Source organism: Bacillus cereus group sp. MG9 (genome assembly GCF_040459995.1).
Classification (GTDB): Bacteria; Bacillota; Bacilli; order Bacillales; family Bacillaceae_G; genus Bacillus_A; species Bacillus_A mycoides.
Genome location: NZ_JARVHC010000001.1, coordinates 315,001 through 372,671 on the forward strand (window position 1 = coordinate 315,001; position 57,671 = coordinate 372,671).

Genomic DNA, 57,671 nt, shown 5'->3' on the forward strand with positions numbered 1-57,671 from the left:
GACAACTAGGATGTTGGCTCAGAAGCAGCCACCATTTAAAGAGTGCGTAATAGCTCACTAGTCGAGTGACTCTGCGCCGAAAATGTACCGGGGCTAAATACACCACCGAAGCTGCGAATTGATACCAATGGTATCAGTGGTAGGGGAGCGTTCTAAGTGCAGTGAAGTCAGACCGGAAGGACTGGTGGAGCGCTTAGAAGTGAGAATGCCGGTATGAGTAGCGAAAGACGGGTGAGAATCCCGTCCACCGAATGCCTAAGGTTTCCTGAGGAAGGCTCGTCCGCTCAGGGTTAGTCAGGACCTAAGCCGAGGCCGACAGGCGTAGGCGATGGACAACAGGTTGATATTCCTGTACCACCTCTTTATCGTTTGAGCAATGGAGGGACGCAGAAGGATAGAAGAAGCGTGCGATTGGTTGTGCACGTCCAAGCAGTTAGGCTGATAAGTAGGCAAATCCGCTTATCGTGAAGGCTGAGCTGTGATGGGGAAGCTCCTTATGGAGCGAAGTCTTTGATTCCCCGCTGCCAAGAAAAGCTTCTAGCGAGATAAAAGGTGCCTGTACCGCAAACCGACACAGGTAGGCGAGGAGAGAATCCTAAGGTGTGCGAGAGAACTCTGGTTAAGGAACTCGGCAAAATGACCCCGTAACTTCGGGAGAAGGGGTGCTTTCTTAACGGAAAGCCGCAGTGAATAGGCCCAAGCGACTGTTTAGCAAAAACACAGGTCTCTGCGAAGCCGTAAGGCGAAGTATAGGGGCTGACACCTGCCCGGTGCTGGAAGGTTAAGGAGAGGGGTTAGCGTAAGCGAAGCTCTGAACTGAAGCCCCAGTAAACGGCGGCCGTAACTATAACGGTCCTAAGGTAGCGAAATTCCTTGTCGGGTAAGTTCCGACCCGCACGAAAGGTGTAACGATTTGGGCACTGTCTCAACCAGAGACTCGGTGAAATTATAGTACCTGTGAAGATGCAGGTTACCCGCGACAGGACGGAAAGACCCCGTGGAGCTTTACTGTAGCCTGATATTGAATTTTGGTACAGTTTGTACAGGATAGGCGGGAGCCATTGAAACCGGAGCGCTAGCTTCGGTGGAGGCGCTGGTGGGATACCGCCCTGACTGTATTGAAATTCTAACCTACGGGTCTCATCGACCCGGGAGACAGTGTCAGGTGGGCAGTTTGACTGGGGCGGTCGCCTCCTAAAGTGTAACGGAGGCGCCCAAAGGTTCCCTCAGAATGGTTGGAAATCATTCGTAGAGTGCAAAGGCATAAGGGAGCTTGACTGCGAGACCTACAAGTCGAGCAGGGACGAAAGTCGGGCTTAGTGATCCGGTGGTTCCGCATGGAAGGGCCATCGCTCAACGGATAAAAGCTACCCCGGGGATAACAGGCTTATCTCCCCCAAGAGTCCACATCGACGGGGAGGTTTGGCACCTCGATGTCGGCTCATCGCATCCTGGGGCTGTAGTCGGTCCCAAGGGTTGGGCTGTTCGCCCATTAAAGCGGTACGCGAGCTGGGTTCAGAACGTCGTGAGACAGTTCGGTCCCTATCCGTCGTGGGCGCAGGAAATTTGAGAGGAGCTGTCCTTAGTACGAGAGGACCGGGATGGACGCACCGCTGGTGTACCAGTTGTTCTGCCAAGGGCATAGCTGGGTAGCTATGTGCGGAAGGGATAAGTGCTGAAAGCATCTAAGCATGAAGCCCCCCTCAAGATGAGATTTCCCATAGCGTAAGCTAGTAAGATCCCTGAAAGATGATCAGGTTGATAGGTTCGAGGTGGAAGCATGGTGACATGTGGAGCTGACGAATACTAATAGATCGAGGACTTAACCATATAATATGAAGCAATGTTATCTAGTTTTGAAGGAATATACCTTCATCAGTTTGGTGATGATGGCAGAGAGGTCACACCCGTTCCCATACCGAACACGGAAGTTAAGCTCTCTAGCGCCGATGGTAGTTGGGACCTTGTCCCTGTGAGAGTAGGACGTCGCCAAGCAAAAACCTAAGTCGTTTCGACTTAGGTTTTTTTGTGTTTATTTTTATTTACCGAAGGTTAAAATCCATAAATTTAATAATCCTAAAGACGAAAAAAGAATGAAATAGAGGCAGTTTAAAATAATGGTAATGATTTTTTGTGCTCCGGATTTTTCGAATGCTCCTAAAATAATCCCTAAGAATAGAAAAGATTATTTCTATCATAATAATGAGAGTAGAAAAAATGGGATGATATAAATAAGCATTCAATAATTACAGCAATTACTGCGATAGAGAAAAATAAATAGGATAATAGCACAGTTATTTTTTTTCACGGTTATTCCTCCTTTGAAATTAAAGCGTTATAATATAGGTTCTATCGATGTATAGAACACAAGAGAGTATATATATTGATTAAAACATACTGAAGTATTATATAAATAGTTATACGTAAAATAGATCTCTAGAAATATATATTCTAATTCCCTTTCCTTCTTGCATATAGTTGCAATTCTTCTTTTGAATATAACTAAAACACGAACGTTATCGATGACTAATAAAAAAACATTCGATTATTTATTGACATTGTTTATGAAATATTGTTAATATAGCCATAGAAACAATAATATATAAGACCTCATATAATCGCGGGGATATGGCCTGCAAGTCTCTACCTAACGACCGTTATTCGTTAGACTATGAGGGAAAGTCACTCGGTATTTTTCTATTCACAAGGGATACGTATGCCTGAGTAGAGCACTTTCTCTCATAGTAAAAGAGAAACTGTTCTATTTCAGGCTTTTTTTATTTGAATCGGGGGGATTCTAATATGAAATCACTAGTTGGAGTCATAATGGGAAGCACGTCAGACTGGGAAACAATGAAATATGCTTGTGACATTTTAGATGAATTAAATATACCGTATGAGAAAAAAGTTGTATCCGCTCATCGGACTCCGGATTATATGTTTGAATATGCAGAAACAGCTCGTGAACGTGGAGTAAAAGTTATTATTGCTGGAGCCGGTGGAGCAGCGCATTTACCAGGAATGGTTGCAGCGAAGACAAATCTTCCTGTAATTGGTGTTCCAGTTCAATCAAAGGCGTTAAACGGCCTAGATTCGTTATTATCCATTGTCCAAATGCCAGGAGGGGTTCCAGTTGCAACTGTTGCAATTGGTAAGGCTGGTTCAACGAATGCTGGATTACTTGCTGCACAAATACTTGGATCATTTCATGATGATATACATGATGCATTAGAGTTGAGACGAGAAGCTATTGAGAAAACTGTGCGTGAAGGTAGTGAGCTAGTATGACGAGAATCATTTTACCTGGAAAAACAATCGGCATTATTGGAGGCGGCCAGCTTGGAAGAATGATGGCGTTGGCAGCTAAGGAAATGGGTTATAAAATTGCTGTTTTAGATCCTACAAAGCATTCACCATGTGCACAAGTTGCTGATGTTGAAGTCGTTGCACCATATGACGATTTAAAAGCAATTCAGCATTTAGCAGAGATAAGCGACGTTGTCACATATGAATTTGAGAATATTGATTATAGATGTTTACAATGGCTTGAAAAACATGCTTACTTACCACAAGGTAGTCAGTTGTTAAATAAAACGCAAAATCGTTTTACAGAAAAGAATGCAATTGAAAAAGCTGGGTTACCAGTAGCATCGTATAGATTGGTTCAAAATCAAGATCAACTTACAGAAGCAATTAAAGAGTTATCTTTCCCTTCTGTCTTAAAAACAACGACAGGTGGATACGATGGTAAAGGGCAAGTGGTTTTAAAGAGTGAAGCTGATGTTGTGAGAGCAAAAGAACTTACTAATAAAGCAGAGTGCATTCTAGAAAAATGGGTGCCTTTTGAAAAAGAAGTATCAGTTATTGTAATTCGTAGTGTAAGTGGTGAAACGAAAGTATTTCCGGTAGCGGAAAATATTCATGTAAATAATATTTTGCATGAATCTATCGTTCCAGCCCGCATTACAGAAGAACTTTCTCAAAAAGCAATTGATTACGCAAAGGTACTTGCGGATGAACTAGAACTTGTGGGAACACTAGCGGTAGAGATGTTTGCTACAGCTGACGGTGAGATTTACATTAATGAATTAGCACCAAGACCTCACAATTCAGGACACTATACACAGGATGCATGTGAAACGAGTCAATTTGGTCAACATATTCGAGCAATCTGTAATTTACCTCTTGGAGAAACAAATTTGTTAAAACCAGTTGTCATGGTAAACATTTTAGGCGAACATATAGAAGGGGTCCTAGGACAAGTGAATAGACTAACCGGGTGCTATTTACACTTGTATGGAAAAGAAGAAGCAAAAGCGCAGCGAAAAATGGGGCATGTTAATATTTTAAATGATAATATTGAAGTCGCTCTAGAAAAAGCGAAGAGTTTGCATATTTGGGACCATCAAGAACAACTGTTGGAGGGAAAAAGATGATTAATCGTTATACACGCCCTGAAATGGGTGCGATTTGGACGGAAGAGAACAAATTTAAAGCGTGGTTAGAAGTTGAGATTTTAGCGTGTGAAGCATGGGCTGAGCTTGGCGATATTCCAAAAGAAGATGTGAAAAAAATTCGTGAACATGCAACATTTGATATTGATCGTATTTATGAAATTGAAAAAGAAACACGTCATGACGTAGTTGCTTTCACTCGTGCTGTATCAGAAACACCAACATTAGGCGAGGAACGTAAATGGGTTCATTACGGTTTAACATCTACAGACGTAGTAGATACAGCGTTATCTTATATCTTAAAACAAGCAAATGAAATCTTGTTAAAAGACTTAGAAAACTTTGTTAGCATTTTAGCTAATAAAGCGAAAGAGCATAAATACACGATTATGATGGGAAGAACACACGGTGTACATGCAGAGCCAACAACATTTGGTTTAAAACTTGGTCTTTGGTATGAAGAAATGAAACGTAACGTAGAGCGTTTCAAACAAGCTGCTGATACAGTTCGCGTTGGTAAGTTATCTGGTGCGGTTGGTACATATGCAAATATTGATCCATTCGTAGAAAAGTATGTTTGTGAAAACTTAGGATTAGAAGCAGCACCAATTTCAACACAAACATTGCAACGTGATCGTCATGCACATTACATGTCAACACTTGCACTAATCGCAACATCTGTTGAAAAGATGGCAGTTGAGATTCGTGGTTTACAAAAGAGTGAAACACGTGAAGTTGAAGAGGCTTTCGCAAAAGGTCAAAAAGGTTCTTCTGCAATGCCCCATAAACGTAATCCAATTGGATCTGAAAATATGACTGGTTTAGCTCGTGTTATCCGCGGTTATATGATGACAGCTTACGAGAATGTTCCGTTATGGCATGAGCGTGATATCTCTCACTCTTCTGCAGAACGCGTAATTTTACCAGATGCTACAATCGCGTTAAATTACATGTTAAATCGCTTTGGTAATATCGTTAAAAACTTAACTGTATTCCCAGAGAATATGAAACGCAATATGACAAGAACATACGGCTTAATTTACTCTCAACGCGTAATGCTTACACTAATTGACAAAGGTCTGGTACGTGAAGAAGCTTATGATATCGTACAGCCTAAAGCAATGGAAGCTTGGGAAACACAAGTACAATTTAAAGAGCTTGTAGAATCTGACGAGCGTATTACAAGTAAGTTAACGCAAGAAGAAATTAACGAATGTTTCAATTATGAACATCATATGCAACACGTTGATACAATCTTTGAACGCCTTGGATTAAACGAAGCGTAAAATTTCATATGGCACAGAATAGAGTCATTCTGTGCCATTCTTTATAAAAATATTATTCACATTTTTCAAACTACAGGGGGCTTGCGAAATGCAAAAGCTAGAATTGCTGTATGAAGGTAAGGCAAAAAGAATTTATCGTACAGAAGCAGCAGATATGGTTTGGGTAGAGTACAAAGATAGTGCGACTGCTTTCAATGGGGAGAAAAAAGCGACAATTACAGGAAAAGGTCGTTTGAACAATGAGATTACAACTTTATTGTTCAGAAAGTTACAAGAAGTTGGAATTAAAACACACTTTGTGGAGAAGTTATCTGATACAGAACAACTTGTCAAAAAGGTGAGTATTATTCCATTAGAAGTTGTCACAAGAAACGTAATTGCAGGTAGTCTTTCAAAAAGACTAGGAATGGAAGAAGGAACTGCTCTTACAACACCGATCGTAGAATTTTACTACAAAGATGATGATTTAGGAGATCCACTTGTAACGGAAGATCATATTCGTTTGTTAAATGTTGCAACACCAGAGCAAGTAAGCGTATTACGAGATGCAGCTCTACAAATCAATCAAGTGTTGATTGAGCATTTCGCAAGCTGTCGTGTAAGATTAGTAGATTTTAAATTAGAGTTTGGCGTAACAGAAGAAGGGGAAATCATATTAGCAGATGAAATTTCACCAGATACTTGCCGTTTATGGGATGAAACGAGCAATGAAAAATTTGATAAAGATGTATTCCGTCGTGATCTTGGGAATTTAACAGAAGCATATGAAGAAATTTTAAAACGTTTAGGGGGAGCTTCACATGTATAAAGTTAAGGTATATGTAACGTTAAGAGAAAGTGTATTAGATCCACAAGGAACTGCGGTAAAGGGAGCACTTCATAGTCTTTCATTTACAGAAGTACAAGACGTTCGAATCGGAAAATATATGGAATTAACAATTGATAAATCAGTATCTGATCTGGATAGCAAGGTAAAAGAAATGTGTGAAAAATTATTAGCAAACGTTGTAATGGAAGACTTCCGTTATGAAGTTGAGGAGGTTGTCGCACAGTGAAATTTGCAGTCATAGTATTCCCAGGTTCGAACTGTGATGTCGATATGTTCCATGCAATTAAAGATGAGCTTGGTGAAGAAGTAGATTACGTTTGGCACGATAGAGAGAATTTAGATGAATATGATGCAATTTTACTACCAGGTGGATTCTCTTACGGTGACTATTTACGTTGTGGTGCTATCTCTCGCTTTGCTAACGCAATGAAAGCAGTGCAAAAAGCTGCTGAGCAAGGAAAGCCAATTTTAGGAGTGTGTAATGGATTCCAGATTCTTGTTGAATCAGGATTACTACCAGGAGCATTAATGAGAAACGAAAACTTAAAGTTTATGTGCCGTACGGTTCAGTTACGTGTTGAAAATAATGAAACTATGTTTACATCACAATATGAAAAAAATGAAGTAATCAATATTCCAATTGCACATGGTGAGGGGAATTACTATTGTGATGAAGCAACTCTTAAACAATTAGAAGAAAATAATCAAATCGCATTCCGTTACGTAGAAAATCCGAATGGAAGCGTTTCAGATATTGCAGGTATTGTAAATGAAAAAGGAAATGTTCTTGGTATGATGCCACACCCAGAGCGTGCTGTAGATGAATTACTTGGCGGTGCTGAAGGGTTAAAAGTCTTTCAATCTATCTTAAAACAGTGGAGGGAAACATATGTCGTTAATGCTTGAGCCAAATCCAACACAAATTAAAGAAGAGCGTATATATGCGGAAATGGGGCTAACAGACGAAGAGTTTGCCATGGTTGAAAAGATTTTAGGCCGTTTGCCGAATTATACAGAAACGGGACTATTCTCTGTTATGTGGTCTGAACATTGTAGTTATAAAAATTCAAAGCCAGTTCTTCGTAAGTTTCCAACGACAGGTGAGCGTGTCTTACAAGGACCTGGAGAAGGCGCTGGAATTGTAGATATCGGTGATAATCAAGCGGTTGTATTTAAAATGGAAAGTCATAACCATCCTTCTGCAATTGAGCCATATCAAGGGGCAGCGACAGGTGTCGGTGGTATTATTCGCGATGTATTCTCTATGGGAGCACGTCCGGTAGCTCTATTAAACTCACTTCGCTTCGGTGAATTACAATCACCACGCGTGAAATATTTATTTGAAGAAGTAGTAGCAGGAATCGCAGGATACGGTAACTGCATTGGTATTCCTACTGTTGGCGGCGAAGTACAGTTTGATCCATGTTATGAAGGAAATCCACTTGTAAATGCAATGTGTGTAGGCCTAATTAATCATGAAGATATTAAAAAAGGGCAAGCACATGGTGCTGGTAATACAGTAATGTACGTAGGAGCATCAACTGGTCGTGATGGTATTCACGGTGCAACATTCGCATCTGAAGAGTTATCTGAAAGCTCAGAAGCGAAGCGTCCGGCAGTTCAAGTAGGGGATCCATTTATGGAGAAACTTCTTATTGAAGCATGTTTAGAACTTATTCAGTCTGATGCACTTGTTGGAATTCAAGATATGGGAGCTGCTGGTTTAACATCATCTTCTGCAGAAATGGCAAGTAAAGCAGGTATGGGTATTGAAATGTACTTAGATGATGTACCGCAGCGTGAAACTGGAATGACTCCATATGAAATGATGTTATCTGAATCACAAGAGCGTATGTTAATCGTTGTGAAAAAAGGTAGAGAGCAAGAAATAGTAGATTTATTTGAGAAGTATGGTCTTGCAGCAGTTACGATGGGGAAAGTAACTGAAGATAAAATGCTTCGATTATTCCATAAAGATGAAATGGTAGCTGAAGTACCAGCGGATGCTCTTGCAGAAGAAGCACCAATTTATCATAAACCGTCAAAAGAAGCAGCATACTTTGCTGAGTTCCAGCAGATGAAAATGGAAACACCAAAAGTAGAAGATTATAAAGAAACGTTATTAGCTCTATTACAACAACCAACGATTGCAAGTAAAGAGTGGGTATATGATCAATATGATTATCAAGTGCGCACTAGCACAATCGTTACACCAGGTTCAGATGCAGCGGTTATACGTGTACGCGGCACAGAAAAAGGATTAGCAATGACGACAGATTGTAACTCTCGCTACATTTATTTAGATCCAGAAGTGGGCGGTAAAATTGCAGTAGCAGAGGCAGCACGTAATATCGTATGTTCTGGCGGGGAGCCACTTGCAATTACAGATTGCTTAAACTTCGGTAACCCAGAAAAACCAGAGATCTTCTGGCAAATTGAGAAATCAGTAGACGGTATGAGTGAAGCTTGCCGCAAGTTACAAACGCCAGTTATCGGCGGGAATGTATCAATGTATAACGAGCGTAGTGGTGAAGCTGTATATCCAACACCAACTGTTGGGATGGTTGGACTTGTACACGATTTAAAACACGTAACAACACAAGAATTTAAACAAGCTGGCGATTTAGTTTATGTAATTGGAGAGACGAAAGCTGAGTTCGGTGGAAGTGAATTACAGAAAATGATCTACGGAAAAATTTTCGGTCAATCACCAAGCATCGATCTAGATGTAGAATTAAAACGCCAAAAACAAGTACTAGCAGCAATTCAAGCTGGCCTTGTTCAATCTGCACATGATGTTGCAGAAGGTGGTTTAGCAGTTGCAATTACTGAAAGTGCAATTGGTGCTAACGGTTTAGGTGCTACTGTGAAATTAGACGGAGAAGCAACAGCAGTATTATTTGCAGAATCACAATCGCGCTTCGTTATAACCGTAAAACGTGAAAATAAAGAAGCATTTGAGAAAGTGGTTGAAGCAATTCAAGTTGGAGAAGTGACAAATACAAATGAAGTAACAATTCATAATGAAGAAAATGAAGTATTACTTACAGCAAATGTAGATGAAATGAGAAAGGCTTGGAAAGGGGCAATCCCATGCTTGCTGAAATAAAGGGGTTAAATGAAGAATGTGGCGTTTTTGGAATTTGGGGGCATGAAAATGCAGCACAAGTTTCGTACTACGGATTGCACAGTTTGCAGCACCGTGGGCAAGAGGGCGCAGGCATTGTTGTAAATAATGGGGAAAAAATCATCGGTCACAAGGGGTTAGGTTTAATATCAGAAGTGTTTTCAAGAGGTGAGCTAGAGGGATTAAACGGGAAATCAGCAATTGGACACGTACGATATGCAACAGCTGGTGGAAGTGAAGTTGCTAACGTTCAACCATTATTATTCCGTTTTTCCGATCATAGCATGGCGTTAGCTCATAACGGAAATTTAATTAATGCAAAAATGCTTCGTCGTGAATTAGAGGCAGAGGGAAGTATTTTTCAAACAAGTTCAGATACAGAAGTACTTTTACACCTCATTAAGCGTAGTACAAAAGATTCTTTAATTGATAGTGTAAAAGAGGCTCTAAATAAAGTGAAAGGTGCGTTTGCATATCTTTTACTAACTGGAAATGAAATGATCGTTGCGCTAGATCCAAATGGATTCCGTCCTCTTTCAATTGGAAAGATGGGGGATGCTTACGTTGTAGCATCGGAAACATGTGCTTTCGATGTAGTTGGTGCAACATACATTCGTGATGTAGAACCTGGTGAATTGCTTATTATCAATGATGAAGGAATTCACGTAGATCGTTTTACAAATGAAGTAGACCACGCGATTTGCAGTATGGAATACATTTACTTTGCACGTCCAGATTCTAATATAGCTGGTATTAATGTTCATGCAGCACGTAAAAACATGGGGAAACGTTTAGCGGCGGAAGCTCCTATTGAAGCTGATGTTGTTACTGGTGTACCAGACTCTAGTATTTCAGCAGCAATTGGTTATGCGGAGGCGACAGGAATTCCGTATGAGTTAGGGTTAATTAAAAATCGTTACGTTGGACGTACGTTTATTCAACCTTCTCAAGAACTGCGTGAGCAAGGAGTTAAGATGAAGCTTTCAGCAGTAAGAGGCGTAGTTGAAGGAAAACGAGTTGTTATGATTGACGATTCTATCGTAAGAGGAACGACAAGTAAACGAATTGTTCGTATGCTTCGCGAGGCTGGAGCGACAGAAGTCCATGTAAGAATTGCTTCACCACCTCTTAAGTATCCATGCTTCTATGGCATTGATATTCAAACGAGAAAAGAATTAATCGCAGCAAATAATTCAATAGAAGAAATCCGTCAAATCATCGGAGCAGATTCACTAACATTTTTAAGTGAAGATGGATTAGTAGATGCAATTGGACGCCCATATGAAGGGAAATACGGTGGTCTATGTATGGCTTACTTCAATGGAGACTATCCAACAGCTCTTTATGATTATGAGCAAGAGCTTTTAGAAAGTATGAAATAAGAAGAAAAAAGCTTCTACTTCTTTTGATGTAGAAGCTAGCTTCTTTCTTAAAACGGCCGCCCTGGATGGGGAGAAATTAAAAGACGAGGTGTAAATAACGATGGCGAATGCATATAAGCAAGCAGGAGTAGATATTGAAGCTGGATATGAAGCGGTATCTCGCATGAAAAAACACGTACAAACAACAATGAGAAAAGAAGTGCTAGGCGGTTTAGGCGGTTTTGGAGGTATGTTTGATCTATCAAAATTTGCATTAGAAGAACCTGTATTAGTATCTGGAACAGATGGCGTGGGAACGAAATTGATGCTCGCTTTTATGGCAGATAAACATGACACAATTGGTATTGATGCAGTAGCAATGTGTGTAAATGATATTGTTGTCCAAGGAGCAGAGCCGCTTTTCTTCCTTGATTATATTGCTTGTGGTAAAGCTGAACCTAGTAAAATTGAAAACATCGTCAAAGGTATATCAGAGGGCTGTCGCCAAGCTGGTTGTGCATTAATTGGTGGAGAAACAGCTGAAATGCCAGGAATGTATTCTACGGAAGAATACGATTTAGCTGGTTTTACAGTTGGAATTGTTGATAAAAAGAAAATTGTAACAGGTGAAAAAATTGAAGCTGGTCACGTATTAATTGGTTTAGCATCTAGCGGTATTCATAGTAACGGTTATTCTTTAGTAAGAAAAGTGCTACTAGAAGATGGAGAACTATCTTTAGATCGTATTTACGGACGCTTAGAACTACCTCTTGGTGAAGAATTATTAAAACCAACGAAAATTTATGTCAAACCTATTTTAGAACTATTGAAGAAACATGAAGTATACGGTATGGCACATATTACAGGTGGTGGATTCATTGAAAATATTCCACGTATGTTGCCAGAAGGAATCGGTGCGGAAATTGAATTAGGATCTTGGCAAGTTCAACCGATTTTTAGTTTACTTCAAGAATTTGGAAAACTAGAAGAGAAAGAAATGTTCAATATTTTTAACATGGGTATTGGTATGGTAGTAGCAGTAAAGGAAGAAGAGGCAAAAGATATTGTTCGTCTTCTTGAGGAACAAGGCGAGAAAGCTCATATTATTGGACACACTGTACAAGGGTCTGGTGTTACCTTTATTGAGGGAACAGAAGTATGAGTAGATTAGCAGTTTTTGCTTCTGGGAGCGGCTCTAACTTTCAATCTCTCATTAATGCGGTAGAAGACAAAATATTGGATGCAGATATTAGTTTATTAGTATGTGATAAACCAGAGGCACGCGCTATTGGACGGGCAAACTATCACCATATTCCGTGTTTTTCCTTTTCAGCGAAAGCATATGAGTCAAAAGAAGCATTTGAAAAAGAGATATTAAAAAAGCTAGAAGAGTACGAAATTGATTATGTTATTTTAGCTGGATATATGCGTTTAATTGGAACGACTTTACTAGAAGCGTACGGCGGGAACATTATTAATATTCATCCATCACTACTACCGAGTTTTCCAGGGAAAGATGCTGTTGGTCAAGCGTTAGAAGCGGGTGTGAAAGTAACCGGAGTAACGATTCACTATGTAGATGCAGGTATGGATACAGGTCCAATTATTGCGCAAGAAGCAGTAGTTGTTTCTGAAGGGGATACGAGAGAAAGCTTACAAAAGAAAATTCAACAAGTTGAACATAAATTATACGTAAATACAGTGAATCAAATTGTTCAGTCTGTGAAAAAACCAACTGTTAACTAACATACAACCAGGGGTGAAGGATAAATGAAAAAGCGTGCATTAGTAAGTGTTTCAGATAAAACAGGAGTAGTAGAATTTGTTAAAGGTTTACTTGAACAAGGGATTGAAGTTATTTCAACAGGTGGTACGAAAAAATTATTAGAAGAAAACGGCTTGCAAGTAATTGGTATTTCTGAAGTAACTGGTTTCCCAGAAATTATGGATGGTCGTGTAAAAACATTACATCCAAATATTCATGGTGGTCTATTAGCAGTTCGTGATAATGAAATGCATGTAGCGCAAATGAATGAATTAGGTATTCAACCAATTGACTTTGTTGTTGTTAACTTATACCCATTTAAAGAAACAATCGCTAAGCCTGATGTAACATTTGCTGATGCAATTGAAAATATTGATATCGGTGGCCCAACAATGATTCGCTCTGCTGCGAAAAATCATAAATTTGTATCGGTAATTGTAGATCCAGTAGATTATGATGTTGTATTAGCAGAACTGAAAGAGAACGGTGAAGTAACAGAGGAAACGAAACGTAAATTAGCAGCGAAAGTATTCCGTCATACAGCGGCATATGATGCGTTAATTTCTAACTACTTAACAAAGCAAATGGGCGAAGAAAGCCCTGAAACAGTAACGGTGACATTTGAGAAAAAACAAGATTTACGCTATGGCGAAAATCCACATCAAAAAGCGACATTCTATAAAGCGCCATTCGCAGCAACTTCTTCTGTTGCATACGCAGAACAATTACACGGTAAAGAATTATCTTATAACAATATCAACGATGCGGATGCAGCACTTAGCATCGTGAAAGAATTTACAGAACCAGCAGTAGTAGCGGTAAAACATATGAATCCATGTGGTGTTGGAGTAGGAACTGATATTCACGAAGCATACACACGCGCTTATGAAGCAGATCCAGTATCAATCTTCGGAGGCATTATTGCAGCGAATCGTGAAATTGATAAAGCTACAGCAGAAAAGTTACACGAAATTTTCTTAGAAATTGTTATCGCACCTTCTTTCTCACAAGAAGCTTTAGAAGTATTGCAAAGTAAGAAAAATTTACGTTTACTAACTGTAAATATTGAAAAAGCAACAAGCGCAAGTAAAAAGCTAACTTCTGTACAAGGTGGACTTCTTGTTCAAGAGGAAGATACGTTATCATTAGATGAAAGTACAATTTCAATTCCAACGAAACGTGAACCATCAGAGCAAGAGTGGAAAGATTTAAAACTAGCTTGGAAAGTTGTAAAACATGTGAAATCAAATGCAATTGTTTTAGCGAATGATAACATGACAGTTGGTGTAGGCGCGGGACAGATGAACCGTGTAGGTTCTGCAAAAATCGCAATTACACAAGCTGGCGAAAAAGCACAAGGTAGCGCACTTGCATCTGATGCTTTCTTCCCAATGCCAGATACAGTAGAAGAAGCAGCAAAAGCTGGAATTACAGCAATCATCCAACCAGGCGGATCGATTCGTGATGAAGATTCTATTAAAATGGCAGATGCGTATGGGATTACTATGGTGTTCACTGGCGTACGTCATTTCAAACACTAATAGAGGATGTTAAAAAAGTCCGGTCAAGATAACTGTCGCATGTCGTCGTTGCATAGCCAGTGCGGTACTCATGTAGGAAAGCTACACTCCGTGTCCTCCTGGCAAATGCGCCTTGACCTGCTCGGTTCTCTTGATCCTCCTTTTTAAACTTTTATTGATATGAAAACAAACTAGGAGCATAGCTTCTAGTTTGTACTTATTTAATTATTGGGGGATGGAATATGAATGTTTTAGTAATTGGTCGTGGTGGACGTGAGCATGCTTTAGCTTGGAAGTTTGCACAATCTGAAAAGGTAGAAAAAATATATGTAGCGCCAGGTAATGAAGGTATGCGAGACGTTGCAACACCAGTTGATATTGATGAGAATGATTTTGATGCATTAGTCTTATTCGCAAAAGAAAACAATGTAGGCTTAACTTTCGTTGGACCAGAAATTCCACTTATGAATGGAATCGTTGATCGCTTTAAGGAAGAGGGACTTCGTGTATTTGGACCTAATAAAGCGGCTGCTGTTATTGAAGGTAGTAAAGCTTTTACAAAAGAATTGATGAAAAAGTATGATATTCCAACTGCGGCATATGAAACTTTTACAGACTATGAAGAGGCAGTAAAGTACATTCAGAAAGTTGGTGCACCGATCGTAATTAAGGCAGATGGGTTAGCTGCTGGTAAAGGTGTAACAGTAGCAATGACGCTTGAAGATGCATTACAAGCTGTGAAAGAAATGCTGCAAGATGTGAAATTCGGTGAAGCAAGCAAGAAGGTCGTTATTGAGGAGTTTCTAGATGGACAAGAATTTTCATTAATGGCATTCGTAAATGGAACAACCGTACATCCGATGGTAATTGCTCAAGATCATAAACGCGCTTTTGATGGCGATAAAGGTCCGAATACAGGCGGAATGGGTGCATATTCCCCAGTACCACAAATTCCGGAATCAGCGGTTCAAGAAGCGATTCAAACAGTATTACATCCAACTGCTAAAGCGATGATCCAAGAAAATCTTTCGTTTACAGGAATTTTATATGCGGGGCTTATTTTAACGAATGATGGTCCAAAGGTAATTGAGTTCAATGCACGCTTTGGCGATCCTGAAACGGAAGTTGTATTACCACGCTTAGAAAATGATTTAGTTGATGTATGTAACGCTGTATTAGATGAAAGTGAATTAACGTTACAATGGTCAAAGGAAGCAGTTATTGGTGTCGTACTTGCTTCGAAAGGATATCCAGAAGCATATAAAAAAGGTGAAATTATTAACGGATTAGATGCACTGCAAGATGTAATAGTTTTCCATGCGGGTACAGCGATGAAACATGGTGACTTTGTAACAAACGGTGGCCGTGTATTATTTGTTGCTTGTAAGGCGAATAGTTTACAAGAAGCGAAAGATAAGGTCTATAAAGAAATCGGTAAAATTGAGAGTGATGGTTTATTTTACCGAAGTGATATAGGATATCGTGCAATTGGGCATGAGATGATGAAAAGCTAATGTATAAAAAATCCCGCTGATTTCTCAGCGGGATTTTTATGCATCTTTATCTTTTTTTAATTTCCCTTTTTGCTTTGCCATTTCTCGAAGTAAATACTCGATGTGTGCATTGACGCTACGAAACTCATCATTCGCCCATTTTTCGATGACTGCGTGTAATTCAGGATCAATACGTAATGGAAAGCTTTTCTTTTTGGCCATAATCACTTACAACCTTTAGTATAGGCTTCCTGTATTAATAACTGGTTGCGCACCTTTATCTGAAACGATGGCAACTAATAAATTGTTCACCATATTTGCTTTACGCTCGTCATCGAGTTCCAGTACGCCTTCTTCATCTAACATATGGATTGAATCTTTCGCCATCTTCACAGCACCTTCAACAATCTCTTTTCTAGCAGCTAATACTGCTTTTGCTTGTTGACGCTGGAGCATTGCATGGGCAATTTCTGTTGCGTAAGCTAAATGTGTTAAACGAGTTTCTAATACTTCTACGCCAGCGATTTCAAGTCGTGCTTCTAACTCACGCTTTAATTCTTCAGAGATCTCTTCAGTATTTCCTCGTAACGTGATGCAAGTTTCATCTTGGAAATTATCATAAGGATATTTTGTAGCAACGTGGCGGATTGCTGTTTCACTTTGAATTTCTACGAATCGATCGTAATGCTCAACACCAAACATTGCTTTTGCGGAATCAACAACTTTATATACGATAACGGCTGCAATTTCAATTGGATTGCCCTCAACATCGTTTACTTTTAATTTCTTACTGTTAAAGTTTTCAACACGTAAAGATACAGTTTGACGAAAAGCGAATGGAATTGTTAAAAATAAACCATTTTGACGAATTGTTCCTAAATAACTACCGAAGAACGTAATAACTTTCGCTTGATTCGGTTGAACGATACCGATACCTGTAGCTAAAACAGATGCTAATATGAGAGCTAAAATAGCTATTACAAACATTTCTTGTACAAGGCAAAATACACCGATAGCGGCTAAAACTAAAATTCCAATAACGCCGAGAAATCCATTAACATAAAATACTTGTTTTTCTTTCATATGATCGCCTCCTTGATATAAAAATGATATCACTTTTATATCATTACATGCAAGAGGGTTACACCTAATTTTCTGAATTTTATTGTTTGATATCTTTTATGTACGTTTTAAGGGTAAAAACAAGAATGTACGTTCTGTTTCGTGGTAAAATAAAGAAGACTTAGCTGCCCACTGCAGCAGCTAAGTCCCTTTGAGAGCATCTTGCATCGTGACAAATGATTCAAAGCGGTTTTGCCAGGATTAATTCTTCAATCGCTGACTCAATCTCTTTGTCAGAAGTGTCATAACTTCCATCTGACTTTGACTTTGGCTTGTCATGACTGGAAGCTGAATTAACTTCTTCTTTATTATGTCCTTTTTCAGTGAAATTCATGCTAGGCATTTTAAATGCGCTCATATTCATATATTTTCCAAACTTACAGGCTTCAACAATAGGGCAGAAACGAACGATTCCCTCCGCAATTTTCATGGCACCAATCCATAGCAAAACTTTAGACCAAGTGCACCAAGGTTTACGTACGAGTTTAGCTGTACTACAACCGAAGAGGATGAGTCCGAGTGTAATTCGAATTAGAGCACTAATTGTGCCGATGTTTTGCTTCATTAGAAAAACACTCCTTTTTAATTAACTTCGAAATAGAAAATACTATTTCATTTGTTAGTATTCCGTATAAGTTTTTTGATATGTAATCCAACATTTGACGTTGAAAAAGATGTTGGATTGGGCGTGTGTGTAGGTAGTTTTTTTTGTTATAATGAAAGAATGCGTAAAAGGAAGTTCAAAAAGTCCGGTAAAGATAGCTGTCGCATTTCATCGTTGCATACGCCAGTCCGGTAAAGATATAGCAAGGAATGTAAAAAATCTTGATAAAAATTAACTGTTATTTTGAACAGAAATTATATAACTAGAGAAAAGAAAGGGTGTTTTCATGTACGATATTTCCAAATGGAAACATGTATTTAAGCTTGATCCAAATAAGGAGTTAAGTGACGAACATTTAGAAATGATTTGTGAATCTGGAACGGATGCTGTTATTGTAGGTGGAAGTGACGGTATAACAATTGATAACGTATTACACATGCTAGTTAGCATTCGTAGATATGCAGTGCCTTGTGTGTTAGAGGTTTCTGATGTGGAGGCAATTACACCAGGATTTGATTTTTATTACATCCCAAGTGTTTTAAATAGCCGAAAAGTAGAATGGGTAACAGGTGTTCATCATGAGGCATTGAAAGAATTTGGGGATATTATGGACTGGGACGAAATTTACATGGAAGGGTATTGTGTTTTAAACCCAGAAGCGAAAGTAGCCCAGCTTACAGATGCAAAATGTGATTTAACAGAAGATGATGTTATTGCATATGCGCGTTTAGCAGACAAGCTATTACATTTACCGATATTCTATTTAGAATATAGCGGGACGTATGGAGACATTGAGCTTGTTAAAAATGTAAAAGCAGAATTGAAACAAGCTAAGCTATATTATGGCGGTGGTATTTCTAATGCAGAACAAGCGAAAGAAATGGCACAGTATGCTGATACAGTAGTTGTTGGAAATATTATTTATGATGATATAAAATCGGCATTAAAAACAGTTAAAGCAGTAAAAGGAGAGTAGGTGCAGGCACATATGAGTACGACAGATAAGTTATTAAATGGTTTAAATCCGCAGCAACAAAAAGCAGTACAAACAACAAATGGAGCACTTCTATTAATGGCAGGCGCAGGTAGTGGGAAAACACGTGTGTTAACACACCGTATTGCATATTTACTTGGTGAAAAAGGTGTGGCGCCATGGAATGTACTAGCAATTACCTTTACAAATAAAGCTGCTCGTGAAATGCGTGAGCGTATTGATAAACTTGTTGGACCAGAAGCAGAAGATATTTGGATTTCTACGTTCCACTCTATGTGCGTACGTATTTTACGACGTGATATTGACCGCATTGGTATTAATCGTAACTTTACAATCTTAGATTCAGGTGATCAGTTAACTGTAGTAAAAAAAATTATGAAGGAGCGCAATATTGACCCGAAGAAGTTTGAGCCGCGCTCTATTTTAGCGGGTATTAGCAATGCGAAAAATGAACTGTTATCTGCAGATAAATATGCAAAAAAAATTACAACCGCTGATCCATATGAAAAATTAACGAGCGATGTATATACAGAATATCAAAAACGTCTTTTGAAAAATAACTCATTAGACTTTGATGATTTAATTATGACGACGATTCAGCTATTTGAACGTGTTCCAGAAGTACTAGAGTTTTATCAGCGTAAATTCCAATATATTCACGTTGATGAGTATCAAGATACGAACAAAGCTCAGTACCTTCTTGTTAAACATTTGGCATCACGTTTTAAAAACCTTTGTGTTGTTGGTGATTCGGATCAGTCTATTTACCGCTGGCGCGGGGCTGACATTTCTAACATTTTGTCATTCGAAAAAGACTATGAGAATGCACAAGTTATTCTGTTAGAACAAAACTATCGTTCATCACAAAATATTTTAAATGCAGCTAATGCTGTAATTGAAAAAAATTCAAACCGTAAACCGAAGAAATTATGGACAGAAAATCAAATTGGAAGCAAAATCTCGTATTATCGTGCTGCAACCGAAAAGGACGAAGCGTATTTTGTTGCGAAAAAAATTCGTGATGATATTCAAATGGGGAACCGAAAATATACTGATTTTGCAGTGTTATATCGTACAAATGCCCAGTCTCGTATGATTGAGGAGATTTTCCTAAAATCTAATATCCCTTACAAAATTGTCGGAGGTACTAAGTTCTACGACCGTAAAGAGATTAAAGACATTTTGGCGTACTTACGTTTAATTGGGAATCCAGATGATGAGATTAGTTTTGGACGTATTATAAACATGCCAAAGCGCGGGATTGGTGCGACTTCTATCGATAAAATTATTAATTATGGTGTGCAAAACGGAATCTCATTAACTGCTGTATTTGATGAGATTGAGCATGTTGGTGTAAGTGCAAAAATAACAAAAGCAGTAAAAGAATTCGCAAGTTTATTACACAACTGGGTAAATATGCAAGAGTATTTATCTGTTACAGAATTAGTAGAAGAAGTTATTGAGAAGACAGGCTATCGTGATATGTTGAAAAATGAGCGTTCTTTAGAAGCAGAAGGTCGTTTAGAAAACTTAGACGAGTTTTTATCTGTTACACAAACATTTGAATCCCAAAGCGAAGATAAGAGCCTTGTTGCATTCTTAACAGACTTAGCTCTTGTTGCGGATATTGATCGTGTAGATGAAGATCCAACTGCTGGTGAAGAAGTTATTTTAATGACGATGCACTCAGCGAAAGGATTAGAGTTCCCAGTTGTCTTTATTGTTGGCTTAGAGGAAGGGATATTCCCGCATACTCGTTCTCTTATGGAAGAGGATGAAATGCAAGAAGAGCGTCGTCTTGCCTATGTAGGTATTACTCGTGCAGAAGAAGAGCTATACTTATCCAATGCTCAAATGCGTACTTTATTTGGTAGAACAAGTATGAATGCAGCATCTCGATTTATTACAGAAATTCCGGCAGAATTAGTAGAACCATTAAACGAAACAGCACCGAAGCGTGAAACTTCGTTTGGTGCAAAAGGAAGAACGACAAGCGCAACTACAACACGTTCTCGTTCAGCTTTCGCGCGTCCGGCTGTTAAGACGACAGGTGGCGAGCAAATTGGCTGGGGAATAGGCGATAAAGCTGCTCACCAGAAGTGGGGAGTCGGTACAGTTGTAAGTGTAAAGGGTGAAGGAGATTCAAAAGAATTAGATATTGCGTTCCCAAGCCCAATTGGTATTAAACGTTTATTAGCAAAATTTGCACCTGTGACGAAACAATAAGAAAGGACTGAGGATATGTCAAAAGAGATAGCCAAAAAACGTATAGAAGAATTGCGTGATTTGTTAAATACATTTAACTATCAATATCACGTATTAGACAATCCTTCTGTTTCTGATGCGGAATATGACCGTGATATGCAGGAGCTTATAAAATTAGAAGCAGAGAACCCAGAGTTTATGAGTGAAGACTCTCCCTCCATTCGCGTTGGGGGGACTGTTCTTGATATATTTGAAAAGGTAACGCATAAATCACCAATGTTAAGTTTAGGAAACGCGTTTAATGAAGGAGATTTGCGTGATTTTGATCGAAGAGTACATCAGGGAATTGATGATGCGAATGTAAGATATATATGCGAATTAAAAATTGACGGACTTGCTGTTTCACTTCATTATGAAAAAGGACGCTTCATTCAAGGAGCAACACGTGGTGATGGTATAACGGGTGAAGATATTACCCAAAACTTAAAAACGATTAAAGCTATCCCGCTGCGTTTAAATGAAGAAGTAACGTTAGAAGCACGAGGCGAGGCTTATATGCCGAAGCGTTCATTCGTTAAATTAAATGAAGAAAAAGAGCAAAATGGTGAAGATGTATTTGCGAATCCACGTAATGCGGCAGCAGGATCGATACGCCAACTTGATCCGAAAATTGCAGCGAAGCGTAACTTATCTATGTTTGTGTATGGTCTTGCTAATGTAGAAGAAAAAACAATTCCATCCCACAGTGAATCACTGGATTTCTTAGGTGAGCTTGGATTTAAGACGAATCCAAATCGTCGTACATGTGAAACAATTGAAGACGTAATAGCCTATGTAGAAGAGTGGCAAGAAAAACGCCCGCATCTTGATTATGAGATTGACGGAATCGTTATAAAAGTAGACGATGTTGCTATTCAAGAAAGCTTAGGAACTACAGCAAAGAGTCCAAGATGGGCAATAGCTTATAAATTCCCAGCTGAAGAAGTTGTGACGAGATTAACAGGGATTGAATTAAGTGTCGGCCGCACAGGAGTTGTAACACCAACTGCAGAGCTCGAGCCAGTTAGAGTGGCTGGTACTATCGTTCGTCGTGCTTCTTTACATAACGAAGATTTAATTCGTGAAAAGGATATTCGAATTGGTGACTACGTTGTTGTGAAAAAGGCTGGAGATATCATTCCTGAAGTTGTGAACGTTATTTTTGATAAGCGTACTGGTGAGGAAGAAGAATATCATATGCCAACGCATTGTCCAGCATGTGAGAGTGAACTTGTTCGTTTAGAAGAAGAAGTAGCACTTCGATGTATAAATCCGACTTGCCCAGCTCAAATTCGTGAAGGATTAATCCATTTCGTTTCAAGAAATGCAATGAATATTGATGGACTTGGAGAACGTGTAATTACACAACTCTTTGATGCGGATTATATTCGTACGTTTGCTGATTTATATTCATTGACGAAAGAGCAATTATTAGAACTAGAACGTTTCGGTGAAAAATCAGCAACAAATTTAGTCCAAGCAATTGAGAATTCTAAGGAAAACTCATTAGAGCGATTATTATTCGGTCTTGGTATTCGTCATGTCGGTGCGAAAGCGGCACGTACATTTGCTGAGCATTTCGAAACGATGGATGAGCTTGTGAAAGCGACGGAAGAAGAATTAAAAACAATTAATGAGATTGGTGAAAAAATGGCTCAATCCGTTGTAACGTATTTCGATAATGAAGACGTATTAGAGCTATTACAACAATTTAAAGAGTATGGCGTGAACATGGCATACAAAGGTATAAAAATTGCTGATTTACAAAATGTTGAATCGTACTTCGCAGGAAAAACTGTCGTCTTAACAGGGAAATTAGAAGTTATGGGCCGCAGTGAAGCGAAGAAGAAAATTGAGGCATTAGGTGGAAAAGTAACAGGAAGTGTTAGTAAAAGTACGGATTTACTTGTTGCTGGTGAAGCTGCAGGCTCGAAATTAGCGCAAGCAGAGAAGCACAATGTTGAAGTTTGGAATGAAGAGAGGTTCTTACAAGAGCTGAATAAGTAAGAGGTGCAAACTTACGATGAAAAAAATAGCGTTAGCAGTATTAAGTCTTAGCCTACTTGTAAGTGGGTGTAGCATTGGTTCTAATAAAGATGAAAAAACAGTTGAGAAATCGGGGAAAGCGAAAGAGCAAGCTGTTATCCCGAAATACTCGATTTCGGATGAATATTATAAGACAACAGTTCCATTTAATGCAGGATCTGCACGTGGTTTAGTTGTGCAAGGTTTAAATAGTCGTCTAGATGTAGATGAATTTGAAACAGGATTAATGCGTATTGCCAAAGAATCATTTAGCACGAAAGATTATTTCTTTAAAGGCGGAGACGTTTTAGATACTCAAAGTGTTCAAATGCTTGTAAAAAGAAAGCGTACAGACGCTGAACAAAAAGAGCTAGAGGACAAGTTGAAAAAAGATGCAGTTAAATTTCCGAATGTAGGGTTGAATCCAGCCTTAAGTGAAGGATCAGAATCGCTAGAAGTAAAGAATAAAAAAAGTCCAATGTATATCTCAAATATTTTAGAGCATGATTATTATGTAAGAAAAGGTGAGAACGATGTTGAACGTGGTGGCATTGTAGTTGGATTAGCGATGAATTCTGTTCAATATTATGAGGAAGAGCATGGTTATCCGCGTGAGGCTGCAATTCCGGATGTAAAAATGTTAGCTGAAGGGAAAAGGATGGCCCAAGAAATCTTGAAAGTAATGCAGCAAAAAAAGCCTGAAATAAAAAATATTCCGGTTACATTTGCGATTTATCGTCAAGGTCCAAAGTCTTCGCTTGTACCAGGGAATTTTGTTTCTTATGCTAAGGTAGAAAAAGGTAGTGAAACGGTTGAGGATTGGAAACCAATCAATGAGAAATATTATTTGTTCCCGTCAGAACAGGCAAAAGCGGATAATAAACGTGAAGACCTTGCAAGGGTGTCAAACTTTAAAGCGAAGTTAAGTGAGTATTTCCAAGGCGATTATACAGCTGTTATCGGTACTGGAATGTATAGAGATGATGAATTAAGAGAAATGAAGCTCGATATTCCTGTCCAATTCAATGGGAAAGCTGAAGTAATTGGTTTTACACAATATGTAGCTGGACTTGTTATGGAATACTTCCCGAATTATATGAAAGTACAAGTAACAATTAAATCTGTAGAACGCCCAGAAGCAATTATTATACGTGAAGCGAAGCAAGATGAACCGTTTGTGAAAATTTTAGATTAAAGATGAGAGCTGTTCCATAAAGGAACAGCTTTTTTTCTTGAAAAATTTTGTTATAATTTTAAATGTTACAAATAAAGGGGTAAGGGGCAAAGTCATGGAAGAACTAAGCTTTCAAGTCATTATTTTATTAATTGCATTCGGGTTTTTAGCTGCTTTTATTGATTCGGTTGTTGGAGGGGGAGGATTAATTTCGCTTCCTGCACTTATGTTTGTTGGTTTATCACCAGCTTCGGCAATCGCAACGAATAAATTAGCTGCAACGATGGGGACGCTTACGAGCACAATTTATTTTATTCGATCAGGTAAGGTGAATTTTCGGATTGTAGGAAAGTTAATCCCGTTAACTATTATTGGAGCAGTCGCAGGGGCTTTAGTAGTAAAGTTTATTCCGCCTGATATTTTGCGTCCACTAGTACTCGTAATGTTGGTTTTTATTGCCATTTATATTATTGCGAAAAAAGATTGGGGAAGTGCATCTACCTATAAAAAGATGACAAAAGGGAAAACATTAATATTTTTCTTTGTTATTTTAATGATAGGATTTTATGATGGATTTTTTGGACCAGGGACAGGATCCTTTTTAATTTTTGCATTTTTATTAATTGGTTTGGATTTTATTCAAGCGGCAGCATCTGGAAAACTTTTGAACTTCGTTAGTAATATCGTATCTTTAATTACTTTTTTATTTTTAGATGTGATTCATTTTGAATACGGTATAATTATGGGCTTATCAATGATTTTAGGTGCTTATTTTGGATCGAAGTTTGCGGTTCAAAAAGGTGTTGGATATGTAAGGACTTTATTTTTATTAGTTACTATTTTATTAATCGGGAAAAATGTTTTGGAATATACTCATATTTTGTAGATTCATACGTATGTATGAATCTCTTTTTTTTTATTATATTTTAAAAATTTATTAATTTTTAAAATATAAGTCTAGGAATATTTGAATAAATCTAAATTATCGTGTAGAATAATGTTGTAAAATGTAAACGTTTTTCTAAGGGGAGGCTAAAAAGATGGTAGTAGCATACAAACATGAGCCATTTACAGATTTTTCAGTAGAGGCTAACAAATTAGCGTTTGAAGAGGGTTTAAAGAAAGTAGAATCTTATCTTGGACAAGACTATCCATTAATTATCGGGGGAGAAAAAATCACTACAGAAGACAAAATTGTTTCTGTAAACCCTGCAAATAAAGAGGAACTTGTTGGTCGCGTTTCAAAAGCAAGCCGTGAATTAGCTGAAAAAGCAATGCAAGTAGCGGATGCAACATTCCAAACTTGGAGAAAGTCAAAACCAGAAATGCGTGCAGACATTTTATTCCGTGCTGCAGCAATCATTCGTCGTAGAAAACATGAGTTCTCTGCTATTCTTGTAAAAGAAGCAGGTAAACCATGGAATGAGGCAGATGCTGATACAGCAGAAGCAATCGATTTTATGGAATATTATGCTCGTCAAATGTTGAAATTAAAAGACGGTATTCCAGTAGAAAGCCGTCCAATTGAATATAATCGTTTCTCTTACATTCCATTAGGAGTAGGTGTTATCATTTCTCCTTGGAATTTCCCATTCGCAATTATGGCAGGTATGACAACAGCTGCTGTAGTTTCTGGTAACACAGTATTACTAAAACCAGCTAGTACAACTCCTGTAGTAGCAGCGAAATTTATGGAAGTATTAGAAGAAGCTGGTTTACCAGCTGGCGTAGTAAACTTCGTTCCAGGTAATGGTTCTGAAGTTGGTGACTATTTAGTAGATCACCCTCGTACACGTTTCGTTAGCTTCACTGGATCTCGCGATGTAGGTATTCGTATTTACGAACGTGCAGCAAAAGTAAACCCAGGACAAATTTGGTTAAAACGTGTTATCGCTGAAATGGGCGGTAAAGATACAATCGTTGTTGATAAAGAGGCAGATCTTGAATTAGCAGCTAAATCTATCGTTGCATCAGCATTCGGATTCTCAGGACAAAAATGTTCTGCATGTTCTCGTGCAGTAATCCATGAAGATGTATACGATCATGTATTAAATCGTGCTGTTGAATTAACAAAAGAATTAACAGTAGGTAACCCAGATGCAAAAGATATCAACATGGGACCTGTTAATGACCAAGCTGCATTCGATAAAGTAATGAGCTATGTTGCAATTGGTAAAGAAGAAGGTAAAATCGTATCAGGTGGCGAAGGAGACGATTCTAAAGGCTGGTTCATCCAACCAACAATCGTTGCTGACGTTGCAGAAGATGCTCGTTTAATGAAAGAAGAAATCTTCGGACCAGTAGTAGCATTCTGTAAAGCAAAAGACTTTGATCATGCACTTGCAATTGCAAATAATACAGAATACGGTTTAACAGGAGCAGTTCTTTCTAACAACCGTGACCATATTGAAAAAGCACGCGAAGACTTCCACGTTGGTAACTTATACTTCAACCGTGGATGTACTGGTGCAATCGTAGGTTACCAACCATTCGGTGGCTTTAACATGTCTGGTACAGACTCTAAAGCTGGTGGCCCTGACTACTTAGCACTTCACATGCAAGCAAAAACTACTTCTGAAACTTTATAAGAAATAGTAGAAAAGATCTTCACAGACTGTGAAGATCTTTTCTTTTTGAGAAATTCTCTATAATAGAAGCTAGTTAATTTCAATCAAGAAAAGATTTCCAAATATTACTATTTGTTCTTTTGGATTAGTTAAACCCTATTAATATCGGGGTAAACATGAAAATAGAAACAAAACAGCGAGAAAAATTGACTTATTAGTCATATTTTTTAGTATTCATTTTGAGGATTTCCTGTATAATACAATTTGAAAGAAAATCTATGGTTAGACAAGAGAACACTCCTTTCGGCTTTGCTAACTGAAAGGAGTGTTTTTTTTAGGTCGCTAAAAACTCTTCTGTACTCATTATATTTGCGTATACTCCATTTAAACTCGCCAAAATTGTATTATGAATATAAACAGCTGGTATAGTAGCATTCTTAAATGAAAGATCTTTTGTAGCACAAGCATCGTGTATTACGGTACAGTGAAGGCCAAAATCAAAAGCAGCTCTTACTGTAGCATCAATACACATATGGGTCATCATCCCGCATATTACGACGTGCTCAATTCCTGAACGTTGTAATTGTTCTAGAAGATCAGTTTCTCGGAAGCTATTTGGATAATGTTTAAGGATCACGGTTTCCTCTCTAAGTGGACGGACATTTTCGTGAATATGGACACCTTCTGTATTGGGTAGGAAAAAAGTAGCGCTATCTTTTATAGCTACATGTTGGATATGAAAAATAGGTTCGTTTCTTATTCTAAAATGTTGTAGTAGCTGACTAGCATATTCACTTGCTTCTACTGGATTACGTAATTCCATCATTCCGCTTGGAAAATAATCATTTTGAATGTCGACGAGCAAAAGAGCTGTTTTCATATATCTATCTTCCTCCGATTTCATATTCAAATAATGTTATTCAATGAGTAGAGAAGATTTTCCTTTTTAAAAGTATGAGTGAGAAGGATTTTACATAACTTTAAAAATCACTATTGTATTGTTACTTCTTATTTTAAAATTCAAATAGAGAAATAATTAATATTTTTCCGAAAAATGTATTGACTCTCATTATTCTGAGTTCTATAATAAGACTTAATTAAACGACAATTAAATCGATACACTCTTATCCAGAGAGGTGGAGGGACTGGCCCTACGATACCTCAGCAACGGGTTTTTTAATACCGTGCTAACTCCAGCAAGCCTATAAAGGCTTGGAAGATGAGAAGATGTGAATGAGTACATATAAAAGTGCTCTCCTTCTTATCTTTTATTACTGATAAGAAGGAGAGCACTTTTTATTTTACCTCGAAAGCTCTACTTCAAGTTTTTACAGCATATAGGAGGGAAGAAAATGATTTCTTTTAACAATGTAAGTAAAGTATATGAATCAGGTGGGCAATCTGTTCATGCGGTTGAGGATGTAACGCTGTCAGTTGAAAAGGGCGAAATTTTTGGCATTATCGGATTTAGTGGTGCTGGAAAGAGTACGCTATTACGTTTAGTAAATATGTTAGAAAGACCAACTGCAGGAACAATTTCAATAGATGATAAAGATATTACATCATTATCGGCGAAAGAATTACGGACACTAAGACAAAGGATTGGGATGATTTTCCAGAGTTTTAATCTATTTAATTCAAGAACGGTGTTTGGGAACATTGCTTATCCATTAAGGTTAGCGAAATTGCCGAAGAATGAGATAAAAGAAAGAGTGAATGAACTACTAAAATTTGTTGGTTTAGAAGATAAAGCGAACTATTATCCAGAACAGTTATCAGGTGGACAAAAGCAGCGTGTTGGGATTGCAAGAGCACTTGCGACATCACCGGATATTCTCATATGTGATGAGGCAACATCAGCTTTAGATCCGGAAACAACAACAGAAATCTTAAATTTATTAAAGAAAGTAAATAGAGAGTACAATTTAACGATCCTACTTATTACACATGAAATGCACGTTGTGAAAGAAATTTGTCACCGTGTAGCCGTTATGGAAAAAGGAAAAGTAATTGAGGAAGGAAAACTGTTTGACGTTTTCACACAACCAAAAACAAAGACCACTCAAAATTTTGTACGCTCTGTTATTAATGATCACTTACCAGAAAGTGTTCTAGCGAAAATTCAAAACGGAGGTCAGATTTATCGCCTGACTTTTACTGGGGAAGAGACAGGGCAGCCTGTACTATCATATATTGCGAAAAACTATAACGTCGATGTAAATGTTCTTTATGGAAATATTATTGAACTCCAAAATGTGCTATTTGGAAATCTTCTTGTAGAACTACAAGGTGAACAGAAAGAAATTCAAAAAGCATTACAACATCTAAGACTGCAAGTGCAGCTGAAGGAGGTAGAAGCTCATGCGAGTTGATTGGAGTATATTTTGGCCTCGCATATTAGATGCGACGGGGGATACCCTCTTAATGGTAATTGTAACCCTTATATTCGCTACAATTCTTGGTATACCTCTAGGTTTACTATTGTATGTAACGAGAAAAGGGAATTTTTTAGAAAATAAATGGGTCTTTTCTATTCTTAATATCATAATTAATACAATTCGTCCGGTTCCATTCATTATCTTTTTAGTAGCTTTAAGCCCACTAACAAGAAGTGTTATTGGAACGACGATTGGAACGGCTGCAGCAATCTTCCCAATGACGTTAGTTGCATCAATTGGTATTGCTAGAATGGTTGAAACCAATCTTGTTTCTGTTCCGAAAGGAGTAATTGAAGCAGCACAAGCAATGGGCGCTTCACCACTTAGAATTGTTTTTGAAATCCTCGTACCAGAAGCTTTAGCACCATTGATCCTAGGTGTCACGTTTATGACGGTCGGTTTAATTGAATTTTCTGCAGTCGCAGGACTTGTCGGTGGTGGGGGTCTTGGTGACTTAGCAATGACATATGGTTATCAACGCTTTGATACGTCAGTTATGTTTGTAACGGTCGTTTTACTTATTATTCTTGTACAGGTGGCTCAAAATTTAGGGAACTACTTTGCGAAAGTCTTTTTACGCAGATCATAAAAAGGAAGAGGGGAAAAGAAAATGAAGAAAATTTTAGCATTTGCATTATCAGCGATCGTAGGAATTACAGCATTAAGCGGCTGCTCAGGTGGAGACACAGGTGCAGGAGCGAAAGAGAAAGTAGTTCGCGTCGGTGTAACTGGAACAGATGGAGACGTTTGGGAAATTTTAAAGAAAAAAGCTGAAAAAGAAGGGATTAAAATTAAACTGGTTGAGTTCTCTGATTACACAACACCCAACAAAGCGTTAGCTGATGGAGATATTGAACTAAACTCATTCCAGCACATTGCTTTCTTAGAGCAATTTAAAAAGGAGCATAAGTTAGATATTACAGCTGTTGGTACAACGCAAATTGCACCGATGGGCTTATACTCTGAAAAATATAAGAAAGCAAATGAAATCCCAGATGGTTCGGAAATTGCTATTCCGAATGATCCAACGAACCAAGCACGTGCATTAAAACTTCTTGATGCAGCTGGATTATTAAAGCTTAAGAAAGATTTTGGTCTATTTGGGGATCCAAGCGGTATCGCTGAAAATCCAAAGAAGCTAAAAGTTACACCGGTTATCGCACAGCAAACACCTCGTGTGTTAAAAGATGTAGCGGCTTCAGTTATTAATAACGGTGTTGCTGGTCAAGCTGGATTAGACCCAGCGAAGGATCCAATTTTCTTAGAAGATCCAAATAATGAAAATGCAAAGGCCTATATTAATATTTTCGCAGCTCGTACGAAAGATAAAAATGATCCAACACTGAAAAAAGTAATTGAGTTATACCATTCAAAAGAAGTAACAGATGCAATTAAGAAAGAAACAAATGATGGTTCAATTTCAGTAGATCTTTCACTTGATGAGCTTGAAAAAATCGTAAAATAATTATTGAGTTTAACGACTAACAGTAGGAACCCCTCCGCTGTTAGCTCGTTCAACATATAATCTACTTAACAAACAAAACCCTAATTCTGTACCTTCTAATTTTGTATAACATAGAATCCAATGTTTGTTAAGTAGAGTGATGGACCAGGAGTTTTCCTGGTCTTTTTTTAATTAAAGCAGCTGGCTAATAATAAGGAAATCCAAATTATGATTGGGTAAGAGATTAAACTAAAAATGAGTGTACTTGCTAATTTCTTTTTAGGGATTAATAGTTTCTTTGATGAAAATAAGAAAAGAGAAAATAGGATAATGATAGATGCTGAGATTACTCCTGGATTATAAGAACGATAAATGAAATACAAGATAATATGCTGAACGGCGTTAAAGAAGATACAGCCCTGTATAAAAATGATCAAATAAATAGAAGATATGATGCTTAATTGATATAGAATGACTATGAGTAAGACGAAGGTTGTTAATATGGAAATTGCAATGAAAAATTGTTTGTTAGTTATAAAATGGATCGAAAATCGATTAGCGATATATTGTGGCATTTGGAAAGCTTCTTCAAGGTTATGAAAAAAGAATAGAAGGGGGATTAGCCAGATTGTATTAGTGGTGAAATGTCTTGTTGAAGATGTTTTTATCAACTTATATCAGCTCCAATAAAGGGATAGAAAGCCTATAAGAAAAGGCTTTCTACAAGGGTATAGTTATTCAATTATGATGCTTTTTAAATTACTCTCAGGTTGCGGTTGTTCTTCAGCATAGGAGGAGAGCTCCTCTTGCAAAATATTTAGTGCGTGCTTAGCTGATTGCTGAATCGGATTCGGTAGCTCTTCTAATATACGCATACCGATTTTTATTTTTGTACGAATTACCTTTCTTAGTAATTCATCATGCATGTACTACACCTCCAAACCGAATGTTTAGTACATCATCTTCAAACTTAGCTCCTTGAATAGAAAGGTGTGTTAATGTTTTTGGTAAGGTGATATTTCGCTTCATAGAGCCGGCTCGAATAATAAGTTCATCACCTTTTTGATTTAATGAAAGTTCACTTTTGTTTGAGAAGGGAATGGACAGAACGAAAATATACTCATCGCCATCTTTTTTTACATATTGTGTGCGGCCATTAAATTTCACTTCAGTAGGAGAAGGGTCTGATTTAAATAAAGCATTTCCTACACGCTCTAACATAGCTAAACCAACAACTTCTTGTTCAAACATGGGAGCTTCGTAAATAGGAAGTGGCTGAAAACTATCTTTAATTAACGCCTTATATTTCTTTTGTGTATCTTTCCATGCCTGAAAGTAAGGGTCGGTAACAGTGTTAGGGATGACGCGGTTAATCATAATGGCATCTACGTTATAATCGTATAAGTTTAAATAAGTAAAACTACGCTGAGCTTCTTTAATGACCATTTTTTCAGGATTTACAACAACGCGAATACTCGTTACTTTTCGGTTTGATAAAATATCTCTCATTTCTCCGAGCTGTTCAAGCGTATTCGTTAATTCGTCCATAATATCATCAGTTGGAAGGGGGACACCAAGAAGTGGTTGAGCTACAGGACGAACAACTTTTAAAATCTTCCTTTTAATAGGAAAGAGTTTTTCCATCCACCAGCCGAGCATGTCTGGAAAGCTAAGCATTGCTAAAGTTTCTCCAGTCGGTGCGCAATCAATAATGATGACGTCGTAAGTGTTGTGTTTATAGTAATCGAGTACTCGAAGTAAGCTAATTAAATCTTCCATACCAGGGAACATCGTTAATTCTTCTGTTGTAATATCATCAGCTGCTTTTGAAGTGAAGAGTAGTGTAATGTATTTCTGCAATTTCCCCCAGCCTTTTTCCATTTCATAAATAGTGTTAATTTCTTGTGCCCACAAGTTTTCACGAATTTCTAGTGGCTCAGAAGATAGTTTTATGCCAAATGAATCCCCTAAACTATGAGCAGGATCTGTACTCATTACTAATGTTTTTAATCCTTGTTTTGCACTTTGGATTGCTGTTGCTGCTGAAATGCTAGTTTTTCCTACGCCGCCTTTACCTGTATACAGAATAATTCTCATCATTAATATCCCCTTTGTTTCGAATGTCGAATATTACGAGTGTCGAAATATTTAATTGAATAAAAACCCAACTAGGGTCTTATTCAATCGGAATGTTTTTCATTTTAGGTGTAGAAATCTTTTCTTCTGTTTTTTGCTGTGACGTAGCAATGTGATTCATGATCTTTTGGAATATTTGTAGTAAGAATGCTTTTTCTTCTTCTGACAATGCATCTGTCACTAGGCTAAAGTAATGGGCCGCATTTTGTTTTACTTCTTGAACGAGCATTACGCCGTTTTCTGTTAAACGAATTAATACAATGCGTCGATCGCTTTCATTCCGGTAGCGTTCAATATATCCCTTTTTTACAAGGCGATTTACAACGCCCGTTGTTGTACTCATCGGTATATCAAGAAGATCAGCAATTTTTGTCATTGTAATATCCGTATTTCGCTCCATCCAAAGTAAACAAAATACTTCTGTCTTGGAAAGTGTTAAATCAAGGCTTACCCATTCTTCAGGATAGAAAAGTTTCTTGGCGTTATCTAGCAGTAAGTCTAAAAAATGTTCATATTGTAACAATTATTTCCACTCCCGTATATTTCGAGGTTCGTAATATTTGTTTTTATTTTATGTGGAATTGAAATAAATGTCAATGTTTTTAACTATTTTTTCAGATTTGAAAGAAAATTATCTTCAAAATAGAAATTTTTTGTGATAGATTAATAAATAGAAAAATGATTTTACATAAAAACCCATTGTGATAAATATATTTATCTATAATAGGTGTACAGCTAACGAGGGGGAGAACGATGAGAAGACGAAATACGCAAGCGTTCACGTTTTTAGCATGGACTTCATTTGTTTGTGCGCTTTCAGGAATGCTAATTGGGATTTATACGCTAGATGAAACGCTTAGTGTAAAAGGATACTATTTAATTGGAACATTATTTTTAACGATGTCTTGTTTTGTATTACAAAAAACAATTCGTGATAATGAAGAAGATAACGAGAGATTTCCGAAAAATAAATCGTTAGATAAAGAGTAAATTGTAAAGAAAGGCATTTGCCTTTCTTTTTTTATGTAAAAATACCGTAAGTGCCGTGTGTTGACTTGCTTGAAGTACTGGAAATTTGGTATCATCAATAGTATTGTAGATTGAACGATATATTATGGAGGTGGCCTAGCCGTGTCAAGAATTTCCGTTGAGAATGTAAAGCACGTAGCACATTTAGCACGTCTTGCAATTACTGATCAAGAAGCAGAAAAATTTCAAAAACAACTAGATGCAATTGTTACATTTGCAGAACAGTTAAATGAATTAGATACAACTGATGTAAAACCAACAACTCATGTATTAACTATGAAAAATGTTATGCGTGAAGATGTGCCAGAAAAAGGTTTACCAGTAGAAGAAGTATTAAAAAATGCACCGGATCACAAAGATAATCAAATCCGTGTTCCAGCAGTATTAGAATAGAGGAGGGAATTTCGATGTCATTATTTGATCATTCTGTATCAGAGTTACATAAGAAGTTAAACAACAAAGAAATTTCCGTTACGGATTTAGTAGAAGAATCTTACAAACGTATTTCGGATGTTGAAGATAACGTAAAAGCTTTTCTTACATTAGATGAAGAAAATGCACGCGCGAAAGCGAAAGAATTAGATGCAAAGATTGGTGCTGAGGATAATGGTTTATTATTCGGTATGCCAATTGGTGTAAAAGATAACATTGTAACTAACGGTCTTCGTACAACTTGTGCGAGCAAAATATTAGCAAACTTCGATCCAATTTACGATGCGACAGTTGTACAAAAGCTAAAAGCTGCTGACACAGTTACAATCGGTAAATTAAATATGGACGAGTTCGCAATGGGTTCTTCAAATGAAAACTCAGGCTTCTACGCTACAAAAAATCCATGGAACTTAGATTACGTTCCAGGCGGATCTAGTGGTGGTTCTGCAGCAGCAGTAGCAGCAGGAGAAGTATTATTCTCTCTAGGTTCTGATACGGGTGGTTCTATCCGTCAGCCAGCTGCATATTGCGGCGTTGTAGGTTTAAAACCAACTTACGGACGCGTATCTCGTTACGGATTAGTAGCATTCGCATCTTCACTTGACCAAATCGGACCGATTACACGTACAGTAGAAGACAATGCATACTTATTACAAGCTATTTCAGGTATTGACCGTATGGATGCAACTTCTGCAAACGTTGAAGTAGGAAACTACTTAGCTGGTTTAACAGGCGATGTTAAAGGTTTACGTATTGCTGTACCGAAAGAATACTTAGGCGAAGGTGTTGGCGAAGAAGCTCGTGAGTCAGTACTAGCTGCTTTAAAAGTGTTAGAAGGTATGGGCGCAACTTGGGAGGAAGTATCTCTTCCGCACTCTAAATACGCTCTAGCAACGTATTACTTATTATCTTCTTCTGAAGCATCTGCGAACCTTTCACGCTTTGATGGCGTACGTTACGGTGTTCGTTCTGATAATGTAAATAACTTATTAGATCTTTACAAAAATACACGTAGCGAAGGTTTCGGTGATGAAGTAAAACGTCGTATTATGCTTGGTACATTTGCTCTTAGCTCTGGTTACTATGATGCATATTACAAAAAAGCACAACAAGTACGTACATTAATTAAAAATGACTTTGAAAATGTATTTGCTAACTACGATGTTATTATTGGACCAACAACGCCAACTCCAGCATTTAAAGTGGGCGAAAAAGTGGACGATCCAATGACAATGTATGCAAATGACATTTTAACAATTCCAGTAAACTTAGCGGGTGTTCCAGCGATTTCTGTTCCATGTGGATTCGGTGCTAACAACATGCCACTTGGTCTACAAATCATTGGTAAACACTTCGATGAAACGACGATTTACCGCGTTGCACATGCGTTTGAGCAAGCAACAGACTATCATACAAAAAAAGCAAGTCTGTAAGGAGGCGAGCATAGATGAATTTAGAAACAATTATTGGTTTAGAGGTTCACGTTGAGTTAAAAACAAATTCGAAAATTTTCTCTGCGAGTCCAACAGAATTCGGAGCGGAGCCAAATACACAAACAAGTGTAATTGACTTAGGATACCCAGGGGTACTTCCTACTTTAAATAAGGAAGCAGTTAACTTTGCAATGAAAGCCGCAATGGCATTAAACTGTGAAATCGCAACGGAAACGAAGTTCGACCGTAAAAACTATTTCTACCCAGATAATCCGAAAGCTTACCAAATCTCTCAATTTGATAAGCCAATTGGTGAAAATGGTTGGATTGAAATCGAAGTAGACGGTAAAAAGAAACGTATCGGTATTACACGTCTTCATTTAGAAGAAGATGCTGGTAAATCAACGCATGCAGCTGACGGTTCATTAGTAGACTACAACCGTCAAGGTATGCCTTTAATCGAGATCGTATCTGAGCCAGATATGCGTACTCCAGAAGAAGCATATGCGTACTTAGAGAAGTTAAAATCAATCATTCAATATACAGGTGTATCTGATTGTAAGATGGAAGAAGGTTCTCTTCGTTGTGATGCGAATATTTCACTTCGTCCAGTTGGACAAGAGAAGTTCGGTACAAAAGCAGAACTGAAAAACTTAAACTCTTTCACTTACGTGCAAAAAGGTCTTGAGCATGAGCAAGTGCGCCAAGAAAAAGAATTATTATCTGGTGGTATCATCCAACAAGAAACACGTCGTTATGATGAAGCAACGAAGAAAACAATCTTAATGCGTATAAAAGAAGGATCTGACGATTACCGTTACTTCCCAGAGCCAGACTTAGTTGAACTTTACATCGACGATGAGTGGAAAGAAGAAATTCGTGCTTCTATTCCAGAACTTCCAGATGCACGTAAAGCTCGCTATGTTGAAGAAGTTGGCTTACCAGCTTATGATGCGCATGTATTGACATTAACGAAAGAGATGTCTGATTTCTTTGAAGCAACAGTTGCAGACGGTGCTGATGCGAAATTAACATCAAACTGGTTAATGGGTGAAGTACTTGCATACTTAAACAAACAACAAAAAGAATTAAAAGACGTTGCATTAACGCCAGCTGGCTTAGCTAAAATGGTTCAATTAATTGAAAAAGGTACAATTTCTTCTAAAATCGCGAAGAAAGTATTTAATGAATTAATTGAAAAAGGTGGAGACCCAGAAGAAATCGTTAAAGCGAAAGGTCTGGTTCAAATTTCTGACGAAGGAACACTTCGTAAGGTTGTAACAGAAATTCTTGATAATAATGAGCAATCTATTGAAGACTTTAAAAACGGTAAAGACCGTGCAATTGGCTTCTTAGTTGGTCAAATTATGAAAGCTACAAAAGGACAAGCAAATCCACCGCTTGTTAATAAAATCTTACTTGAAGAGATTAATAAGCGCTAAAAAAAGAGAAGAATTCTTATTTTTGAACGCTAAAATAGTATAGATTCTTAAAGATTAAACAGAAAAAACACCCGTATTTGGGTGTTTTTTCTGAGTTAATCAAACGTTTGTTTAAATGGTGAAAAATAATTTAAACAAACGTTTGATTAACTGTCAAAAGTGAAAAAATGTTTGTATAGCAACTATGGTATGATAGTTGCAAAAAGGTGGGAATAATGATAAATCTAGACAGAGAGAGTTTTTTCATCTCATGAAATAATAGATAATTATTATTCATTATATGTAAATTGATGTGAGAGTTTTACTGCCCGCAAATAGCGGGATAAATTTCTTGGTTAAATAAAGCAAAACTATCAGGAGTGAATAGTTACTTTTGATGGGCTACACGAATCGGGTTCTTACTGCCTGGTTGAGCGGAATTAAAGAAGGATAGGAAGATGAGAGGAGGTAAGCATAGGGATACTGAATAAGGGTTCGGTGTATTCGTTTTTCAATGAATAAGGAATTTCCTGTGCTAATAAATGATGAAGCGAGCAAGAATTATTTATAATCCTACTTCTGGGCGCGAGCTATTTAAGAAGAGCTTACCAGAAGTATTACAAAAATTAGAACAAGCTGGATATGAAGCGTCTTGTCATGCGACAACTGGTCCTGGAGATGCGACTGTGGCAGCGAGGCAAGCTGCGGATCGTAAGTTTGATGTTGTTATCGCAGCTGGTGGTGATGGTACGTTAAATGAAGTAGTGAACGGTTTAGTAGGACATGAGCATCGTCCAAAGTTTGGAATTATTCCAGTTGGAACGACAAATGATTTTGCGCGTGCGATCGGTGTACCTCGTGTTATTGAAGAGGCTGCGGATATTATTTGTGAAGGAACAACGGTACCTTTAGATCTTGGTAGAGCAAATGATACATATTTCATTAATATCGCTGGTGGCGGCCGTATTACAGAATTAACATATGAAGTACCAAGCAAGCTAAAAACGGTATTAGGCCAACTTGCTTACTATTTAAAAGGAATCGAAATGTTACCATCATTACATCCAACATATGTTGAAATTGAGTATGATGGGAAGTTGCTACAAGAAGAAATTACGATGTTTTTAATTACGAATACTCGTTCAGTTGGTGGATTCGAAAAAGTAGCACCATATGCATCTATTAACGATGGATTATTTGATTTATTAGTACTGAAAAAAGGTTCTATCGCTGATTTAATTAAAGCAGCAACACAAGCGCAGCGTGGGGAACATATTAACAATCCGAAAGTACTATATACACAAGCGAATCGTATTAAAGTGCATTCACCTGATAAATTAATGATCAACTTAGATGGTGAATATGGCGGAGATGCACCAATGGAATTTGAAAATATATATCATTGTCTGGAACTATTTGTTCCTGAACATCAAGAGGATGCCCTGTAAAGGCATCTTTTTTTTGCTTTCACCTCACTATTTGCGAGTAATAAGATTCCCCCACTGATTAAAGTTTCTCTATGTGCAGATGAATTGTAAATTGTAAGTTAGTTTGATTTTTATGGTATTTTTACAATCCGTTTATTTTATATCCATATTTTATTGATACACTGGAAGAGATAAGAAATGAGAGGTAGGATGCTATGGAGAAGGTAAAAGCAATATTATTTGATAAAGACGGGACATTAATGGATTTTCATTCAATTTGGATAAAAGTAGCTGAAGAGCTTGTCGCTGAATGTATAAAATTATATCAACTCCCACAGTCAATGCAGCAGGCTTTATTAAAAGAGATTGGCGTAGATGGAGCATTTGTTCATCCGCGTAGTGCGCTCGCTGCTGGAACGAGTCTTGATGTGGCCAAGGGGCTTTGTAAGTATATTGCATCATCTAGAGAAGAAGAGATGCATCAATGGGTGAGTGAAAAGTTGTTTGCTCTTATGTACGAGCATCGTTCACATATGAGAATGACGGCAGATTTACCGAAAGTTTTACAAGCGTTAAAGGATAGAGGGTTTATTCTAGGTGTCGTTACAGCTGATGATTTCGCGCCGACAGAATTATTTTTAAAGCAATATCAATTGGAAGATTTTTTTGATTGTGTTATAGCTTCAGATACATTTCCAGCACAGAAGCCAGATAAAAAAATTGTAGAATCGTTTTGTGAGAGATTTAATTTAGAGACATGTGAAGTAGCAGTCGTCGGGGATACACCGACGGATTTATATTTAGCGAAAAATGGTGGCGACTGTTATGCGATTGGCGTACTATCTGGTACGGGTGATCGTCAAACGCTAGAACCACTTGCAGATTTAGTATTACAATCTGTTGAAGATTTAATTTCTCGTTCAGGTGAGTTTATTTGGGAACAAGGAAAGTCTAATGTATAAATGAATAAGTCTATAAGGACTCTATATGAGTCTTTATAGACTTATTTTTTTATGCCGAGATAGTAAGAGAATGGGATGAATACTAGAAAGAGGGAGTTGGCATACATCTTGCAATATAAAGAGAAAACATTGTATAGAAAAGGATGGGGTACACAATGAACACAAAAAAATTTGCTAAAGTAAATGAACAAATTCCAGGACCGAAAGCAGCGTCTTTATTAGAACGCCGCCAAAATATAGTACCAAAAGGAGTAAGTAATGGTATTCCAACATTTGTACAGTCTGCAAATGGTGCACTCGTAACAGATGTGGATGGAAATCAGTACATTGATTTCGCAGGAGCAATTGGGACAATTAATGTAGGACACTGTCATCCAGCTGTTAAAGAAGCGCTTCATAAACAAGTAGATCAATATATTCATACTGGATTTAATGTGATGATGTATGAGCCATATATTGAATTGGCAGAAAAGCTGGCCGCATTAGCGCCAGGTAATTTCGATAAACAAGTGCTGTTTTTAAATAGTGGGGCAGAAGCGGTTGAAAATGCAGTGAAGATTGCTCGTAAATATACGAAGAGACCTGGAATTATCGCATTTTCTAAAGGATTTCATGGGCGTACATTAATGACAATGACGATGACAAGTAAAGTAAAACCATATAAATTTGGATTTGGCCCATTTGCTCCAGAAGTATATAAAGCGCCATTCCCATATGAATACCGTCGCCCAGAAGGTTTAACAGAAGAGCAGTATGATGACTTTATCATTGAAGAGTTCAAGAACTTCTTCATATCAGAAGTAGCACCAGAAACAATTGCAGCAGTTGTAATGGAACCTGTTCAAGGGGAAGGCGGATTTATCGTTCCAAGTAAGAAATTCGTTCAAGAAGTACGCAGCATTTGTTCAGAGCACGGTATTTTATTTGTAGCTGATGAAATTCAAACAGGCTTTAGTCGTACCGGAAAATACTTTGCAATTGATCATTATGATGTCGTTCCAGACTTAATTACGGTATCTAAATCATTAGGTGCTGGTGTACCGATAAGTGGTGTCATTGGACGTAAAGAAATTATGAATGAGTCTGCACCGGGAGAACTGGGCGGAACATATGCAGGAAGCCCACTAGGATGTGCGGCTGCATTAGCTGTGCTTGATGTAATAGAAAAAGAGAAATTAAATGATAGAGCGATAGAAGTAGGGAAAGTCGTAATGAACCGATTCCAAGAGATGAAAAACAAATATAATTGCATCGGTGATGTGCGCGGCTTAGGGGCAATGTGTGCATTCGAGCTCGTTCAAGATCGCAAGACGAAAGCGCCTGATAAAACACTAGCGTCTAATTTATGTGCAGAGGCAAATAAGCATGGATTACTTCTACTATCAGCAGGAACATATGGAAATGTTATTCGTGTTTTAATGCCATTAGTGATTACAGATGAGCAACTTGAGGAAGGTTTAACAATAATTGAAGAATCATTGCAAGCTTGTTATGAGCAAGCAAATATCGCTCGTGTTTAAAGAATTGGGATAACTTAAAAAAGGGCATAAAGCTTTTCTTTTTAGGCGGAAGAGAGCATCTGTTCATACATAGAATCGATCAGCCCCTTTTCCTGCCCCATGCCAAGCTAAAACAAAGTGAGGGTGTGGTTGCGATGGTATTCTGTATTTTTCAAGGCAGCGAATTATGTGTAGAAAAATATAAATAGATTTGTATAAATAACAAATTGAAAACATTCTAGCTTACTCTATATAAAATGCAGAAAATTCACTTTATAATAAAGGTAGTGAAGTGAATCGATGGATTTAAAGTAAGGGGTGGCTAGGATGGTTGCAGAAAAGGAACGAGTGTTGATGGATTTACAAGATGTATTTGAATATGCATTTGACGAAATTTTTGTTACGGATGATAAGGGAATCGTTGTACGTGTAAATAGCATGTGTGAAAGACATTACCAGCTCTCTGCTAAGGAATTAGTAGGAAAGCATGTAAAAGAACTACAAAAAGAAGGGATTTTTTATCCGTCTGCAACGTTAGAAGTAATTGAAAAGAAAAGGCCAGTTGAACTTGTTCAAACAACGAAATCAGGAGAGTATTTGCATGTTCGTACAAGGCCTGTTTTTGATGATGAGGGAAATTTAAGAAGGGTGATTAGTTATTCTCGTGATCTTACAGAACTCTATCAATTACGTCAAAAGGTAGAGGAAATGGATAATCAGTTAAAAACATATAAAAAAGAATTAAGAGAAACATATGAACACGAAGGACTTATTTTTAAAAGTATCGCTATGCAAAAAATAATCGAAACAATAAAAAAAGTATCTGTAGTAGATAGTACTGTTCTCGTATTAGGTGAGACTGGAGTGGGGAAAAGCCGATTAGTACGCCATTTGCATGAAGTGAGTCACCGGAAGAATGAAAGTTTCTATGAAATTAATTGTGCGGCATTGCCGACGAATTTAATCGAATCTGAGCTTTTTGGATATTCAGGTGGGTCTTTTACAGGTGCAAATCGTGAAGGGAAAAAGGGGCTATTAGAATCAGCGCATAAAGGAACTCTTTTCTTAGATGAAATTGGTGAAATGCCGCTTGAAATTCAAGCGAAGCTTTTGCAAGTATTGCAAGAAAAAACGTTTCGTCCTATAGGCGGAAGAGAATTAAAAAAGGTGGACGTTAGAATTGTAGCGGCAACAAATAGAGATTTAAGTACGATGGTGAAACAAGGAACATTCCGGAAAGATTTATACTATCGTCTGAATGTCATTCCAATTTCAATTCCGCCACTTCGGGAGAGAACAGAAGACATTTTGCCGCTCATCTATCATTATTTACAGCATTTTAATAAAAAGTACGGACGTGATGTGAAGTTAGCACCTAGTACGTTACAAATGTTTGTAGGGTACCCTTGGGAAGGAAATAATAGAGAGATTGAAAATGTAATTGAACGAATTGTTATCACTGCAGATGATTTTGTAATGGTAGAAGATTTGCCACTATCTATGCAAGAGGCCACAGTTGAACAATCCGGACAAAGTCTTTATAGAATGCTGGAAGAGGTAGAGAGAAATATTATTCTTAAAGCATATAAAACGTATGGATCAAGTTATAAAGTGGCTGAGTTTTTACAAATAAGTCAATCTGCTGCTACTAGGAAGATTAAGAAGTTTATAGAGGAGGAAGAAAACATTGGATAAAAAAGCGACGTTCGTAAACTTAGAGAAAAAAGCGATGTATATAAATGGTGAGTGGATTACACTGCAAGAACAAATCGAAGTGAATAATCCAGCGACAAAGGGAGTATTTGCAACTGTACCAAAGGGCGGGATTACAGAGGCAAAGCAAGCAGTTGATGCTGCACATGAGGCTTTTAAATTATGGTCAAAATTAACGGCAGCGGATCGCGCAGTAAAGTTAAAAAAATGGTTCACGCTCATTGATGAAAATAAAGAAGAAATTGCAGCAATCATGACGAGAGAGCAAGGGAAGCCGTTTGCAGAAGCACTTGGTGAAGTGAATTATGCAAATAGTTTTGTTGAATGGTACGCAGAAGAAGGAAAGAGAATATACGGTGAAATGATTCCTGCTTCTCATCCGAATAAGCGTATTTTAGTTATGAAGCAACCAGTTGGGGTTATGGCAGCTATTACGCCTTGGAATTTCCCGGCTGCTATGATTACGAGAAAGGTAGCTCCAGCACTTGCAGCAGGCTGTACGGCAGTTGTGAAACCAGCGAGTCAAACGCCATTAACTGCATTGAAGTTAGTTGAATTAGCACATGAAGCAGATATTCCAAAAGGTGTAATAAATATTGTAACAGGTAGTGCAAAAGCAATTGCTGATACGTGGATGGAAGATGAGCGCGTTCGAAAAGTTTCCTTTACAGGATCAACTGAAATTGGAAAAGAATTAATGGCTAGCGCTGCGCAAACGATGAAAAAGGTTTCGCTTGAATTAGGTGGTCACGCTCCATTTATTGTTATGAATGATGCTGATTTAGATAAGGCGGTAGAAGCGGTAATTGGTTCGAAATTCCGTAACGCAGGACAAACGTGTATATGTACAAACCGCATCTTTGTTCAAGAAGAAGTGTATGAAGAATTTGCAGGGAAGTTCACAACAGCTGTAGAGCAGCTGAAAGTCGGAGATGGATTTGGCGAAGGAACAACTGTAGGTCCACTTATTGATGCGAATGCAGTTTCGAAAGTACAAGAACATATTGAAGATGCAATTCAAAAGGGCGGAGAAGTTTTATACGGTGGCCATAAATTTGCAGAGTTAGATGGTTATTTCATTCAGCCAACAGTAATTGGATTGGCAAATGACACGATGCTTTGTATGAATGAAGAAACATTTGGACCGGTTGCACCAGTTGCTAAATTTAAAACAGTTGAAGAAGTAATCGAACGAGCAAATAATACACCATATGGCTTGGCTGCTTATATTTTCACAAAAGATATTAGTCAAGCATTCCAAATTAGTGAAGCGTTAGAGTACGGAATTATCGGCTTAAACGATGGCCTTCCATCAGTTGCACAAGCACCATTTGGAGGCTTTAAAGAAAGTGGTATCGGCCGTGAAGGAGGCCATTTCGGTATCGAGGAATATTTAGAAATTAAATATATTTCGTTAGGACTATAAGTAGTATACTAGAATCTCTATAAGGTAACAGAGAAGGAGATTCTAGTATGGTATATTGGCTATTATTACTCGTAACAATTATTTTTGAAGTAGCTGGAACGATTGCGATGAAGTTATCGAACGGTTTAACAAAGCTTGTTCCAAGTGTACTTATTTTCGTATTCTATGGAATTTGTTTCAGCGTGTTTGCTATCGTTGTTAAAAAGATTCATTTAAGCATTGCTTATGCAATTTGGTCTGGTGTGGGAACGCTACTTATTACAATCATTAGTGTGTACTTTTTTAAAGAGCATATTAATTTATTCCAAGCATTTTGTATTCTCTTTATTGTTTTAGGAGTAATTGGACTGAAAGTGTCATCAGCATCATAAAAGGCTATCTTCCAGCGTGGAAGATAGCCTTTTATTTTTATTAAAACGCCCAGTTACCTTTACGGAAGATCGGCTCATGTCTTCCATCAGCTGTAATGCCGTCGATATCAAGCTCAGCTGATCCAATCATGAAGTCTTCGTGTGTAATACTAGCGTTTGCGCCATTTTCAGCAAGTTCTTCTTTAGACATTGTTTTTCCGCCAACTAAGTTAAATGCATAAGCATTTCCGATTGCAAGGTGGCAAGATGCATTTTCATCAAATAGCGTATTGTAGAATAAAATATTTGTGTTTGAAATTGGTGAATCATGAGGTACTAAAGCTACTTCGCCTAAGAAGTGAGAACCTTCATCTGTTTCTACTAAATGTTTTAAAGCCTCTTCACCAGATTCAGCTTTATAGTCTACGATACGTCCGTTTTCGAATGTTAATGTAAAGTTATCGATAATATTACCTGCAAATGCTAACGGTTTTGTGCTAGATACTTGGCCGTTCACACCTGTTTTAAGAGGCATTGTAAATACCTCTTCAGTTGGAATGTTAGCCATAAATGCTACGTTCTTTTCATTTAAGCTACCAGCACCAGCCCATACATGTTTCTCTGGAAGTTCGATTGTTAAGTCTGTTCCAGGGCCTGTATAGTGAAGAGCTTTATAATGTTTTTCGTTTAAGTAATCTACTTTTGTATGTAGTGTTTCATCATGTTCTTTCCATGCTTCCACAGGATTTTCTAAATCAGCACGAGTAGCTTTGAAGATAGCATCCCATAGTTTTGTTTCTTGTTCTTCTGGCGCTACGTCAGGGAATACTTTTGCAGCCCATTCTTTCGTAGGAACAGAAATTACGCACCAGCTTACTTTATCTGCTTGTACATAATCACGGTATACTTTCATCGCTTCTCCAGCTACTTTATGAGCTGTTGCAATTTTCTTTGGTTCTACACCTTTTAATAGATCAGGATTCTCTGCATAGATGGACATAAATGCAGCGCCTTCTTTTGCTAATTCTTCACGAGCATTTGCTTTCCAAGAAGGGAATTCAGAGAAAGCTTCTTCAGGAGCTAGATCGAACTTTAAGCGTGTTAACGTCTCATCATTCCAATCAACATATACGTGTTTTGCACCAGATTTATATGCTTTTTCTGTAACTAGGCGTACAAACTGTACAGCCTCAAGAGGTGCACTGATTGATAAAGTTTGTCCGGGTTGAATATTAACACCAACATTGACTGCAAGGGCAGCATATTTCTCTAACGTTTGTTCAAATGACATATGTATAATCTCCTTTAGTTTGAAAGATTTCTTACTATATATAATACAAGAAAATTCTAAAAATATATATAAATATAACGTAAAAAGAGAGCTCAAAATGTATTGAGCTCTAATAGTTATTTAATCGAAGAAGCAAATTGTTCTACAGTCGTTGTATGGTGTATGCGAACACGCTTCATTTTTAACAACTCATCAGGTTCACCCTTCGTAATGAATTGTCCTGGCTTCGTTGTTGTTGCAAATTGATAGTGTTTCTTTGTTTCTGCGACAACTTTATCATCTACATGACCGAAAGGATAAGCAATTGCGATAACAGGCTTACCTGTTATTTTCTCTAGCTTTTCTTTTGATCCTTTTAACTCTTCATCATAGTTTGTAATTTTCGGCAAGTCTGCGTGTGTTGCTGTGTGAGATTGTACAGAAAAAATACCTGAATCAACCATTTCTTTTATTTCAGATGTAGAAAGAGCTCCTTCTACATCAACGTTATCAACAATCATATATTCTGTTGCCGCTGGTTTAAATGTATCGTCTTTTAGTTTTTGTAAAACATGAAATGCATTCATATTATTTTTCATACCGTCATCAAATGTAACGAAAATCGGCTTGTTTACTTTATTTATATCGCCCCAGCGTTCAAACGTTAACAAAGTATAACCATTTTCTTTTAAATACTTCATTTGTGCTTCAAAGTTAGCAGGCGATACGAATAAATCTTTAATACCTTGTCCATGATAATCATCAATTGCGTGATACATAAGAACAGGAACTTTTTGCTCGAAAGTAATAGTAGATTTCGTAAGTGGAATAGTTTTTCCGCCCTCTGTTGTTCCTGTAGCTTCAATTTGATATTCACCGCGTTTTCCTTCAAATTCTTTTATATCAAAGGGAAGTGTAAATTGTTGATTTTTCTCTTTAGAAGAAAAGGATTTAGCACTTTCCTTTCCATCAGCAGTGCGCCAAATTTTATATTGTACTTCGGTTAAAGAATCTTTTATGTCTGTAATATGAATATTTGCGTTTGTAGATTCGTGCGTAATTGGATTATAAGAAATTTTACCTTGTTCTTGCACAGTCTCTTCTTGTTTCTTAACCTCTTGAACCTTTTTTTCTTTTTTAGGCTCTACATTGCTAGTATTACATCCTGCTAGAATGGCAGATGTACATAAAGCAATCGCTGCGTATTTTCTCATAAAATCACCTTCTATTGTGTATTATGTTGCATACTTACATTAAAATCCCCACCGCTATAAGAGAGGTGGGGATATACCCTTGTTCATCATATCATTTTTAGGTGAATGGTAGGTTAGTGACTTTGAATAGAGGTATTCTTGCGTTTCTTATTTGATTTGATAATGATATAACCTACTACAAAAATAAGAGGGATAATGAATACATAGATTGGCATTCCCCATACATAATAGCTTTTCATGCTTAAAACTAGTAAGTGTAAGAAGTCGAAAAGGGCGTGAGCTTTCATAATATCCTCCAATATATTTTTTACAAATTATAACATTTTTAATTTGTAATTTGTATATTTTGGTAAATAATTTAAGTTAATTTTAAAGTAAGAGAAAGGTTTATTAATATGCAATTTTGCATATGTAGAGTAGTTTCTATTAAAATATCAGGATCTTGGACTATAATAAGAAACGCTATAAATGTAAGTAAGAATGATGTACGGAGTGGAGAACAGAAATGAAATATAAAAAACTAGTATATATCCTTTTCATATCGCTATTCATAGTCGGTTGTCAAAGTGAAGTGAGTAAAGCGAATAGTGTGGAGGAGTATATTCCACCGCATCTTATGAATGCGGAAGTGACGGCGGATATTATGACGATTGAGATGGATCGTGATACTCGTAAAAAAGTAGAGGCTATTACTAAAAAAATGAGTGATCATGTGAAAAATGATAAAGAGTGGTATGTAAACTACATATCGGGGCATATAGATAAACAGGTGAAGCCATATCATCCTAATTTTGGTATTACAGAAGAAGAATATAACTTTTTTAGGAACGCCGTTGAGAATAGTAGTTTATCTAATACAAGTGATGGAAAACTGCAATTTAAACAAAAAAGTAACCATGAGATAGAAATTGTTTCAAGCAAAAACTTAGAGCTATTTCGAAATATAGTAATTGATACGGAGAAAAATATAGTAAAAACTTCGTTTGGAGAATGTCAGTATGTTGGAGAAGAAAAAACATCTTTGGAACAAAAGATAACGGGGCCCTGGCATGGCAAGCAATGGATGCTAAAAGAAGAAAATTTAATTTATATATTTTCTTTGGGTAAGCTTGAAGGAGAGGATAAATCCATTATTGATATTTCAGTAAAAGGTATACACGAAGGAAAACTTATTAGTAAAGAGGAAGTAATTGAATTCCGTTCTATTTCATAAGGAATCAAAAAAATCACCTTACTTAAAAGCGTAAGGTGATTTTTTATTAAATAAACAATCCAGCGATTGTTGCAGATAAAATAGAAGCAAGTGTTGATGCAAATAGCATTTTCCAACCAAATTTTGATACGATGCTTCCTTGTTTTTCAGAAAGGGCACGGATTGTACCAACAATCGCACCAATTTGGCTAATACTTGCGAAGCTAATTAAGAATACTGTAACGATTCCAACTGTACGTGGAGCTAATGTTGCAGTAGCGCCTTTTAAATCAAGGATTGCTACAAACTCGTTTAATACAATCTTCGTACCCATAATACCACCAGCTGGGATAATATCTTGAGTTGGAATACCCATTAAGAATGCGAATGGAGAAAGTATATAACCGAAGATTTGTTGTAAAGTAACAGCATATCCCATTGCACCTGAAGCAGCGCTAATTACGTAGTTTACAACTTCCATAACACCAATGAAGGCAATCATTAACGCAGCAACGATACCAGCTACTTTTAAACCATCAAGCGCACCGTTAATCATAGCGCCGATAAGGCTATCTCCGAATAGGTTTCTATCAAATTTTTGAACCACTTCGTCTTCTTTTTTCGTATCAACTGGTGTTAATAATGAACAAACGATTAAGCTTGAGAATAAGTTTAGCGGAAGAGCCGCTAATACATATTTCGCATCTAACATCATAACGTATGATGCTGTTACAGAGGCAGAAACTGAGCTCATTGCAGAACAACAAATGATAAACATACGGTTTTTATTAAAATGTTGTAAATCATTTTTAATAACGATTAATGCTTCACTTGAACCAAAGAATACAGAATTTACTGCGTGGAATGATTCAACGCGTGGTAAACCAGTAATTTTTGAAAGTGCACCGCCGACAATACGAACGATGAATGGTAAAACACCTAAATAACTAAAGATAGAAAGTAGTGCTGAGAAAAATACGATAATTAGTAATACGTTTAAGAAAAAAACAAAATCTCTTTGAATTCCATTAAAGAGAAAATCGACACCTGTCGTACCAAGTTTAATTAGTTTGTTGAAAACTTTACTAATGAAGATGATAATTTGCTGTCCGATCTTTGTGCCAAACATAAACCAACCGATTAAAATTTGGAAACTAATCATAATAGCAATTGCACGGAAGTTGATTTTACTTCTATTGTTTGACAAAGCAAAGCATAAACCTAAAACGACAAGAATACCGATAATGCTCATTACATATTGCATGTAGTTGCCCCTTTCAGAAGTTCGTATAAAGTTTTTACATAAAACGCTCGTTATATTACTAAAAATAAAGTAATGGAAGTTTCATGTCATACGTAAGATGTCTGACCTTTTTGAAAAATAAAAAAAAGACCCCTATGGATTCACTTTCATCTATGAGAGAAAGCTAATCAATAGGAGTCTTTTTTATACATAGGCTAATATTCATTAGTTTTCCCCATAGTCCAGCAATTTAAGGTTGCCGGGTAGAAACTCTCGATCCATATTATCGACTATATATGAGGTAACATCGTCCGTATTAAATTAGTAGTAGCGTAACATTACTAGAGAACTATCGTCAATAGCTTTTTTTCTTCCAATAGAAATAGACCATATAAGTATGATAAAATGTAACGCAGTGTTATGAAAAAGAGAGGTCGGAAAATGAGTATAAAAATGACGCCACCAGTTGAAAAAAACGAGTTTATAGATGTAGTGTTTGAAGATTTAACACATGATGGTGCCGGTGTTGCGAAAGTGAAGGGATATCCTATTTTCGTAAAAAACGGATTACCAGGTGAGGAAGCGCAAATTAAAATTATTAAAGTGAAGAAAAACTTTGCGTTTGGTCGTTTAATGAAGCTTCATCAAGAAAGTCCATATCGTAAAGATGCAGAATGCCCCGTGTACAACGAGTGCGGAGGTTGTCAACTTCAGCACTTAACATATGAAGGGCAATTAAAAGCGAAAGAAAAACAAGTACGTGACGTTATGCAGCGCATCGGTGGATTAAGTGATGTTCCTGTTCATCCTGTACATGGCATGAAAAACCCGTGGGTATACCGCAATAAAGCACAAGTGCCAATTGGAGAACGTGAAGGTGGACTTGTAGCTGGTTTCTATCGTCAAGGAACGCATGACATCATTAATATGGAATCATGCTTAATTCAGGCGGAAGAAAACGATACATTAATTCAAGAAGTAAAACGTATTTGTGAAAAGCACGGTATTTCGGCTTACAATGAAGAGCGTAACAAAGGAACACTTCGCCACGTAATGGCTCGCTACGGACAAGTAACAGGGGAAATTATGCTTGTCTTCATTACACGTACAGCTGAATTGCCAAATAAAGAAGCAATCATTGAAGAAATCGCAGCGAAATTCCCAGAAGTAAAATCAATCGTTCAAAACGTAAACACGAAACGTACAAACGTTATTTTCGGAGACAAAACGACAGTACTGTACGGATCAGAATATATTTATGACTTTATCGGTGACATTAAATTTGCGATTTCAGCACGTTCATTCTATCAAGTAAACCCAGAACAAACGAAAGTGCTATACGATAAAACGTTAGAATACGCAAAATTAAATGGTAACGAAACAGTAATTGATGCCTATTGCGGAATTGGATCAATCTCCTTATTCCTAGCACAAAAAGCGAAAAAAGTGTACGGCGTTGAAATCGTCCCAGAAGCAATCGAAGACGCAAACCGAAACGCAGCACTAAACAACATGACAAACGCTGAATTTGGCGTAGGAGAAGCAGAAGTAGTCATTCCAAAATGGTACAAAGAAGGCGTAATCGCCGACACAATGGTCGTAGACCCACCGCGTAAAGGCTGTGACGAAGCACTACTAAACACAATCATCGACATGAAGCCAAAGCGCGTCGTATACGTATCATGTAACCCAGCAACATTAGCACGCGACTTAAAAGTACTAGAAGAAGGCGGATATAAAACGCAGGAAGTACAGCCTGTTGATATGTTCCCGCATACAACTCATGTGGAGTGTGTAGCTTGGCTTAAGTTAGTATAATAGGAAAGCAGTTGATATAGGAAAATCTATACCATCTGCTTTTTTGTTTATTCCGCTATTTGTGGGCAGTAAGACCCCTATCTCAAAATTCAGCAAAAGTAAAGAAGTCTAAACGCGATTATAGAAATGAAGCCAAATCGCGTCGTATACGTATCATATAACCTAGCAATATTAGCTCGTGAATGAAAAATACTAGAAAAAGGTGGATATAAAATACAGGAAATACAACCTGTTGATATGTTCCTGCATATGACTCATGTAGAGGTGATAGTACAACTTGTTTTTAAAGATACAGTCAATCGAACTGTATCTAAGTAAGGGGAAAGATTATAGTGTATTTTAATTTTTCCGCCCTCGTATACTTCTATTGTATTAATGAGTCTTTGTAGAACTTGCTTTAGTATGCTTTCGTCTTTGATGTCCAGAACTGAAAGGTGTTCTATAGCTTTTATAAAGGTTTGTAGTTGTTCGGTGTTATCCTTCCTTGTCTTCAAGGTGGATTGTAAGTATATTTTCCTGTTTGCTAGCCCTTGAAGTTGGGTGGAGATGCGCTCACTTTAATGTTTAAACATATATGTTGTCATAGCTCTGTCGGCATGTAGTGTAGGTAAAATGTCTACCTGATTGTTTAGCTTATTAATGTTTCTGTCAATTTGCTTTAGTCCCTTTAATAGCGATGATTTGAGAGAGCTAGTTTCTCAGCTATACCATGAATTTTTTCAACTTTCATTGTATCTTTTATCATGGCTTTTATATCTGCTTTAATGACATTGAGTAACTTAATAGCTTCTATTAGAACCTATTTTAATTTTAACCAAGGTGGTGAATGAGATTGATTCGTCTTGATTTTATAAGTAAAGACAAACGTATTCAGCAGAAGGAAGTGAGTAAGTATTATGAACGGATTTCGTCAAAGTGCAACAAAAAAAGGATCGAAGAATTGAATGCATGGTGTGATAGTAACCTAGATATGGCTACATTGTTCCCGGAGACGAATTTACAATCTCCAATGAAGTCTTTTGAGAAAATTGTAACGGCTAATTTAGAAACATTGCTTTCAATACGGAAGTATATTTCCACCAAAGGCATTGTAATGCAAGAATCGTTGAAGAAATACTTGCTTAATACAGTATACAAAAGAAACATCGAGCGCCTTTTGTTCGTTCAATCACTAGGCGTTACTGTATGCCCTTATTGTAATCGTAATTTCATCAACTCCCTAGAAGATAGAACCACCTGTCATTTCGATCACTTTATTAATAAAAGTGCCTTCCCGATTTTGGCAGTGTCATTTTACAATCTAGTCCCTGTATGCTCAAGCTGCAATCATGTTAAGGACAAGTGGGACTTCTCTTATTCCCCTTACGACGAAACTGTCAAAACGGATGAAATGGTCACTTTTACCTTTGAAATCACAGGGGCGAAGTATTTGTCAGACAGTACGCAGTTGAAGTTACGGCTTAAACAAGGATCAAGTAATAAGTTAGAAGCTAATCTCAATATTCTGAAGTTGGAAAATCTGTATCAGATACATACAGACAGTGTTCAAGAATTACTAATGAAGAAAGAAATCTATACGGAAGTGTATCAGAATCAGTTGTACAGAAAATTTGAGGGTTTATTTGGTTCGAAGGAGGATTTTGAGAGATTGATTACTGGAGCATACACCGGTTCAGAGAGTTACGGAAGGCGCCCCTTGTCTAAAATGATCACTGATATTAGTAAAGAACTAGGACTTATTGAGGAGGAGTAACCGAAATGAAATTGCTTTATATGTATATCGAATCATTCGGGGATTTGTTTCAGGATATTTCTTTTGACTTTTCTAACGAATATAAAGTTTGTTATGACAAGACCCATAAAACTCTTACTCTCGAGAGGAACGAGTTATACCTCGATGGTTTTTACGGAGACGTAATCTCAGATATCACTGCTATCGTCGGGAAGAATGGTTCAGGGAAAACAACAATTTTGGAATTAATTGGAAGAACACTGAAAGATCGGTTGGAGCAAGCTAATGTAGTTGATGGGAAATTGATAGACAAATATTTTATGATTTTCCTTGCGGATGATGATACGTATTATTTCGAAGGAGTTGGAATCGTCGAAATCGGAAATATTTCTGGATACGATAGTATATTAGAGGGAAGTAAAGCCTTAGCTCGTAGTTTTTATTTTCGTAAAGACGATCAGGTGGGTTACCATATCGATAAATCATATGATAACAAGGTAAGGGATCGAATTATTTACCTTAGGGATGATGTAATGACGAACTCGAGTAGTTATCTGTCTTATTTGACTTCGAATGAAATTTATTTCATTCCTAGGATATCGGGCGATCGATATTCTTGGTCGGATTGGTACGAAGTATATTTAGATATGTACAAGATGGGGATGATTCAAAGTCCGAGCGTTCAGATTATGTTCAAGACTCACAATAAACTTCAAAAAACGGCTCAAAAACCCATAGTCTCACCTAGAATGAAGGATGAACATTCAAAATTAGGTGGTGTGTTATTGATTACGAAAGAATGTATGGATGATTTCTTTTCTCGATTCATATCGGTTTTTATCGATTATTTAATTTTTCTAAGCAAAGACGAGTCTCCTTTAGGGACTCTCCCAAAGTTGAACGATTTTAAGAAAGAGTATGTTGATAAGGTTGACCTAAATCAAAAAGATTACCAAATGTTGTTTCAAAAATGTATTTCTATATTTAAATGCTATGAGTTTGAAAAAACGGAAATTGGATTAATTAGAAAATATATAGAAATTGTTAGTAGTTTCTTTGATGCGCTCTATGAAGTGCAAAACCAAATTATTCCGGACATCGATGGATTTCAATTGCATATTCCAGGTTCGGGATATGATGAAAACATAGCAAAAGTTTTTAGGTACTATTCGGAACTTCAGGAGTTCGTCTGGTATAACTTCCAACAAAATCATAATAATGAAGATTGGGATATAAGTGATATACTACAAGGCGAAAGATATACGGATAGTAGCTTTTCGATAGTTTTACCATTCGAAGTCGAAAGAATAAAAATTTCAACGGGTGAGAAAAAAATACTGCAGTTATTTAGCAAAATTATTTACGAATTGAAAGCGTCTATTGAAATACAGCCCATCAGAGCGATGAATAAGATGATTAGAAAAAACCATATCGTCTTAGTTGATGAAATCGAAGCGACCATGCACTTAGAGTGGTCTAGGAATCTGCTGGACTATATAATGACTTATATAAATCGCTTGACCGTAGATTTGTCCGACAAGAGTTATAAGTATTCTGAATTGGAGATTCATGTTCAGTTGATTGCAACGACACATTCGCCTTTTCTTTTATCTGATCTGAATAGGAGTTCAATCATCGCTTTGGAAGTGGGGGATGGGAAGGTAAGAAAGAAAGGTAACATAAAAGCATTCGCGCAAAACATTCAACGCGTGATGAATAATGAGTTCTTTCTCGAGGATTGCTATGGGGCGTTTGCTCAAAGGAAAATTAAGGGGATTATTGATGAATGCAATGTGGATTATTCAATAGATGTGACGGAGAAAAGGCGGATTAAGCTGATTCTAAATGAAATAGGAGAACCTATTCTTCGGAAAAAATTGGAGGAAAAGTTCATTCAAAGGTTTAATAGTGTTTCCGATGTACATGCGGAAGAGCTAGAATTAGTAAAAAATATTAAACTACTTTATAGTAACCTTACACACGAGCAAGTCGTTGGCAAATTAAAGAATTTGCTCGAGGGGCGAGAGAGGTAAAAGAATAGATATTAATGGTATTGGAAAACTCCCAAATAGCATGCATGTGCCGATTACATACAACGAATGTGGAGATTGTTTCACAACTCTTTTTACAGTAATAAAAAATTGGGTGGCTTCGGCCCTCAATTTTTTGAACAATGTAACTTGCTATCCAATAGAATCAGATAATCGCATAATCTTTAAATGTATTATAGTCTTCTTCGAGTTTTCTGTTACATTGAGCATCCTCTTGTGTGTTTGTAGTAACTCTTTTTAAACTTTAGAAAAAAATAGTAAACACCTATATGGTGTGATATTAATTTTGTACCATAAAATGGATTTTATAGCATTTGTAATATTCAATAGATGCCCTTTCGATGTGAAATATCACCACGTATCAAATTAGAACTAATGCCACTTCTGTATGTACTATCAATTCCACTCACGTAGAGTGTGTGGCTTGGCTTAAGTTAGTATAGTAGGAAAGCAGTTGATATAGAAAAAATCTATACCACCTGCTTTTGGATTTACAAAAATACCATTAATAAGTGATTTTAGTTAAAATAAATATTGCCGATCTTCGTAAATTATAAATGTCCAAATGTACTTGTATTTGATAGGGAGTTATTAAGCATGATATAAGTGTAAAGGAAGTGGAACATTTGGCTTTATATTTTTTATCGATAGTTTGCAATTGTATTCATATTGAGAGGATTTGAATTTGAAATGATAGATAATTTTTGGCGTGATTTACCACGACCATTTTTCGTACTTGCACCAATGGAAGATGTGACAGACGTTGTTTTTCGTCACGTAGTAAGTGAAGCTGGTAGCCCAGATGTATTCTTCACAGAGTTTACAAACTCGGATAGCTATTGTCATCCAGAAGGTATGAAAAGTGTACGTGGCCGTTTAATTTTTACAGAAGATGAACAACCGATCGTGGCGCATATTTGGGGAGATAATCCTGAATATTTCCGTCAAATGAGTATTGGTATGGCAGAGTTAGGATTTAAAGGCATCGATATTAACATGGGTTGCCCTGTACCGAACGTAGCATCAAGAGGAAAAGGTAGTGGTCTTATTCTACGTCCAGACGTTGCGGCAGAACTTATTCAAGCAGCAAAAGCAGGCGGACTACCTGTCAGCGTAAAAACACGACTGGGCTTTAAAGAGTTAAGCGAATGGGAAGATTGGTTAACGCATATTTTCAAACAAGATATCGCAAACCTTTCTATTCACTTACGTACAAGAGAAGAAATGAGCCAAGTCGATGCGCACTGGGAACTAATTCCGGAAATTAAAAAATTGCGTGATCGCATTGCACCAAATACGCTAATAACAATCAACGGAGACATTCCTGACCGTCAAACTGGACTGGAACTTGCTGAAAAATACGGCATTGATGGTGTTATGATCGGACGAGGTATCTTTAAAAATCCATTTGCTTTCGAAAAAGAGCCAAGAGAGCATAGCAGTAAAGAACACCTTGATCTTCTAAGATTGCAACTTGATCTTCAAGATCAATATGCAGAAGTATTACCACGCTCCATCACAGGGCTTCACCGCTTCTTCAAAATTTATGTAAAAGGCTTCCCAGGAGCTGCTGAACTAAGAAATCAATTGATGAGTACGAAATCAACGAATGAAGTGCGTGCATTGCTTGATAAGTTTGAGGCGAGTGTTAATGTGGTAGAAGGTAGTGAAACAGTGTAACTTTTGAAAGTTACACTGTTTCATTTTAATTAAGGTGAACCGTATCATAAGTAAGTGAGGTATTCTATGTAAAAAAGGGTAAGAAAAGAATACAGGAGAAAAGTGAAAATGGTAGGTTGGTCTTGATTTTCAATGATAGTATCATGTTTATTTTATTATGCCTATAATTGGAGGCTATGTGAATGTTAAGTGATCAGGCGAGATATTCTAGGCTCGCGAATATAACAAAAATAATAAATACAAAATTAGAACTACGTGAAGTATTGCAGCGTGTAACAATGGCGATATCAGAGGAGATTGTTAAGTGCGACGCTGTTGGAATCTATTTACCCCAGGAAGATGGAACATTTAGAGGGTTTGCAGGAAAACCAGAGACAATAAATGGCGTAACGCTCGATACTCAGGTAATTGATCCTGAAATAGACTTACTGGCAAAAGAAGTTATTGAAACCAAAAAAACCATTTATATTCCTGATACATCAAAGGATCATCGGCCGGATCCGAGACCAGTTGCTGCGTTCAAAATTAAGTCCTTATTAGCTCTACCTATCTCATTTGGGCAAGAGTTATTTGGTCTGGTTTTTTTATTTGATTATGGAATTCCAATGAATTTAACAAATTCAGAAATTCAAAGTGTTGAAGCTTATGTGAATATGGCTGCGGTCGCAATTCAAAACGCAAATAATTTAACACAAAAGGAAAACCTTATTTCCGAGAAGCAGCTGTTACTAAATGTTACCCGTGATTTATCAATGTGTTCCTCGATACAGGAGAGTTTTGATAAATGTTTTCTTTACTTAGGACAGATTTTAGAGAGTAAAAACATGGCTGCCCACCTTTTAGACCCGCTAGACAAAACAACGATTAAAACAACGAAGTTAAGCAAGGACTGTGATTGGACAGAAGCGGATTGGGTGGAGAAAAGCTATGAAGCCAAGATCCAAGAGGTTATTCAAACAAAAAATATAGATAGTAAGGGTCTACTGATGATTCCATTGGTTTCAATGGGAGAAGTATTAGGGGTAATCGTCGTTGGCAAAGAGGGAAAAGCTCACAATTATGATAATTCCCAAATGCAACTGGCAAAATCTATCGTTGATGCCACAGCACCTACGTTTTCCAACTTGTTATATATGGATCGACTTGAAAGCATGGTGGAAGAGCGAACGAGAGAACTAGCTGTTGCTAATGAAAAG

48 protein-coding genes, 2 rRNA genes, 2 pseudogenes and 3 riboswitches (2 of these 55 only partly in view) are annotated in these 57,671 nt (G+C 37.3%); of the genes and pseudogenes, 40 read left to right on the plus strand and 12 right to left on the minus strand.

Going from position 1 to position 57,671, the window contains the following annotated elements; translation table 11 throughout:
* A 23S ribosomal RNA gene (locus QCI77_RS01705) occupies positions 1 to 1,830 on the plus strand; it begins 1,092 nt to the left of the window's first position.
* A 49-nt stretch (positions 1,831 to 1,879) separates the two neighbouring features.
* Positions 1,880 to 1,995, plus strand: a 5S ribosomal RNA gene (gene rrf / locus QCI77_RS01710).
* A gap of 43 nt (positions 1,996 to 2,038) precedes the next feature.
* Here rrf and QCI77_RS01715 read toward each other — a convergent pair.
* Positions 2,039 to 2,292, minus strand: a pseudogene (locus QCI77_RS01715) (hypothetical protein).
* A gap of 298 nt (positions 2,293 to 2,590) precedes the next feature.
* Positions 2,591 to 2,692, plus strand: a riboswitch (purine riboswitch).
* A gap of 110 nt (positions 2,693 to 2,802) precedes the next feature.
* On the opposite strand from QCI77_RS01715, the gene purE reads away from it, so the two are divergent.
* The 12 genes from purE to purD all read left to right on the plus strand — a co-directional run bounded on the left by purE (position 2,803) and on the right by purD (position 15,856).
* Positions 2,803 to 3,288, plus strand: coding sequence for a 5-(carboxyamino)imidazole ribonucleotide mutase (gene purE / locus QCI77_RS01720; protein WP_002167058.1), 486 nt, complete (start codon positions 2,803 to 2,805; stop codon positions 3,286 to 3,288).
* Entirely contained in the window at positions 3,285 to 4,436 is a 1,152-nt protein-coding gene (purK, locus tag QCI77_RS01725; protein WP_353824432.1) for a 5-(carboxyamino)imidazole ribonucleotide synthase, read from the plus strand. Before purE ends, purK begins: the two co-directional genes overlap by 4 nt.
* Entirely contained in the window at positions 4,433 to 5,740 is a 1,308-nt protein-coding gene (gene purB, locus QCI77_RS01730; RefSeq protein ID WP_002124866.1) for an adenylosuccinate lyase, read from the plus strand. The genes purK and purB overlap by 4 nt, the downstream gene beginning before the upstream one ends.
* An 88-nt stretch (positions 5,741 to 5,828) precedes the next feature.
* Positions 5,829 to 6,548, plus strand: a complete 720-nt coding sequence (gene purC, locus QCI77_RS01735) for a phosphoribosylaminoimidazolesuccinocarboxamide synthase (RefSeq protein WP_002010014.1) — start codon at positions 5,829 to 5,831, stop codon at positions 6,546 to 6,548.
* Complete coding sequence (purS, locus tag QCI77_RS01740; protein ID WP_000278823.1) at positions 6,541 to 6,795, plus strand: phosphoribosylformylglycinamidine synthase subunit PurS; 255 nt, start codon at positions 6,541 to 6,543, stop codon at positions 6,793 to 6,795. The genes purC and purS overlap by 8 nt, the downstream gene beginning before the upstream one ends.
* A complete protein-coding gene (gene purQ, locus QCI77_RS01745) occupies positions 6,792 to 7,475 on the plus strand; it encodes a phosphoribosylformylglycinamidine synthase subunit PurQ (RefSeq protein WP_002140189.1) in 684 nt (227 codons plus the stop codon). Before purS ends, purQ begins: the two co-directional genes overlap by 4 nt.
* Complete coding sequence (gene purL / locus QCI77_RS01750) at positions 7,459 to 9,678, plus strand: phosphoribosylformylglycinamidine synthase II (RefSeq protein ID WP_061676125.1); 2,220 nt, start codon at positions 7,459 to 7,461, stop codon at positions 9,676 to 9,678. Before purQ ends, purL begins: the two co-directional genes overlap by 17 nt.
* Positions 9,663 to 11,078 (plus strand): amidophosphoribosyltransferase, encoded by a 1,416-nt coding sequence (gene purF / locus QCI77_RS01755; RefSeq protein WP_002124870.1) that lies wholly within the window; start codon positions 9,663 to 9,665, stop codon positions 11,076 to 11,078. Before purL ends, purF begins: the two co-directional genes overlap by 16 nt.
* A 100-nt stretch (positions 11,079 to 11,178) precedes the next feature.
* A complete protein-coding gene (gene purM / locus QCI77_RS01760) occupies positions 11,179 to 12,219 on the plus strand; it encodes a phosphoribosylformylglycinamidine cyclo-ligase (protein ID WP_215588691.1) in 1,041 nt (346 codons plus the stop codon).
* Positions 12,216 to 12,803, plus strand: coding sequence for a phosphoribosylglycinamide formyltransferase (gene purN, locus QCI77_RS01765; RefSeq protein WP_353824433.1), 588 nt, complete (start codon positions 12,216 to 12,218; stop codon positions 12,801 to 12,803). The genes purM and purN overlap by 4 nt, the downstream gene beginning before the upstream one ends.
* A 24-nt stretch (positions 12,804 to 12,827) precedes the next feature.
* A complete protein-coding gene (gene purH, locus QCI77_RS01770; RefSeq protein ID WP_353824434.1) occupies positions 12,828 to 14,363 on the plus strand; it encodes a bifunctional phosphoribosylaminoimidazolecarboxamide formyltransferase/IMP cyclohydrolase in 1,536 nt (511 codons plus the stop codon).
* A gap of 221 nt (positions 14,364 to 14,584) precedes the next feature.
* Positions 14,585 to 15,856 carry a phosphoribosylamine--glycine ligase gene (gene purD / locus QCI77_RS01775; protein WP_353824435.1) on the plus strand — a complete coding sequence of 424 codons (1,272 nt, stop codon included), beginning with the start codon at positions 14,585 to 14,587 and terminating at the stop codon, positions 15,854 to 15,856.
* A gap of 36 nt (positions 15,857 to 15,892) precedes the next feature.
* Here purD and QCI77_RS01780 read toward each other — a convergent pair whose 3' ends face one another.
* From QCI77_RS01780 to QCI77_RS01790, 3 genes are all read right to left on the minus strand, one after another.
* Entirely contained in the window at positions 15,893 to 16,057 is a 165-nt protein-coding gene (locus tag QCI77_RS01780) for a type II toxin-antitoxin system antitoxin (protein WP_001085171.1), read from the minus strand.
* 15 nt (positions 16,058 to 16,072) lie between these two features.
* The gene (locus QCI77_RS01785) at positions 16,073 to 16,918 is read right to left on the minus strand and encodes an SPFH domain-containing protein (protein WP_002063557.1); all 846 of its coding nucleotides are present in this window, start codon (positions 16,916 to 16,918) and stop codon (positions 16,073 to 16,075) included.
* 220 nt (positions 16,919 to 17,138) lie between these two features.
* Complete coding sequence (locus QCI77_RS01790; RefSeq protein ID WP_002124877.1) at positions 17,139 to 17,522, minus strand: YgaP family membrane protein; 384 nt, start codon at positions 17,520 to 17,522, stop codon at positions 17,139 to 17,141.
* Between the two features lie 325 nt (positions 17,523 to 17,847).
* Between QCI77_RS01790 and pcrB the strand changes: the two genes are divergently transcribed.
* The 6 genes from pcrB (at position 17,848) to pruA (ending at position 26,586) form a co-directional block, all read left to right on the plus strand.
* Entirely contained in the window at positions 17,848 to 18,537 is a 690-nt protein-coding gene (gene pcrB / locus QCI77_RS01795; protein WP_002029470.1) for a heptaprenylglyceryl phosphate synthase, read from the plus strand.
* A 12-nt stretch (positions 18,538 to 18,549) separates the two neighbouring features.
* Entirely contained in the window at positions 18,550 to 20,781 is a 2,232-nt protein-coding gene (gene pcrA, locus QCI77_RS01800; RefSeq protein WP_002010031.1) for a DNA helicase PcrA, read from the plus strand.
* A gap of 15 nt (positions 20,782 to 20,796) precedes the next feature.
* Positions 20,797 to 22,806: an NAD-dependent DNA ligase LigA gene (gene ligA, locus QCI77_RS01805; protein ID WP_002010032.1), complete on the plus strand. Its 2,010-nt coding sequence runs from the start codon at positions 20,797 to 20,799 to the stop codon at positions 22,804 to 22,806.
* Between the two features lie 16 nt (positions 22,807 to 22,822).
* Positions 22,823 to 24,019, plus strand: coding sequence for a CamS family sex pheromone protein (locus QCI77_RS01810; RefSeq protein WP_063217654.1), 1,197 nt, complete (start codon positions 22,823 to 22,825; stop codon positions 24,017 to 24,019).
* 94 nt (positions 24,020 to 24,113) lie between these two features.
* Positions 24,114 to 24,884 carry a TSUP family transporter gene (locus QCI77_RS01815; protein WP_002191771.1) on the plus strand — a complete coding sequence of 257 codons (771 nt, stop codon included), beginning with the start codon at positions 24,114 to 24,116 and terminating at the stop codon, positions 24,882 to 24,884.
* Between the two features lie 154 nt (positions 24,885 to 25,038).
* Positions 25,039 to 26,586: an L-glutamate gamma-semialdehyde dehydrogenase gene (gene pruA / locus QCI77_RS01820; protein WP_353824436.1), complete on the plus strand. Its 1,548-nt coding sequence runs from the start codon at positions 25,039 to 25,041 to the stop codon at positions 26,584 to 26,586.
* 313 nt (positions 26,587 to 26,899) lie between these two features.
* Here the strand turns inward: pruA and QCI77_RS01825 are convergent, their stop codons facing one another.
* Entirely contained in the window at positions 26,900 to 27,445 is a 546-nt protein-coding gene (locus QCI77_RS01825; protein ID WP_002091344.1) for a cysteine hydrolase family protein, read from the minus strand.
* Positions 27,446 to 27,686: 241 nt separating this feature from the next.
* A riboswitch (SAM riboswitch) is annotated at positions 27,687 to 27,791 on the plus strand.
* A gap of 126 nt (positions 27,792 to 27,917) precedes the next feature.
* Between QCI77_RS01825 and QCI77_RS01830 the strand changes: the two genes are divergently transcribed.
* From QCI77_RS01830 to QCI77_RS01840, 3 genes are read left to right on the plus strand one after another with little or no spacing between them, the layout of a single operon-like run.
* A complete protein-coding gene (locus QCI77_RS01830) occupies positions 27,918 to 28,937 on the plus strand; it encodes a methionine ABC transporter ATP-binding protein (RefSeq protein WP_002010037.1) in 1,020 nt (339 codons plus the stop codon).
* Complete coding sequence (locus tag QCI77_RS01835) at positions 28,927 to 29,592, plus strand: methionine ABC transporter permease (RefSeq protein WP_002091343.1); 666 nt, start codon at positions 28,927 to 28,929, stop codon at positions 29,590 to 29,592. The genes QCI77_RS01830 and QCI77_RS01835 overlap by 11 nt, the downstream gene beginning before the upstream one ends.
* Positions 29,593 to 29,613: 21 nt before the next feature.
* Positions 29,614 to 30,468: a MetQ/NlpA family ABC transporter substrate-binding protein gene (locus QCI77_RS01840; RefSeq protein ID WP_002029488.1), complete on the plus strand. Its 855-nt coding sequence runs from the start codon at positions 29,614 to 29,616 to the stop codon at positions 30,466 to 30,468.
* A 167-nt stretch (positions 30,469 to 30,635) separates the two neighbouring features.
* Here the strand turns inward: QCI77_RS01840 and QCI77_RS01845 are convergent, their stop codons facing one another.
* From QCI77_RS01845 to QCI77_RS01860, 4 genes are all read right to left on the minus strand, one after another.
* Positions 30,636 to 31,118: an HXXEE domain-containing protein gene (locus tag QCI77_RS01845; protein ID WP_002091337.1), complete on the minus strand. Its 483-nt coding sequence runs from the start codon at positions 31,116 to 31,118 to the stop codon at positions 30,636 to 30,638.
* A gap of 63 nt (positions 31,119 to 31,181) precedes the next feature.
* A complete protein-coding gene (locus QCI77_RS01850) occupies positions 31,182 to 31,373 on the minus strand; it encodes a DUF3926 domain-containing protein (protein ID WP_002091335.1) in 192 nt (63 codons plus the stop codon).
* Positions 31,366 to 32,547 (minus strand): ArsA family ATPase, encoded by a 1,182-nt coding sequence (locus QCI77_RS01855; RefSeq protein ID WP_002140199.1) that lies wholly within the window; start codon positions 32,545 to 32,547, stop codon positions 31,366 to 31,368. The genes QCI77_RS01850 and QCI77_RS01855 overlap by 8 nt, the downstream gene beginning before the upstream one ends.
* A 76-nt stretch (positions 32,548 to 32,623) precedes the next feature.
* A complete protein-coding gene (locus tag QCI77_RS01860) occupies positions 32,624 to 33,106 on the minus strand; it encodes a MarR family winged helix-turn-helix transcriptional regulator (RefSeq protein WP_002140201.1) in 483 nt (160 codons plus the stop codon).
* A gap of 230 nt (positions 33,107 to 33,336) precedes the next feature.
* Between QCI77_RS01860 and QCI77_RS01865 the strand changes: the two genes are divergently transcribed.
* The 10 genes from QCI77_RS01865 (at position 33,337) to QCI77_RS01910 (ending at position 44,296) form a co-directional block, all read left to right on the plus strand.
* Entirely contained in the window at positions 33,337 to 33,573 is a 237-nt protein-coding gene (locus QCI77_RS01865; protein ID WP_002029490.1) for a YiaA/YiaB family inner membrane protein, read from the plus strand.
* Between the two features lie 141 nt (positions 33,574 to 33,714).
* Positions 33,715 to 34,005 carry an Asp-tRNA(Asn)/Glu-tRNA(Gln) amidotransferase subunit GatC gene (gene gatC, locus QCI77_RS01870; RefSeq protein WP_000086999.1) on the plus strand — a complete coding sequence of 97 codons (291 nt, stop codon included), beginning with the start codon at positions 33,715 to 33,717 and terminating at the stop codon, positions 34,003 to 34,005.
* 14 nt (positions 34,006 to 34,019) lie between these two features.
* On the plus strand, positions 34,020 to 35,477 hold the full coding sequence (gene gatA, locus QCI77_RS01875; protein WP_002010048.1) for an Asp-tRNA(Asn)/Glu-tRNA(Gln) amidotransferase subunit GatA: 1,458 nt from the start codon (positions 34,020 to 34,022) through the stop codon (positions 35,475 to 35,477).
* A gap of 14 nt (positions 35,478 to 35,491) precedes the next feature.
* On the plus strand, positions 35,492 to 36,919 hold the full coding sequence (gatB, locus tag QCI77_RS01880) for an Asp-tRNA(Asn)/Glu-tRNA(Gln) amidotransferase subunit GatB (protein WP_002010050.1): 1,428 nt from the start codon (positions 35,492 to 35,494) through the stop codon (positions 36,917 to 36,919).
* A gap of 521 nt (positions 36,920 to 37,440) precedes the next feature.
* Positions 37,441 to 38,346: a diacylglycerol kinase gene (locus QCI77_RS01885; protein WP_002010051.1), complete on the plus strand. Its 906-nt coding sequence runs from the start codon at positions 37,441 to 37,443 to the stop codon at positions 38,344 to 38,346.
* A gap of 194 nt (positions 38,347 to 38,540) precedes the next feature.
* Positions 38,541 to 39,287, plus strand: a complete 747-nt coding sequence (locus QCI77_RS01890; protein WP_353824437.1) for an HAD family hydrolase — start codon at positions 38,541 to 38,543, stop codon at positions 39,285 to 39,287.
* Positions 39,288 to 39,442: 155 nt separating this feature from the next.
* A complete protein-coding gene (gabT, locus tag QCI77_RS01895) occupies positions 39,443 to 40,807 on the plus strand; it encodes a 4-aminobutyrate--2-oxoglutarate transaminase (protein ID WP_002124901.1) in 1,365 nt (454 codons plus the stop codon).
* Positions 40,808 to 41,113: 306 nt separating this feature from the next.
* Positions 41,114 to 42,481 carry a sigma-54 interaction domain-containing protein gene (locus QCI77_RS01900; RefSeq protein WP_002167042.1) on the plus strand — a complete coding sequence of 456 codons (1,368 nt, stop codon included), beginning with the start codon at positions 41,114 to 41,116 and terminating at the stop codon, positions 42,479 to 42,481.
* Positions 42,474 to 43,925 (plus strand): NADP-dependent succinate-semialdehyde dehydrogenase, encoded by a 1,452-nt coding sequence (gabD, locus tag QCI77_RS01905; RefSeq protein ID WP_353824438.1) that lies wholly within the window; start codon positions 42,474 to 42,476, stop codon positions 43,923 to 43,925. The genes QCI77_RS01900 and gabD overlap by 8 nt, the downstream gene beginning before the upstream one ends.
* Before the next feature lie 47 nt (positions 43,926 to 43,972).
* Positions 43,973 to 44,296: a DMT family transporter gene (locus QCI77_RS01910; RefSeq protein ID WP_000263259.1), complete on the plus strand. Its 324-nt coding sequence runs from the start codon at positions 43,973 to 43,975 to the stop codon at positions 44,294 to 44,296.
* Between the two features lie 40 nt (positions 44,297 to 44,336).
* Here QCI77_RS01910 and QCI77_RS01915 read toward each other — a convergent pair whose 3' ends face one another.
* Complete coding sequence (locus QCI77_RS01915; RefSeq protein ID WP_002029496.1) at positions 44,337 to 45,566, minus strand: aminopeptidase; 1,230 nt, start codon at positions 45,564 to 45,566, stop codon at positions 44,337 to 44,339.
* 116 nt (positions 45,567 to 45,682) lie between these two features.
* Complete coding sequence (locus QCI77_RS01920; RefSeq protein WP_353824439.1) at positions 45,683 to 46,759, minus strand: polysaccharide deacetylase family protein; 1,077 nt, start codon at positions 46,757 to 46,759, stop codon at positions 45,683 to 45,685.
* Between the two features lie 505 nt (positions 46,760 to 47,264).
* Here QCI77_RS01920 and QCI77_RS01925 point away from each other — a divergent pair.
* Positions 47,265 to 47,972, plus strand: a complete 708-nt coding sequence (locus QCI77_RS01925; RefSeq protein WP_012260238.1) for a hypothetical protein — start codon at positions 47,265 to 47,267, stop codon at positions 47,970 to 47,972.
* Between the two features lie 46 nt (positions 47,973 to 48,018).
* Here the strand turns inward: QCI77_RS01925 and QCI77_RS01930 are convergent, their stop codons facing one another.
* Positions 48,019 to 49,215, minus strand: coding sequence for a NupC/NupG family nucleoside CNT transporter (locus tag QCI77_RS01930; RefSeq protein ID WP_002010061.1), 1,197 nt, complete (start codon positions 49,213 to 49,215; stop codon positions 48,019 to 48,021).
* 197 nt (positions 49,216 to 49,412) lie between these two features.
* A riboswitch (purine riboswitch) is annotated at positions 49,413 to 49,514 on the minus strand.
* A gap of 121 nt (positions 49,515 to 49,635) precedes the next feature.
* Here QCI77_RS01930 and rlmD point away from each other — a divergent pair.
* From rlmD to QCI77_RS01960, 6 genes and pseudogenes are all read left to right on the plus strand, one after another.
* Positions 49,636 to 51,012, plus strand: coding sequence for a 23S rRNA (uracil(1939)-C(5))-methyltransferase RlmD (gene rlmD / locus QCI77_RS01935; RefSeq protein ID WP_353824440.1), 1,377 nt, complete (start codon positions 49,636 to 49,638; stop codon positions 51,010 to 51,012).
* Positions 51,013 to 51,844: 832 nt separating this feature from the next.
* Entirely contained in the window at positions 51,845 to 52,765 is a 921-nt protein-coding gene (locus QCI77_RS01945; protein ID WP_353824441.1) for an HNH endonuclease, read from the plus strand.
* A gap of 134 nt (positions 52,766 to 52,899) precedes the next feature.
* Positions 52,900 to 52,995: pseudogene (locus QCI77_RS30855) on the plus strand (AAA family ATPase); the annotation flags it as partial.
* A 705-nt stretch (positions 52,996 to 53,700) separates the two neighbouring features.
* Positions 53,701 to 54,777 carry an AAA family ATPase gene (locus tag QCI77_RS30860; protein ID WP_483298989.1) on the plus strand — a complete coding sequence of 359 codons (1,077 nt, stop codon included), beginning with the start codon at positions 53,701 to 53,703 and terminating at the stop codon, positions 54,775 to 54,777.
* 708 nt (positions 54,778 to 55,485) lie between these two features.
* Positions 55,486 to 56,475 carry a tRNA dihydrouridine synthase gene (locus tag QCI77_RS01955; protein ID WP_353824443.1) on the plus strand — a complete coding sequence of 330 codons (990 nt, stop codon included), beginning with the start codon at positions 55,486 to 55,488 and terminating at the stop codon, positions 56,473 to 56,475.
* A gap of 182 nt (positions 56,476 to 56,657) precedes the next feature.
* Positions 56,658 to 57,671, plus strand: partial view of a GAF domain-containing sensor histidine kinase gene (locus QCI77_RS01960; RefSeq protein WP_353824444.1) — the 5' portion only. Its footprint extends 1,002 nt past the window's final position; only the first 1,014 of its 2,016 coding nucleotides appear in the window; it begins with the start codon at positions 56,658 to 56,660; its stop codon lies beyond the right edge, outside the window.

Bases quoted from the DNA above. Each gene is read 5' to 3' on its own strand.
- QCI77_RS01850 (WP_002091335.1), bottom strand. From the start codon at position 31,373: ATGCATGATGAATTACTAAGAAAGGTAATTCGTACAAAAATAAAAATC.
- purE (WP_002167058.1), top strand. From the start codon at position 2,803: ATGAAATCACTAGTTGGAGTCATAATGGGAAGCACGTCAGACTGGGAA.
- pcrA (WP_002010031.1), top strand. From the start codon at position 18,550: ATGAGTACGACAGATAAGTTATTAAATGGTTTAAATCCGCAGCAACAA.
- QCI77_RS01815 (WP_002191771.1), top strand. From the start codon at position 24,114: ATGGAAGAACTAAGCTTTCAAGTCATTATTTTATTAATTGCATTCGGG.
- ligA (WP_002010032.1), top strand. From the start codon at position 20,797: ATGTCAAAAGAGATAGCCAAAAAACGTATAGAAGAATTGCGTGATTTG.
- QCI77_RS01865 (WP_002029490.1), top strand. From the start codon at position 33,337: ATGAGAAGACGAAATACGCAAGCGTTCACGTTTTTAGCATGGACTTCA.
- purD (WP_353824435.1), top strand. From the start codon at position 14,585: ATGAATGTTTTAGTAATTGGTCGTGGTGGACGTGAGCATGCTTTAGCT.
- purM (WP_215588691.1), top strand. From the start codon at position 11,179: ATGGCGAATGCATATAAGCAAGCAGGAGTAGATATTGAAGCTGGATAT.
- gabT (WP_002124901.1), top strand. From the start codon at position 39,443: ATGAACACAAAAAAATTTGCTAAAGTAAATGAACAAATTCCAGGACCG.
- pcrB (WP_002029470.1), top strand. From the start codon at position 17,848: ATGTACGATATTTCCAAATGGAAACATGTATTTAAGCTTGATCCAAAT.
- QCI77_RS01920 (WP_353824439.1), bottom strand. From the start codon at position 46,759: ATGAGAAAATACGCAGCGATTGCTTTATGTACATCTGCCATTCTAGCA.
- purF (WP_002124870.1), top strand. From the start codon at position 9,663: ATGCTTGCTGAAATAAAGGGGTTAAATGAAGAATGTGGCGTTTTTGGA.
- QCI77_RS01810 (WP_063217654.1), top strand. From the start codon at position 22,823: ATGAAAAAAATAGCGTTAGCAGTATTAAGTCTTAGCCTACTTGTAAGT.
- QCI77_RS01835 (WP_002091343.1), top strand. From the start codon at position 28,927: ATGCGAGTTGATTGGAGTATATTTTGGCCTCGCATATTAGATGCGACG.
- rlmD (WP_353824440.1), top strand. From the start codon at position 49,636: ATGAGTATAAAAATGACGCCACCAGTTGAAAAAAACGAGTTTATAGAT.
- QCI77_RS01825 (WP_002091344.1), bottom strand. From the start codon at position 27,445: ATGAAAACAGCTCTTTTGCTCGTCGACATTCAAAATGATTATTTTCCA.
- purL (WP_061676125.1), top strand. From the start codon at position 7,459: ATGTCGTTAATGCTTGAGCCAAATCCAACACAAATTAAAGAAGAGCGT.
- QCI77_RS01855 (WP_002140199.1), bottom strand. From the start codon at position 32,547: ATGATGAGAATTATTCTGTATACAGGTAAAGGCGGCGTAGGAAAAACT.
- QCI77_RS01910 (WP_000263259.1), top strand. From the start codon at position 43,973: ATGGTATATTGGCTATTATTACTCGTAACAATTATTTTTGAAGTAGCT.
- purH (WP_353824434.1), top strand. From the start codon at position 12,828: ATGAAAAAGCGTGCATTAGTAAGTGTTTCAGATAAAACAGGAGTAGTA.
- QCI77_RS01780 (WP_001085171.1), bottom strand. From the start codon at position 16,057: ATGGCCAAAAAGAAAAGCTTTCCATTACGTATTGATCCTGAATTACAC.
- QCI77_RS01790 (WP_002124877.1), bottom strand. From the start codon at position 17,522: ATGAAGCAAAACATCGGCACAATTAGTGCTCTAATTCGAATTACACTC.
- QCI77_RS30860 (WP_483298989.1), top strand. From the start codon at position 53,701: ATGTTGTTTCAAAAATGTATTTCTATATTTAAATGCTATGAGTTTGAA.
- QCI77_RS01890 (WP_353824437.1), top strand. From the start codon at position 38,541: ATGGAGAAGGTAAAAGCAATATTATTTGATAAAGACGGGACATTAATG.
- purN (WP_353824433.1), top strand. From the start codon at position 12,216: ATGAGTAGATTAGCAGTTTTTGCTTCTGGGAGCGGCTCTAACTTTCAA.
- purB (WP_002124866.1), top strand. From the start codon at position 4,433: ATGATTAATCGTTATACACGCCCTGAAATGGGTGCGATTTGGACGGAA.
- gatA (WP_002010048.1), top strand. From the start codon at position 34,020: ATGTCATTATTTGATCATTCTGTATCAGAGTTACATAAGAAGTTAAAC.
- QCI77_RS01900 (WP_002167042.1), top strand. From the start codon at position 41,114: ATGGTTGCAGAAAAGGAACGAGTGTTGATGGATTTACAAGATGTATTT.
- QCI77_RS01915 (WP_002029496.1), bottom strand. From the start codon at position 45,566: ATGTCATTTGAACAAACGTTAGAGAAATATGCTGCCCTTGCAGTCAAT.
- QCI77_RS01885 (WP_002010051.1), top strand. From the start codon at position 37,441: ATGATGAAGCGAGCAAGAATTATTTATAATCCTACTTCTGGGCGCGAG.
- gatB (WP_002010050.1), top strand. From the start codon at position 35,492: ATGAATTTAGAAACAATTATTGGTTTAGAGGTTCACGTTGAGTTAAAA.
- pruA (WP_353824436.1), top strand. From the start codon at position 25,039: ATGGTAGTAGCATACAAACATGAGCCATTTACAGATTTTTCAGTAGAG.
- QCI77_RS01830 (WP_002010037.1), top strand. From the start codon at position 27,918: ATGATTTCTTTTAACAATGTAAGTAAAGTATATGAATCAGGTGGGCAA.
- QCI77_RS01925 (WP_012260238.1), top strand. From the start codon at position 47,265: ATGAAATATAAAAAACTAGTATATATCCTTTTCATATCGCTATTCATA.
- QCI77_RS01840 (WP_002029488.1), top strand. From the start codon at position 29,614: ATGAAGAAAATTTTAGCATTTGCATTATCAGCGATCGTAGGAATTACA.
- purC (WP_002010014.1), top strand. From the start codon at position 5,829: ATGCAAAAGCTAGAATTGCTGTATGAAGGTAAGGCAAAAAGAATTTAT.
- QCI77_RS01785 (WP_002063557.1), bottom strand. From the start codon at position 16,918: ATGAAAGAAAAACAAGTATTTTATGTTAATGGATTTCTCGGCGTTATT.
- purS (WP_000278823.1), top strand. From the start codon at position 6,541: ATGTATAAAGTTAAGGTATATGTAACGTTAAGAGAAAGTGTATTAGAT.
- QCI77_RS01955 (WP_353824443.1), top strand. From the start codon at position 55,486: ATGATAGATAATTTTTGGCGTGATTTACCACGACCATTTTTCGTACTT.
- purK (WP_353824432.1), top strand. From the start codon at position 3,285: ATGACGAGAATCATTTTACCTGGAAAAACAATCGGCATTATTGGAGGC.
- QCI77_RS01930 (WP_002010061.1), bottom strand. From the start codon at position 49,215: ATGCAATATGTAATGAGCATTATCGGTATTCTTGTCGTTTTAGGTTTA.